This window comes from Blautia sp. BIOML-A1, from assembly GCF_009883055.1.
Taxonomy (GTDB): domain Bacteria; phylum Bacillota; class Clostridia; order Lachnospirales; family Lachnospiraceae; genus Blautia_A.
Genome location: NZ_WWVR01000031.1, coordinates 1 through 40,660, shown reverse-complemented (window position 1 = coordinate 40,660; position 40,660 = coordinate 1). Strand labels below are relative to the sequence as shown.

General features: G+C 45.2%; 33 protein-coding genes, 1 pseudogene and 1 other annotated feature. Of the genes and pseudogenes, 33 read left to right on the top strand and 1 reads right to left on the bottom strand.

What is annotated here, in order from left to right; genetic code table 11:
• Positions 1–295 precede the first annotated feature (295 nt).
• The 10 genes from ftsH to GT674_RS12850 all read left to right on the top strand — a co-directional run bounded on the left by ftsH (position 296) and on the right by GT674_RS12850 (position 11,605).
• Positions 296–2,167, top strand: a complete 1,872-nt coding sequence (gene ftsH / locus GT674_RS12895; protein ID WP_161286080.1) for an ATP-dependent zinc metalloprotease FtsH — start codon at positions 296–298, stop codon at positions 2,165–2,167.
• Positions 2,168–2,313: 146 nt separating this feature from the next.
• Positions 2,314–2,646, top strand: coding sequence for an anti-sigma factor family protein (locus GT674_RS12890; protein WP_161286083.1), 333 nt, complete (start codon positions 2,314–2,316; stop codon positions 2,644–2,646).
• A gap of 28 nt (positions 2,647–2,674) precedes the next feature.
• Positions 2,675–5,314 carry a DNA polymerase I gene (polA, locus tag GT674_RS12885; protein WP_161286079.1) on the top strand — a complete coding sequence of 880 codons (2,640 nt, stop codon included), beginning with the start codon at positions 2,675–2,677 and terminating at the stop codon, positions 5,312–5,314.
• The gene (gene coaE / locus GT674_RS12880; protein ID WP_161286078.1) at positions 5,315–5,905 is read left to right on the top strand and encodes a dephospho-CoA kinase; all 591 of its coding nucleotides are present in this window, start codon (positions 5,315–5,317) and stop codon (positions 5,903–5,905) included.
• Entirely contained in the window at positions 5,902–6,699 is a 798-nt protein-coding gene (locus GT674_RS12875; RefSeq protein ID WP_161286077.1) for an MBL fold metallo-hydrolase, read from the top strand. Before coaE ends, GT674_RS12875 begins: the two co-directional genes overlap by 4 nt.
• Before the next feature lie 17 nt (positions 6,700–6,716).
• Positions 6,717–6,989, top strand: a complete 273-nt coding sequence (locus tag GT674_RS12870; RefSeq protein ID WP_161286076.1) for an ACT domain-containing protein — start codon at positions 6,717–6,719, stop codon at positions 6,987–6,989.
• 72 nt (positions 6,990–7,061) lie between these two features.
• Positions 7,062–8,426, top strand: coding sequence for a PFL family protein (locus GT674_RS12865; protein WP_161286075.1), 1,365 nt, complete (start codon positions 7,062–7,064; stop codon positions 8,424–8,426).
• Positions 8,427–8,490: 64 nt separating this feature from the next.
• Positions 8,491–8,738, top strand: a binding site (T-box leader).
• Between the two features lie 65 nt (positions 8,739–8,803).
• A complete protein-coding gene (locus tag GT674_RS12860) occupies positions 8,804–9,826 on the top strand; it encodes an ABC transporter substrate-binding protein (protein WP_161286074.1) in 1,023 nt (340 codons plus the stop codon).
• A gap of 76 nt (positions 9,827–9,902) precedes the next feature.
• Complete coding sequence (locus GT674_RS12855) at positions 9,903–10,814, top strand: ABC transporter permease subunit (protein ID WP_161286082.1); 912 nt, start codon at positions 9,903–9,905, stop codon at positions 10,812–10,814.
• A 2-nt stretch (positions 10,815–10,816) separates the two neighbouring features.
• Positions 10,817–11,605, top strand: coding sequence for an ABC transporter ATP-binding protein (locus tag GT674_RS12850; protein ID WP_161286073.1), 789 nt, complete (start codon positions 10,817–10,819; stop codon positions 11,603–11,605).
• 82 nt (positions 11,606–11,687) lie between these two features.
• On the opposite strand, the gene GT674_RS12845 is transcribed toward GT674_RS12850, so the two are convergent.
• Positions 11,688–12,995: a tRNA(Met) cytidine acetate ligase gene (locus tag GT674_RS12845; protein WP_161286072.1), complete on the bottom strand. Its 1,308-nt coding sequence runs from the start codon at positions 12,993–12,995 to the stop codon at positions 11,688–11,690.
• Between the two features lie 158 nt (positions 12,996–13,153).
• On the opposite strand from GT674_RS12845, the gene GT674_RS12840 reads away from it, so the two are divergent.
• The 23 genes and pseudogenes from GT674_RS12840 to GT674_RS12735 all read left to right on the top strand — a co-directional run.
• The gene (locus tag GT674_RS12840) at positions 13,154–14,071 is read left to right on the top strand and encodes a hypothetical protein (RefSeq protein WP_161286071.1); all 918 of its coding nucleotides are present in this window, start codon (positions 13,154–13,156) and stop codon (positions 14,069–14,071) included.
• A 177-nt stretch (positions 14,072–14,248) separates the two neighbouring features.
• Positions 14,249–15,256, top strand: coding sequence for a phosphate acetyltransferase (gene pta, locus GT674_RS12835; protein ID WP_161286070.1), 1,008 nt, complete (start codon positions 14,249–14,251; stop codon positions 15,254–15,256).
• Positions 15,257–15,309: 53 nt separating this feature from the next.
• Positions 15,310–16,500 carry an acetate kinase gene (locus GT674_RS12830; protein WP_161286069.1) on the top strand — a complete coding sequence of 397 codons (1,191 nt, stop codon included), beginning with the start codon at positions 15,310–15,312 and terminating at the stop codon, positions 16,498–16,500.
• 228 nt (positions 16,501–16,728) lie between these two features.
• Entirely contained in the window at positions 16,729–17,256 is a 528-nt protein-coding gene (locus GT674_RS12825) for a YceD family protein (RefSeq protein ID WP_161286068.1), read from the top strand.
• A gap of 3 nt (positions 17,257–17,259) precedes the next feature.
• Complete coding sequence (rpmF, locus tag GT674_RS12820) at positions 17,260–17,442, top strand: 50S ribosomal protein L32 (RefSeq protein ID WP_005425421.1); 183 nt, start codon at positions 17,260–17,262, stop codon at positions 17,440–17,442.
• A 77-nt stretch (positions 17,443–17,519) separates the two neighbouring features.
• Positions 17,520–18,941, top strand: coding sequence for a hypothetical protein (locus GT674_RS12815; protein ID WP_161286067.1), 1,422 nt, complete (start codon positions 17,520–17,522; stop codon positions 18,939–18,941).
• 89 nt (positions 18,942–19,030) lie between these two features.
• The gene (locus tag GT674_RS12810) at positions 19,031–19,711 is read left to right on the top strand and encodes a hypothetical protein (protein ID WP_161286066.1); all 681 of its coding nucleotides are present in this window, start codon (positions 19,031–19,033) and stop codon (positions 19,709–19,711) included.
• A 2-nt stretch (positions 19,712–19,713) separates the two neighbouring features.
• Positions 19,714–22,053 (top strand): serine/threonine protein kinase, encoded by a 2,340-nt coding sequence (locus tag GT674_RS12805; RefSeq protein ID WP_161286065.1) that lies wholly within the window; start codon positions 19,714–19,716, stop codon positions 22,051–22,053.
• A gap of 3 nt (positions 22,054–22,056) precedes the next feature.
• Positions 22,057–23,757: a serine/threonine protein kinase gene (locus GT674_RS12800; RefSeq protein WP_161286064.1), complete on the top strand. Its 1,701-nt coding sequence runs from the start codon at positions 22,057–22,059 to the stop codon at positions 23,755–23,757.
• A gap of 19 nt (positions 23,758–23,776) precedes the next feature.
• On the top strand, positions 23,777–25,063 hold the full coding sequence (locus GT674_RS12795) for a serine/threonine protein kinase (protein ID WP_161286063.1): 1,287 nt from the start codon (positions 23,777–23,779) through the stop codon (positions 25,061–25,063).
• Entirely contained in the window at positions 25,041–25,370 is a 330-nt protein-coding gene (locus GT674_RS12790) for a hypothetical protein (RefSeq protein ID WP_161286062.1), read from the top strand. Before GT674_RS12795 ends, GT674_RS12790 begins: the two co-directional genes overlap by 23 nt.
• 40 nt (positions 25,371–25,410) lie before the next feature.
• Entirely contained in the window at positions 25,411–25,884 is a 474-nt protein-coding gene (locus GT674_RS12785; RefSeq protein ID WP_161286061.1) for a VWA domain-containing protein, read from the top strand.
• Positions 25,885–25,899: 15 nt separating this feature from the next.
• The gene (locus tag GT674_RS12780) at positions 25,900–26,784 is read left to right on the top strand and encodes a hypothetical protein (RefSeq protein ID WP_161286060.1); all 885 of its coding nucleotides are present in this window, start codon (positions 25,900–25,902) and stop codon (positions 26,782–26,784) included.
• 102 nt (positions 26,785–26,886) lie between these two features.
• Complete coding sequence (locus GT674_RS12775) at positions 26,887–28,233, top strand: MATE family efflux transporter (protein ID WP_161286059.1); 1,347 nt, start codon at positions 26,887–26,889, stop codon at positions 28,231–28,233.
• Positions 28,234–28,242: 9 nt separating this feature from the next.
• Complete coding sequence (locus GT674_RS12770; protein WP_161286058.1) at positions 28,243–30,078, top strand: ABC-F family ATP-binding cassette domain-containing protein; 1,836 nt, start codon at positions 28,243–28,245, stop codon at positions 30,076–30,078.
• 202 nt (positions 30,079–30,280) lie between these two features.
• A complete protein-coding gene (plsX, locus tag GT674_RS12765) occupies positions 30,281–31,339 on the top strand; it encodes a phosphate acyltransferase PlsX (protein ID WP_161286057.1) in 1,059 nt (352 codons plus the stop codon).
• 2 nt (positions 31,340–31,341) lie between these two features.
• On the top strand, positions 31,342–32,013 hold the full coding sequence (rnc, locus tag GT674_RS12760; protein ID WP_161286081.1) for a ribonuclease III: 672 nt from the start codon (positions 31,342–31,344) through the stop codon (positions 32,011–32,013).
• A 13-nt stretch (positions 32,014–32,026) separates the two neighbouring features.
• Positions 32,027–35,587, top strand: a complete 3,561-nt coding sequence (gene smc, locus GT674_RS12755) for a chromosome segregation protein SMC (protein ID WP_161286056.1) — start codon at positions 32,027–32,029, stop codon at positions 35,585–35,587.
• Positions 35,588–35,602: 15 nt separating this feature from the next.
• Positions 35,603–36,553, top strand: coding sequence for a signal recognition particle-docking protein FtsY (gene ftsY, locus GT674_RS12750; protein ID WP_192926032.1), 951 nt, complete (start codon positions 35,603–35,605; stop codon positions 36,551–36,553).
• A 42-nt stretch (positions 36,554–36,595) separates the two neighbouring features.
• Complete coding sequence (gene ilvA, locus GT674_RS12745; RefSeq protein ID WP_161286054.1) at positions 36,596–37,807, top strand: threonine ammonia-lyase; 1,212 nt, start codon at positions 36,596–36,598, stop codon at positions 37,805–37,807.
• Positions 37,808–37,905: 98 nt separating this feature from the next.
• On the top strand, positions 37,906–39,825 hold the full coding sequence (locus tag GT674_RS12740; protein WP_161286053.1) for a BMP family ABC transporter substrate-binding protein: 1,920 nt from the start codon (positions 37,906–37,908) through the stop codon (positions 39,823–39,825).
• Positions 39,818–39,928, top strand: a pseudogene (locus tag GT674_RS18270) (IS607 family transposase); the annotation flags it as partial. The gene GT674_RS12740 and the pseudogene GT674_RS18270, both read left to right, overlap by 8 nt.
• Positions 39,891–40,660: RNA-guided endonuclease InsQ/TnpB family protein (locus GT674_RS12735; protein ID WP_161286052.1), on the top strand; the 770-nt coding region annotated here is incomplete at its 3' end. The pseudogene GT674_RS18270 and the gene GT674_RS12735, both read left to right, overlap by 38 nt.

Here is a 40,660-nt window from a genome sequence, read left to right as displayed (position 1 = left end):
TTTTAAATAAAAAAGAAACCCCTTATCCCCTCATGAATGAGGGGCAGGGGAGCTGAAGTGTCGAAGACACTTTTTTATGAAAATTCTCGGAGAATCACGGAATGCATGGGAGTAATTGTTTTACTTCCAGGATTTCTGTCGAAAAATGTTTTATGAAAAGTTTATAATTTTTCATACAATGAACATTGAATAACTGTGAAAAAAATGGTATGGTACATAACATAAATGATTTCGAAGGAATACGGGAATACTGAAGATACCGGATGCTTTCGAAGATATGGAGGACAGAAGTTAAATGAAGTTTGGCAGTAAGAAACCAGAAAAGATCCCAATGTATGTCTATTACATTATTGCCGGTATCGTTATCATTCTTCTGAATATGCTTGTAGTTCCGGCAGTGCAGGAAAGAAGTATACAGAAGACAGATTATTCTACATTTATAGAGAATGTGGAGAAGGGTAATGTCACCAAGGCCACTGTGGAAGAGAATTACATTTATTATGAAACAGGGACAGAAGCTTCCGGTGACAGCGTTCTCTGCAAGACTGTTAAGATGGATGATCCTGATCTTGTGAACCGTCTGCTTGACGCAGGGGTAACAATGGATGAGGTCCTTCCGGAAAGCCCGTCAATTTTTATGACGCTTATCCTTAGCTATGTTGTACCAATCGTGATTTTTATCTTTATTGGACGCTGGCTGAGCAAGAAAATGATGTCATCTATGGGTGGTGGTCCCGGAGGAGCAATGTCCTTTGGAAAGAGCAATGCCAAGGTTTATGTCAAATCATCCACAGGGATTAAATTTTCTGATGTGGCAGGGGAAGATGAGGCCAAGGAACTTCTGACAGAAATCGTTGACTATCTCCACAATCCGCAGAAATACACGGAGATCGGAGCATCTATGCCGAAGGGAGCTCTTCTTGTAGGCCCTCCTGGAACAGGTAAAACTCTTCTTGCCAAGGCAGTAGCAGGTGAGGCTGAGGTACCGTTCTTCTCTATTTCAGGATCTGAATTTGTAGAGATGTTTGTTGGTATGGGTGCGGCCAAGGTCCGTGATCTTTTTAAGCAGGCCAATGAGAAGGCGCCGTGTATTGTCTTTATCGATGAGATTGATACGATTGGTAAGAAGCGTGACGGTGCAGGATTTACAGGCGGCAATGATGAGCGTGAACAGACACTGAACCAGCTTCTGACAGAGATGGATGGCTTTGACGGATCCAAGGGTGTCGTGATTCTTGCAGCGACAAACCGTCCGGATTCTCTTGATCCGGCACTTCTCCGTCCGGGTCGTTTTGACAGAAGAATTCCGGTAGAACTTCCTGATCTTCTGGGACGTGAGGAAATTCTCAAGGTTCATGCGAAGAAGATCAAGATTGCAGATACGGTACGATTTGATGAGATTGCCAAGGCTGCTGCCGGAGCTTCTGGTGCAGAGCTTGCCAACATTGTCAATGAGGCGGCACTGAGAGCGGTTCGTGATGGACGTAAATTTGCGACCCAGGCAGATTTTGAAGAGAGCATTGAAGTTGTAATTGCCGGCTATCAGAAAAAGAATCGTGTTCTTTCCAATAAGGAGAAGCTGATCGTTTCCTACCATGAGATCGGACATGCGCTGGTTGCGGCGAAGCAGACAGAATCCGCACCGGTACACAAGATCACGATCATTCCGCGTACTTCAGGAGCACTTGGATATACCATGCAGGTAGATGAGAAGGAACATTTCCTTATGTCCAAGGAAGAACTGGAAAACAAGATCGCTACCTTTACCGGTGGACGTGCGGCAGAGGAACTGATCTTCCATTCTATTACCACAGGTGCATCCAATGATATTGAACAGGCAACCAAAATCGCCAGAGCAATGATCTCACGCTATGGCATGAGTGAGGATTTTGACATGGTTGCGATGGAAAGTGTCAGCAATCAGTATCTGGGAGGAGACAGCAGTCTTGCCTGCTCCTTTGAAACGCAGACACTGCTCGATAAAAAAGTGGTAGAGCTTGTACGTACTCAGCATGAGAAGGCACTTCAGATCCTTAAGGACAACATAGGTAAGCTTCATGAACTGGCAAAATATCTCTATGAACATGAAACCATTACAGGAGAGGAGTTTATGAAGATTCTCGAGACTCCGTCAGAGGCTCAGGAAGTCAGCCTTGCAAAAGAATAAAAACATTTGAGTTCACACCAAAAGACAGTTCCGGTAAATTTCATTGAGAACTGTCTTTTTTTATGCTATACTACAGTGACAGAATAAAATCCGAAACAAAATCAGTGGTACAGAACAGAAACAGGAGGTGGCAGCCAGTGACGGAAATGGATTGCAGGACAGCAGAGAGCATGGTTACACGTTTTATTGACCACAGCCTGTCTATGAATGAACTTGAGGGATTCCTGGATCATATAGAACATTGTCCCTCCTGTTATGACGAACTGGAGACTTATTTTATTGTTCATGAGGCAATGCAGCAGCTGGATGAGGATAAAGATGGAAAGGTTCTCGATTTTAAGAAGCTTCTTGAGCAGGAGATCCGTAGAACCAGGAGGAACATCCATCAGAAGCGGGTTATGTATTTTGTGACAGGGCTTTTATGCGTGTGTGCTGCCATAGCCTTGTGTGTATTTGCGATTTTGGTTATATTCAGTTAACTGGATATATAACAGGAGGACAGGAAACTTGAGTGAAAAAATATTGTTGATAGATGGACACAGCATACTGAACCGTGCTTTTTACGGACTTCCGGATCTGACAAACTCAGAGGGGAAACATACAGGCGCGGTTTATGGATTTTTGAATATTCTTTTTCGTATCCTTGAGGAGGAGAAGCCGGAGTATCTGACCGTTGCATTTGATCTTCATGAGCCGACTTTCCGGCACAAGATGTATGAAGCATATAAGGGAACAAGAAAGCCAATGCCTGTGGAACTTCGGGAGCAGGTACCGTTGATCCGAGAAGTCCTCACCTCTATGGGCGTGAAGACAGTTTCCATGGCAGGTTATGAAGCGGATGACCTTCTTGGTACGCTGGCATTTCGAAGTGAAAAACAGGGCATGGAGGTCACGATCCTCTCAGGAGACAGAGATCTTCTCCAGCTTGCGACAGACAGGATCATGATCCGCCTTCCCAAGACATCCCGCGGCAAAACGACGATTGAGAATTTTCATGCAGAGCAGGTTCTGGAGAAATATCAGGTCACACCGCCTCAGATTATTGAATTGAAAGCTCTGATGGGGGATTCCGCAGATAATATCCCGGGAATTCCGGGGGTAGGAGAGAAGACTGCCACCAAATTGATCGTACAGTATGGTTCTATTGAGAATGCCCATGAACATCTTGAAGAAGTGAAACCAAACAAGGCAAGAGAATCTCTTCGTGAGCATTATGATCTGGCAGTTTTAAGTAAATCTCTGGCAACGATCAATACACAGAGTCCGATCGAGTTCTCCTATGAGGAGGCACGGATCAGAAATCTCTATACCCCGGAAGCTTATGAACTCTGTAAACGTCTGGAATTCAAGAATCTTCTGGGACGTTTTGACGTGACAAGTGTGCCGGAGCAGACCATGGCGGATGATTTTTTTACCTGTGAAGATCTGGCCGGAGCCGAGGCACTTTTTCAGAAAGCAGCATCCAAAGTCTGTGCAGGCATAGAACTGCTCTGTGACAAAGAGAATGTCTATGGAGTTGGAATCGCACTGGAGGAAAATGAGGTCTACCATATCCCGGTGGAGGGACTTGTGACAGGAGAGTATCTTTGCGGTAAGTTAGAGGAACTTTCAGAGACGACGATACTGTGCTGTATGGATGTCAAGAGTGTCCTTAAGCATGTGAAGCTTACAGAAGCCTCGAAGTTATTTGATGTGGGGATTGGAGTGTATCTTCTGAATCCGTTGAAATCCTCCTATACCTTTGATGACGTGGCGAAAGAATACCTGGACGGGAAACTGCTTCCGACCCGAGAAGACCTTTTGGGCAAAGAAACTTTCCGGACAGCCTGGGAGAAATCTTTGGAAGGACTGGGAACCTATGCCTGTTATGTGGCGTACACCGTCCTTGCGTCCAGAGTGCCGATCGAAAAAGCACTTCATGAGACAGAAATGTGGAAGGTTTATACAGAAATGGAACTCCCGCTGGTATTCACCCTGGATTCCATGGAGAAATGGGGAATTTGTGTCAGAGGCGAGGAACTGAAGAATTACGGTGAGAAACTGAGTATCCGTATTCATGAACTGGAAAAGCTGATCTGGGAGCAGGCCGGTGAGGAATTCAATATCAATTCCCCGAAACAGCTGGGTGTGATCCTGTTTGAAAAGATGGAAATCCCGGGCGGCAAGAAGACAAAGACAGGTTACTCTACAGCAGCAGATATTCTGGAGAAGCTTGCGCCGGAGTATGAGATCATCAAGAATATCCTGGAATACCGCCAGCTTGCCAAGCTTAAATCTACCTATGCAGATGGACTGAGTGCTGTGATCGAAGCAGACGGAAGGATTCATTCTACCTTTAATCAGACGATTACGGCAACCGGACGGATCAGCAGTACAGAACCGAATCTTCAGAATATTCCGGTCAGGATGGAACTTGGAAGACTGATCCGTAAGGTTTTTGTGCCGGAAGACGGATTCGTGTTCCTGGATGCGGATTATTCTCAGATCGAGCTGAGAGTCCTTGCACATATGTCCGGAGATGAGAAACTGATCCAGGCATATCGGGAGGCACAGGACATCCATCGACTGACGGCTTCTCAGGTTTTTCATGTGCCGTTTGATGAGGTTACACCGCTCCAGCGAAGAAATGCCAAGGCAGTCAACTTTGGAATTGTATACGGCATCAGTTCTTTTGGCTTAAGCCAGGATTTAAGTATTACCCGCAAAGAGGCAGCAGCCTATATCGAGAAATATTTTGAGACCTATCCCAAGATTAAGGGATTTCTCGATGAACTTGTAAAAACAGCGAAAGAAAAAGGCTATGTATCGACAATGCTCGGACGCCGCCGTCCGGTACCGGAACTTAAATCCAGCAATTTCATGCAGCGTTCCTTCGGAGAGAGGGTGGCGATGAACTCACCGATCCAGGGAAGTGCGGCAGACATTATCAAGATTGCGATGAACCGTGTATACGAAAGAATGAAACAGGAAGGATTAAAGTCAAGGCTTGTCCTTCAGGTACACGATGAGCTCCTGATCGAAACCAAAAAAGAAGAAATTGACATTGTGTCAAAGATTCTGGAAGAAGAAATGAAGGGTGCTGCACATTTGTCCGTGGAGCTTGAGATTGATATGCACCAGGGCGAAAACTGGTATGAGGCAAAATAAATGAAGATTATAGGAATTACAGGAGGGGTCGGTGCCGGTAAGAGCACCGTCCTCGATTATCTGGAGAAAGAATTCAACGCCTGTGTGCTACAGGCAGACAAAATCGGTCATCTGGTCATGGAACCGGACGGTATCTGTTATGATCAGGTTATCGCATTGTTCGGAAAAAAAATCATAAAAAACGATAAAACCATTGACCGGAAGATAGTTTCTGATGTAGTATTTGCCCATGAAGAAATGCGGCAGAAGCTGGATGATATTATTCATCCGGCTGTAAAGAGGTATATTCTGGATGAGATTGAGGTACAGCAAAGAGCAGGCTGCCCGCTCATGGTAGTGGAGGCTGCCCTTCTTCTGGAAGATCATTATGATGCATTCTGTGACAAAGTGTGGTATATTCATACAGACCGGGAAATCCGGATCGAACGTCTGATGAGCAGCCGGGGCTACACAAGAGAAAAGGCCGGAAACATCATTGCACGTCAGGCAACAGAGGAATTTTTCCGGGAACATGCAGATTATATCATACAAAATAACGGAGATCTGAAGGAAACATGGAGTCAGATCGAAGAAGGGATCAGGGCATTATGAGATTTTGCAGTATTGCAAGCGGCAGCAGTGGAAATTGCATTTACATAGGATCCGAGCAGGCGCACATGCTGGTGGATATCGGCATCAGTGGAAAGAAGATGGAGGCAGGACTCAACAGCATCGATCTTACAGGCCGTGATCTGGACGGGATCCTGATCACGCATGAGCACTCAGATCATATCAGGGGACTGGGCGTGATCGCACGCAAATACGGGATTCCGGTTTATGCAACGGAGGGTACGATAGACGCGATGGTCAAGAGTGGATCCCTTGGGAAACTTCCGGAGGGGATTTTCCGTGAGATAAAGGAGGACGAGCCTTTCGCAGTTAAGGATCTGACCATCAATCCTTTTACCATTCCTCATGACGCGGCACAGCCGGTCGGTTATCGCGTGGAATGTGGAGAAAGTTCCGTTGGTATCGCGACGGACCTTGGTAATTATAATGAATATATTGTCGAAAATCTTCAGAATCTGGATGCACTCCTTCTGGAAGCAAACCATGATATCCGGATGCTTCAGGTTGGAAAATATCCCTATTATCTGAAACAGAGGATTCTTGGAGAAAAAGGGCATCTGTCCAATGAAAATGCAGGCAGGCTTCTGTGCCGGCTTCTTCACGATAATATGAAAGCAATTTTTCTTGGACATTTAAGCAGGGAAAACAATTATGAAGAACTTGCTTACGAAACTGTATGTTCAGAGGTAACAATGGGAGACAACCCTTACAAATCAAAAGATTTCAGAATTCAGGTAGCGCACAGGGATTTTGCTTCTGAGGCAGTTACCGTATAAGAGAAAGGGAGACAGTTATGAAAAAAACAATCATTACAGTAGTAGGAAATGATACCGTGGGAATCATTGCAAAGGTATGTACTTATCTTGCAGAGAACAATGTAAATATCCTGGATATTTCTCAGACTATCGTTCAGGGGTATTTCAACATGATGATGATCACAGATACCAGCGCTTCCGAAAAAGACGCTGCAACTATTTCAAAGGATCTTTCTGAAATCGGTGACAAGATCGGTGTAGTGATCCGCTGCCAGCATGAAGATATTTTCAATGTAATGCACAGAATCTAAAATAAAAACTGATAAACCGTAACTGTGAGGGGACTGAACAGTTACGATAAACCTTAATAAAGGAGCACCGACATGTTAAATATATTTGAAGTAAATGAAACAAATAAGATGATCGAACAGGAAAATCTGGATGTGCGTACCATTACTATGGGTATCAGTCTTCTGGACTGCATTGACAGTGACCTGGAGACTATGAACCAGAAAATTTATGACAAGATCACCACAAAGGCAAAAGATCTTGTGGCTACAGGTGACAAGATTGCAACAGAATTCGGGATTCCGGTTGTAAATAAACGAGTTTCCGTAACACCGATCGCACTTGTAGGCGGTGTGGCATGTCATTCAACAGAAGATTTTGTCTCTGTTGCCAAGACGCTTGACAAAGCAGCCAAGACCATTGGCGTTAACTTCATCGGTGGATATTCTGCACTGGTAAGTAAGGGAATGACACCGGCAGAGGAGCTTCTGATCCGTTCCATTCCTCAGGCACTTGCTGTTACGGAACGTGTCTGCAGTTCTGTAAATGTCGGTTCTACCAAAACCGGTATCAATATGGATGCGGTCAAACTGATGGGAGAGATCGTTCTTGAAACAGCAGAGGCCAGCAAGGATCAGGATTCCCTTGGATGTGCGAAGCTGGTTGTATTCTGCAATGCACCGGATGATAACCCGTTTATGGCAGGTGCATTCCACGGTGTGACAGAGGCAGACTGTATCATCAACGTTGGTGTCAGCGGTCCTGGCGTTGTCAAGACAGCACTGGAGGCTGTACGTGGGGCAGATTTCCAGACACTCTGCGAGATGATCAAGAGAACAGCGTTTAAGGTAACACGTGTGGGCCAGCTGGTGGCACAGGAGGCATCCAAACGTCTTGGAGTACCGTTTGGCATCGTTGACCTTTCTTTGGCACCGACACCGGCAATCGGTGACAGTGTTGCTGAAATCCTGGAAGAGATCGGTCTTGAGAGAGTCGGAGCACCGGGAACGACAGCAGCTCTTGCTCTTTTGAACGATCAGGTCAAAAAGGGCGGTGTTATGGCGGCTCAGGCAGTCGGTGGTTTAAGTGGTGCATTTATTCCGGTCAGCGAGGATCAGGGAATGATCGATGCGGTAAATCTTGGTGCACTGACACTTGAGAAGCTGGAAGCAATGACCTGCGTCTGCTCGGTAGGTCTTGATATGATCGCAATTCCGGGAGACACAAAGGCAACTACGATCGCCGGAATCATTGCGGACGAATCTGCGATCGGTATGATCAACCAGAAGACAACCGCAGTCAGAGTGATCCCTGTTATCGGCAAGGGTGTAGGTGAGACTGTAGAATTCGGCGGACTTCTCGGCTATGCACCGATCATGCCGGTCAACCAGTTCTCCTGTGATGCGTTTGTAGAAAGAGGCGGACGTATTCCGGCCCCGATCCACAGCTTTAAGAACTGATCAATTCGCAAAAAAGTCAAAAAGTGATTGACAGATACAGTTTCGTATGGTAAAGTATAAAACAACAAAACCGATGAGGAAGAAGAGTAAATGATCCGGCAACATTCCAGAGAGCAGGTAATGGTGGAAGCCTGTATGAAGCGGATGATTGAATGGCCTTCCGAGGGCAGTCCGAAATTCGTATCTGGAGAGTAGGCACTGACGGGAACCGAACCCGTTACCAATCAGGAGTGTATGTTTGTACATGAGAAAGTGGACGATACGTCAATTTGAGTGGTACCGCGATAATAAGAAATTATTACCGTCTCAAGCATAGCTTGAGGCGGTTCTTTTTTTCTCATGGCACAGAAAATGTAGAAAGAGAGAGGAAAAAGACTATGAAAAAAAGAATGTTAGTAATCGCAGCAGCAGTAGCAACCAGTATGATGATGGCTTCACCGGTAATGGCGGATGATTTCAAGGTGGGTATCTGCAACTATGTGGATGATGCTTCTCTGAATCAGATCGTAGACAATATCCAGAGCCGTCTGGAAGAACTTGGCGAAGAAAAGGGTGTCACTTTTGATGTGTCTTATGATAACTGTAATGCAGATGCCAGTGTCATGGAACAGATTATTTCTGATTTTCAGGCTGACAACGTAGATCTGATGGTTGGTGTGGCTACACCGGTAGCAATGCGTATGCAGTCCGCAACAGAGGGAACTGAGACACCGGTTGTATTTTCAGCAGTATCTGATCCGGTCGGTTCCGGACTTGTAGATTCTCTGGATGCTCCTGGAGCAAACATCACAGGAACCAGCGATTATCTGGATACTTCTTCCATCATGAAACTGATCCAGGCACAGAACCCGGATGTAAAGAAGATTGGACTCCTCTATGACGTAGGACAGGATTCTTCCACAACAGCGATCCAGGAAGCAAAGGATTATCTGGACAAAGAAGGCATCGAATATGTTGAACGTACCGGAACTACAACAGATGAGGTTCAGCTTGCGGCAGAAGCACTGATCGCAGATGGCGTGGATGCAGTGTTCACACCTACAGACAATACGATTATGACAGCAGAGCTTTCTATCTATGAGAAATTCATCGAGGCAGGAATCCCGCACTATACAGGAGCAGACTCCTTCGCACTGAACGGTGCATTTGTAGGCTATGGTGTAGATTATGCAAATCTTGGACAGAAGACGGCGGATATGATCGCAGATATCCTGGTAGATGGAGCAAAACCATCCGAGACAGCTGTTGAAACCTTTGATAACGGAACTGCAACTGTAAACACAGAAACCTGTGAGGGTCTTGGTCTTGACCTTGAGACTGTCAAAAAAGAATTCGAACCTCTCTGCACACAGGTTAATGAGATTACCACTGCAGAAAGCTTTGAAGATATAGAAAAATAAAGTAACTGTGAGGGTACTGAACAGTTACAAAATAGAATCGAACTAACTGGAGGAATTTACCGTGACGATTGCAACCATGCTCTCCCTTGGAGAGACAGCCCTGAAGCTGGGACTGATCTGTTCTCTGACTGTCCTTGCTCTGTTTCTTAGCTACTCTATGCTGAATGTCTGCGATCTTTCCACTGACGGCTGCTTTACTTTTGGAGCAGCCGTAGGTGCTGTCGTGGCAGTCAGCGGCCATCCGTTTCTGTCTGTGATAGCGGCGATGCTCGCCGGTGTACTGTCAGGCTTTGTAACTGCGATCCTGCAGACCAAGCTTGGCGTAGACAGTCTGCTTGCCGGAATTATCGTAAATACAGCCTTGTATTCCGTGAATATTGCAGTGATGGGAGGATCTTCTCTCATCAATATGAATCGGACAGTAACTGTATTTTCCATGATGAAGGAGGCACTCTCCAGCACACCACTGAAGGGAAGAGAGGATATCATTGTTGCACTGATCGCAGTGATCCTTGTCGTTGCATTTCTGGTATTTTTCCTCAAAACAAGGCTTGGCCTTGCAATCCGGGCAACGGGAAATAACTCTGACATGGTAAAATCTTCTTCCATTAACCCGGTGTTTACCACAATCATCGGACTGTGCGTGGCAAATGCATTTACTGCACTTTCCGGATGTCTTCTGTCTCAGTCGCAAAAATCTGTAGATATCAACATCGGACAGGGAATGGTCACGATCGCACTGGCCTCTCTTCTGATCGGTGGTACGCTCCTCGGCCGTGGCGGGATCTTTGTGAGAGCCGTGGGAATGGTTCTTGGTTCCTTTATTTTCCGCCTTGTATACACCATCGCACTTCGATTCAATATGCCGGCATTTATGCTGAAGCTGGTATCCTCTGTCATCGTTGTTCTTGCAATCTCCGGACCATATCTTAAGCAGCAGTGGCCGCAGATCAGACGTCGACTGACACACAGAAAAGGAGGCAGATGAGGATGTTAAAGATCAGTCATATCGCAAAAACATTTAATCCGGGAACGGTAAATGAAAAAAAAGCAATCGAGGATCTTTCTCTGGAACTTAAGAAGGGTGACTTTGCAACGATCATCGGCTCTAACGGTGCCGGAAAATCAACTCTTTTCAATGCAGTCTGTGGTGATTTTATGACGGATGCAGGTGCGATCGAGCTGGATGGCAGGGATATTACTTTCATGCCGCAGCATGTGCGTGCAAAGGAGATCGGGCGCCTTTATCAGGATCCGATGCGCGGAACTGCACCGGGGATGACGATCGAAGAAAATCTTGCCCTTGCAGCAGGAAAGGGCGGCTGGCTTTCTCATACAAGTCGTCAGGAAAAAGAAAGATTCCGTGAAGAATTAAAGAAGCTTGACATTGGGCTGGAAGAGAGGATGAGCCATCCGGTAGGGCTTCTCTCCGGCGGACAGCGTCAGGCACTTACGCTTCTGATGGCGACCATGAATCCACCGAAGCTTCTGCTTCTGGATGAACACACAGCAGCACTTGATCCGGGAACAGCTGAGAAGGTTCTGAACCTGACGAAGCGTATTGTGGAAGAATATCAGCTTACCTGTCTGATGATCACGCATAACATGCAGTCAGCGATCGACCTCGGAAACAGGATCCTGATGATGGACTCCGGAAATATTGTGCTGGATATCGGAGAAGGAGAAAAAAAGAATATGACAGTAGATGCACTTCTTGAGAAATTCAAGACAGGAGCAGGCAAGGCTCTTGATAATGACCGTATTCTTCTGTCAGACTAAAAAATAAAAACCATCACTGATAAAGGAAATCTGTATGCTTGCAGGATTCAAAAGTCAGTGATGGTCTTTTTTATGTCAGTATTTACAGAATGACAAGCTGTTTCTGGTATTCGTGAACGAACTTTCTGCCATTTTTCCGGCAGAGCAGCTTTTCGTAGAGGTTGGATGAGAAGACGGTTTCATATAGAAACGATCTTCCGGATTCATCGAGAAGGCTGTTTGCGTCAGCAAGCTTGGTGATGAGTGGAATCGAGCTGCTGTCCTTGATCTCCTTCAGTAATGTGCTGCTTTCCCGGCGAAAACCAAGTACGCGTGCGTAAGGAACGGTGGCGGGCACTTCCCGGATTCCGAGGATGATATGGAGCAGTGCCCGCTGGATCCTGCTCTGGGTAAGTTCTTTTGTCTTCAGGAAGGAGGCAGCCTGAAGAAAACCATTGAGTTCATTCGAGCGGTTTATGATTCGTTCTGCGAGATCCCTGGAGACATCCAGGTAACTGCAAAAGCTGTCTGCATTTTCTTTTAATATACAATAGGATAGAAGCGGATCCAGGGCATCTTCTGTCAGGAATTCATTCCTTTGCAGAGAAGAGGCAAGGAGTAATGAAATCTCATCCGGAACCTGTGAGGCAATCCGGGAAATTGTTTCTGGTGTGAGTGTGGCTTTCAGTAATTCGCGGATCGCAGAAGCTGAGGCAAAGGTGTTGCCATCCGTACGGGAGAATCTGTCGGAACCGTCAGTCTCTGCAAGTGTTTCATGATAGCCCATTCCCTGACGTTTCAGGGTGACCGGTTTTATATTGCTCTTAAGGCGGAGAAGTGCCTTGCAGTATTCGATACCGAGAATGTTGTTGGGCGAATTCAGGATCTGTACGATCTGATTCAGGAGCGGAGTAAGAACACCATCAAAATCATCTCCTGTAAAATTATGGGGATTTCTGAAATATTCTGTCAGTGCCTGGCATCTAGCAGAAGGAAAAGACAGTCCGTTACTCAGAAATTCCTTCAGTAATTGCCGGTATTCTTCTGGTTCTTCTACGAGAATTTCTGCCAGTTCCATAAGAGCGGAAACTTCTCCGTACTCACTTCCGAAACAGAGGCTGTCCACAATATGTAGTCCGTCCAGCATGGAAACGCCGCCCATGGCAAAGGCTTCCGCACTGGCGGTACTTACAGACACCGGCATCTCAAGTACGAGATCCGCACCACATCGAAGTGCCATCTCAGCCCGTACATGCTTCGGAAGAAGCGCAGGAGTGCCTCTTTGTACATAATCTCCGCTCATGGCGACGATCACATAATCTGAATTCAGTTTTTTTTTGCAGTAATCTATCTGGTATTTATGTCCTTTATGAAACGGATTGTACTCCGCAATGATCCCGGTTACTTTCATAATAAAATCCTCTCTGCCCACGGCAAAAGTTATCTGGTTTTTCCTATTGTAACATACGTAAAAAGACGCGGCAAGCTGATATCATGAAGTGTATTGTAGGCAATGTCACCAAATGATATAATTTGTTTATACAGATAAATCGCAGAAAGGAAACAGACATGAAAAAAAGAACTCTGAAAAAGGCCCGCATACAGTTGCAGATCTGTATTCCTCTTTTATGCATTGGAATTCTCGCAGCAGGTGTGTTGATCGTCAAAAACTTATCCTGGGCAGAAATATCGATGGCCGCCGTTGGTATTTTGATCGGTATATACGGATTGTATGGAATTCTGGATGCCGGAAATTTCTGCATTACGTATGATGATGAAGAAATCATGGTAAGAGATTTTCGGAGAAAAACAAAAAAATTTTATTATCAGGATCTGGAAGGGTTCTGTTTTCAGAACAATTTTGAGGAGGTCATCCTCTACTTTAAAAACGGCAGGATCGTGCTTGATGATGCGACCGAGGGAAAAGAACGTTTCGTCAAGGTTGCAGAGAGAAAATATACAAAATATCATTGTGGACAAAGAATGCCGGAACTTTGGGAAAGATCCAGACATACAGTCATTCTTGTCGTGCTTGCCGTTTGGGGTATGTGCATGGCATGTATGGGGATCGCCAGTATACTTCCGCCGAGAGAAGAAATAGAATTTTATGGACAGATTCATGTGGAGCCACTCGAGCAATACGCTGAAGACATAAATTTTTATATGGATGGAAAAGAAATCTATATAGCTGCTTATGAAGATGTTCTGTTGAACAAAGAATTATTTCAGGAAGAACTTCTGGCAGGCAAAAAGTTCAAACTGGAAACAGAGCTGGCAGAAGAAAAAAAGGAGATGTATTATACGGTGCGATATCTGGAAGATGAAGATGGAAATGTGTTTATTTCTTATTATTCCAGCGGAAAAACAAATCTGTTTTATATCTCAGGGCTGGCGGCAGTGATTCTTGCGATGACAGTCTTTATGTGGAGAATAGATGTAAACAAGAAAAAATATGCGAGGATCTACAGATTTTTCTTTAAGGACTGAAAAAGTTCGTGATTTTTCCCCAAATTGCACTTCAAAAAATACCTCTCCTTGGAAGAATCTCCCTGTCAAGCACTTGAAAAGAGGCAGAACTGGGGGTATAATGAAACTAGCTGTGAGGTCATATTCAGGATTCTCACATGGTCATAAGACCGAAATAACGAAAGGAGCCATTTAATCATGGGATTTGTTGATTTACTCAAAGAAAGAGCCAAAAAAAGCATCAAAACTATCGTACTGCCAGAGACAGAGGACATGAGAACTCTGGAGGCAACTGATAAGATTCTGAAAGAGGGAGTTGCCAAGATCGTTCTCATCGGAAACGAAGAAGAAATCAATAAGAAAGCTGCTGAAGGCGGATTTGATATCTCAGGAGCAACTATCGTTGACCCGGAGACATCTGACAGAACTCAGGCATACATTGACAAATTTGTAGAGCTGAGAGCTAAGAAGGGTATGACACCTGAGAAAGCAAAAGAAATCCTCCATACTCAGTACCCATACTATGGTGTAATGATGGTAAAAATGGGTGATGCAGACGGTATGGTATCCGGTGCATGCCACTCTACAGCAGACACACTTCGTCCATGCTTACAGATCCTGAAGACAAAACCGGGAACAAAGCTTGTATCTGCATTCTTCCTGATTGTAGTTCCGGACTGCGAATACGGTGCAAACGGAGCATTTGTATTTGCTGACTCTGGTCTGAACCAGAACCCGACTCCGGAAGAGCTTTCTGCAATCGCAGCTTCTTCTGCAGAATCCTTCCAGCTTCTTGTTGAAGAAGAGCCGATCGTTGCAATGCTTTCACATTCCACAAAGGGAAGTGCAAAACATCCTGACGTAGACAAGATGGTAGAAGCTACAAGAATCGCAAAAGAAGAGCATCCGGAACTCAAACTGGACGGAGAATTCCAGCTTGACGCTGCAATCGTACCAAGCGTTGGTGCATCCAAAGCTCCGGGAAGCGAAGTTGCAGGTAAGGCAAACGTTCTTGTATTCCCTGACCTTGATGCAGGAAACATCGGATACAAACTTGCTCAGCGTCTTGGTAAAGCAGAAGCATACGGACCTGTTACACAGGGTATCGCAAAACCAGTTAACGATCTGTCCAGAGGATGCTCTGCAGACGATATCGTTGGTGTTGTTGCTATCACAGCTGTACAGTGCCAGGCTGAAGACAAATAATTTTTCCACAACAAATATTACATATTGAAACATATTGAACAGGAGAATTTAAAATGAATGTATTGGTAATTAACTGCGGAAGTTCCTCTCTGAAATATCAGCTCATCAACTCTGATACAGAGGATGTTCTGGCAAAGGGTCTTTGCGAAAGAATCGGAATCGACGGAAGACTGGTTTATCAGAAAGCCGGATCCGACAAAGAAATCACAGAGTGTGCAATGCCTACACACAAAGAAGCAATCCAGTTCGTACTGGATGCTCTCACCAACGACAAAACAGGTGCGATCAAGAGCCTCAAAGAAGTAGAAGCAATCGGACATCGTATCGTACACGGCGGCGAGAAATTTGCTTCCTCAGCAGTGATCACAGACGAGATGATCGCAACAGTAGAAGAGTGCAACGACCTTGCACCACTTCACAACCCGGCAAACCTGATCGGTATCCGTGTCTGCTCTGAACTTATGCCAGGCGTACCGCAGGTTGGCGTATTTGATACAGCTTTCCATCAGACAATGCCTGCAAAAGCATATCTGTACGGACTTCCGATCGAATACTACAAAAACTACAAAGTAAGAAGATATGGTTTCCACGGAACCTCTCACAGCTTTGTATCCAAACGTGCTGTTGAATTCCTTGGCCTTGACAAAGACAACTCCAAAGTGATTGTCTGCCATCTTGGAAACGGATCTTCCATCAGTGCTGTTGAGAACGGCAAATGCGTAGACACTACCATGGGACTTACACCACTTGAAGGGGTTGTTATGGGAACACGTTCCGGTAACATCGACCCGGCAATCGTTGAGTTCATCGCAAAGAAAGAAAACCTTGATCTTGCAGGTGTTATGAATGTGCTGAACAAGAAATCTGGTCTTCAGGGTATGTCCGGAGTCGGCAGTGACATGCGTGACATCAGAGCAGCAATCGAAGCCGGAAACGAAGATGCCAAGAATGCATACGATGTACTCTGCTATGGTATTGCCAAATTTATCGGCGGATATGTAGCAGCTATGAACGGTGTAGATGCAATTGTATTTACAGCTGGTATCGGTGAGAATGTAGGAGCACTTCGTAAAGATGTATGTAACTACCTCGGATACCTCGGAGTTGAGATCGATGACACAGCAAACAATACATTTGGTGAAGAAATCGTTATTTCTACAGCAGACTCCAAGGTTAAGGTTGCAGTTATTCCTACAAATGAAGAACTTGCAATCTGCAGAGATACAGTAGCACTGGTAAAATAATAATACCAGGGTTCAAAGCAGTTTACTGCGGAACAATCCGTATTAAAGAGAGGGAATTTACCGCTGAAGGCAGATTCCTTCTCTTTATCTGTAACTGTGAGGGTGCTGAACAGTTACCTTTATCTTAATAAAGAATATTTTTTTTCGAAAATACAATTTAATGAAAAATCAGATTGACAAACTATAGTCATCTATGTATAATTGATAAGGTGTGAGTAGGAGATAATTATGCAGATTCATTTATCAGATATTATAGAATGTGAAGGAAAGGTCGTTCAGATCACTCCGGAACTTGAACTGGATAAAATTTCATTTCAGCTGGGAGAATATCAGCTTATAGACAAGACTCCGGTAAGCCTTACCATTGCCAATACAGGCAATAAGGTTCTGGAACTTACAGGAAACGGAAGTGTTACCGTGGGTATTCCCTGTGACCGCTGTCTGGAGCAGGTGTTAGTTGAGATTCCATACAGTATTGAGCGTAAGCTGGATATGAAGCAGTCTGATGAAGACAGAGTAGAAGATCTGGATGAGAATGACTATCTCACGGGAACAGACCTGGATGTGGACCGGTTGGTCTATCTTGAGGTACTGATGAACTGGCCTTTGAAGGTTCTCTGCAGAGAGGACTGTAAGGGTATTTGCAGCCAGTGCGGTAAGAATCTGAATGACGGACCCTGCGGATGTGCAGAGGAGCCGAAGGATCCACGTATGGCGGCCATCAGTGATATATTTAGTAAATTTAAGGAGGTGTAACCTATGTCCATATGTCCAAAGAACAAATCATCCAAAGCTAGACGTGATAAAAGACGTGCTAACTGGAAAATGAGTGCTCCGAACCTGGTAAAATGCAGCAAATGCGGCGCCCTGATGATGCCTCACAGAGTTTGCAAAGAGTGCGGAAGCTACAACAAGAAAGAAATCGTGAAAGTAGAAGACTAATCACAACAATAAGAAGCAGGATCCACAGGGGTTCTGCTTTTTTTGTATTGAAAAGCAAGGAGAAATGGAGGGCAGAGATGAAAAAGAGTGACATTTTTGAAAATCTTGTGATGAATTTTTCTATAGATACGGAAGAATTATCGAAGGCAGATGAAAAGAAACGGAAAGCAGTCCCGGCCAGGCTGGAGATTCTGGCAGAGGGTCTTGCTGCAAGATGGAGTCTTGAACAGATCAATCAGAAGCTGGAGGAGAATGAGTGCGAGAAGCTTTATGCAAGAAGCTTTTATGAAGCGTGCCTGATTTATGCGTTTGAGCATCGGATGGACTACGAGGAATGGAAGGAGCTTTTTGCAGAAGGAAGAAAACTGTTCGAGAAATCCAAAGGGGACGAGAAGAGTTTTTTCAGGGGCGGAAAGATCACGTTGAAGGAACTCAAAGAATATATGGAGGCAGAATCTGTCTCCGAGGAACTGGAGACGATGTTTCTGACCAGATCCCTGGAGGAGAAAATTATAAAAAGTGATTCGGAAGAAGAATTCTTGTCTTTTGTGCAGGAAAATATCGAGAAATTTTCTTCTGTCAGAGAGCGTGCGAGATATTACTTCTGCAAATATCTTTACTTTTATATTCAGGATCGCTGTGACCGCTACTATGAAAGCTGCATAAAAGAAGAAAAACTGCGCAATCAGTATGGGAATGTGCGTGACAAAGAAGAGCGGGGAAGGGAAGAGAAATTTGCACTGGAGGAACTTGCCTTTCTGAAGCCTCTGACAAAGTTAAAAAGAGATGCCGACAAACAGAGAAACAATATGTCGCTGGAGGAAAAAAAGGAATATCTAGAGAATACAGCACTGACACCGGGCGGTATCTTTGATGAGTTTAATTATTTTTATTTTGGCTATGTCTCTGTGGACTGGATGGAGATCCTCTTTGAACTGTATGGAAATTTTGACCAGTGGCCGCAGAATATGAAGATCCGTGTGGCACATTCGCTGGGACTGTGCAGTCAGAATCCATCTCCGGAGGAATGGAAAACTGCTGCTGCAAAGCTTTTATTGATGGAAGAAGAGCAGAGAAAAAAAGAGGAGGAAAAGGATACCTGTGGAGGCAGAGAAGAGGGAGACCGCAAAAAAGCCTATCAGAGAGGACGCTCCGGAGAAGATTTTTTCCGTGAATTTATTACAGGAGGCAGGGATATCAACCGGGCGACACTGATAAGCTTTCTTCTGTTTGTCAGGATGAGAGTGTCACTGGATGATGAGAACAAGATCACAATGAACCGTCTGAACCGTATTCTGATGAACTGTGGTTTTGCCGGACTGAAGCCGGATCAGGAATTTGACTGTTTTGTGATTCGATTTCTTCGTTCGACAGAGCCCTTGGATGTTCTGGAGGAAGAGGTGGAGAAGCAGGTGGTCCAGGGAAAGAATTTCTATCTTTACAAAGTATATCGCGATTCCTACTGTCACCAGAAAGAACTCCTGGATTATCTGGTATAAAAAACAAATTTGCCGGATGATCTTATATACTGTAATTAACAAACAAAACCGGTAACTATTCAACAGTATCAGGAGAGGGAGGAAAGACAATGAAAAATTTCAGAAGATTTTTTGTAAGAACAGTCTTAGGAATTATCGCAGGATTACTTTTGAGCACGGGAGGAACAGCCACTTCGGTACAGGCAGCCGGGATCAGCCATCAGAAAGCTGTTAAAATGTACAACAGCAAACTGCGCAGCTGGGGAAAAAGCGGAACCCGTTTCAATATCAACTATGATCTGAGAAGCCGTTCCGGATGGAAATATAATGACTGCGGAAAGAAGGTTTCCATGAGAAATGTCTATTATGATGATAACCTTCGTTATATTTTCAGAGATGTGACAGGTGACAAGATCCCGGAAGCATTTTTTTACAGTGAACGGGCAAATGTCATGGTGGTACTGACTATTTACAAAGGACGGGTACAGCCGGTTGCTGTTATGCGAACCTCTTACTTTGGACCACAGAAGCTTCTCTATAACAAAAAAGAGAAAACCTTTATTGTAAAGACAGTTATTAACGGAAGGAGTGTATCCAGAAATATCTTTAAGATCAGAGGATACAAGCTTTATATCAATCTTACCATGTCTGATTATGTCGGACAACGTCAGTCAAACGGCAAAATTAAGGTAAATTACTGGATTGATGGAAGGTCTGTGTCAAAGAAAAGATATCAGAGCTACTACAAGGCATACTATCGTTATCAGGCAGCATATTCCTGGGGACCGTGAAAATGAAGGAAAAATACAAAGATCAGAAACTAAGACCGTGTCACCTTCTGAAGAATCGTTATCTGACAGGAGACCTTCTTTGTGAAGGTGCGCACAGCAGAATTTACCGGGCTTATGATACGGCACTGGATCAGGAGGTTATACTTAAAGAATTTACAGGGGCAGATTCAGATACCGAATGTGCGGATACAGAGAGATTTATTGAGGAAGCCGGAAATTTTTTTGGAAAATATGAATATCGGGGAACTGCGGAGGTGACAGATGTCTTCTGCGGTGGAGAGCATGCATATATAGCAATGGAACATCTGCCAGGGCAGAATCTCAGACAATATCTGCATTCCCGGAAAAAAGGACAGTTTACCATAGAGGAGGCATGGGAACTGCTTTTCCCTGTTCTGGAGCTTCTCTCCTGGATGCACAGCATTGGGATCGTTCATGGCGGAATTACTATGGAGAGACTGCTTTTTGATGAAAACGGAACTCTTTGTCTGACAGGGATTGGAGACTGTTTCTTAAGAAGCCGGAAACTGGAAGAGGCAGGCCCCTGGAGTGATGTGCACTCGGTGTCAGAAGTTCTCTATGAATGTCTGACAGGGAAATATCCGAGGCGGGCAGAACATTTCCTGAGGAAGGGCAGGGTAAGCTCAATCAGCCGCTGGGCCACGGTCAGCACCCGGGTAGATCATACACTCCGGCATGAAATCGAGGCAGATGCCGGCGAAGGCAGCTTCGGACTTTATGCACTGGCAGAACAGCTTGGTATGGAAAGTGAACCACTGGCCGTCTGCCTCGGAGCAGCACGGTCCGTCTGGGGCGAGAAATGGCTGGATCTGACAGAAAAAAAACAGAGAGAACCGGAAAAAAGAAGAGGAATGAATGCATTTATGACAAGAAAGCAGAGGAAAGTGACAGGAATTTTGTGTGGACTCATGCTTCTTGCCGGAGGCATTGTATTTGGCTATGTTCATACGCATGAACGGCAGATCCTGGAGTACCAGATTGATAGAGATCATATAAAATATCAGAAAGAACCTGTATTTCTTATGGCGGCAGAGACAAAAGAGGCGGAGGAAATCCTGAAGGCAGCTCAAAAAGAAGGAACTCTGGATGAGGGTTCCATTGCATCGGAGATGATCTATCATGTGGATCCCAAATTTCTGGAAGTCCGAAAACTGGCTGGAAATGAGGCACAGGGCTTTTTTATCCAGGATATCCATCTCAAAAAGCTTACAGAAGAAGTTCTGGGAATTTCCCTGAAGGAAAAAAGCAGCAGCAGAGAAAGCAGTGTTACAAGGTATGGAGAGCTGCTGACGTATCTGGAGATCCACAACCAGAAGAACGTGACTTATGCCTGTGCGGAGGAAGAAAAAAGGTTTGAGATTGTAAGCGACGGGCAGAGTGGAAGAGTAAATTCCTGTAAGGCTACACTCTCAGAGGATGAGATGAAAACATTTCTGAAAGAAATTTTACCGCAGATTGTTCCTGAAACGTATTTTACAGAACAGGAAATAGAGACAGTCTTTGCACTGGCAGAAGAGAGTATGTATGATTCAGTCAGATATGGAAGTTTTTATATGAATCTGAAGAAAGATTTAAGCTACATGGAAGAGGAAGCACAAGAGTGCTGGAGTCTGGAACTTTCAAGCTATGCCTCAGAAGCAGAGGATGAAGAGCAGGCGGCAGGAAGTTATGCCAGAACCTCGGCACAATATCAGGATTTTATGGATTTTGTAGAGCAGAATGCGGTGGAAAGTGAGAAGGATGGACTTCAGACGGTCTACTGGCTTGAAGAAGAGGATGTCCGAGAGTGGAATCAGCCGTCAAACATATTGCTTCTGAAAAAAACGAGAAAAGATGTTATGAAGATCCTGGAAAGTCAGGACAGCACTTTTGAACTTACCTCAGAATCAGAGGTGTTTAAGGTGACAGATTCCGGAATGGGTGCCGTGAAAACACAGTTTTTGCGAGAACAGCTCTTTGAGGGTCCGAAAGGCGAAAAAATCAGGATACAGTATGATATTCTTTCAGAACGAATCTATAAGATCATTCTATTTTCGGAAGGAAATAAAAATAACTGGGACTGCAATCTGGCCGCAGAGCTTACGACAGCTTTTTCAGAAGATTGCAATGTGTCGGCACAGATGATTGCAGAAGATATCTCCAAAAAACTGTCAGGTCTTCAGGGCTTATCCATACAGGGGTATAGCTTTACAGATCTTGACGGATTGATCCTGACGGATGAGGACAATGCAGCACAGTTTGTGATTTTAAGAGGCACTTTCTGGGTGAGCAGAAATTATATGTTGTCAGAAACCTGCCGGTCGCAAAATGGAGAAAACTGATATATGGAACAAAAATTAGAAAGTCGTTATCTGATCCGGGAGCAGATCGGGCAGGGAGCTTTTGGAGTGATCTATCATGCACTGGATGAGAAAAATCATCGGGAGATTGCGATAAAAGTCTGGAAGGCCGGAAGTGAGACGGAAATTTTTTCCCACGACAACAGCCCTTTTCTGAGAGAAGAGATGATCCCCGGAGTAGTAAAGATTTATGATTATTTCGAAAAAGCCGGAATGAACTTTCTGGTCATGGAATATCTGCCAGGAGGAACACTGAAGCAGAAGCTGGAAATGCTCCGAAAACAAAGTTCTCAAAGGCAGCTTCTGGAGCTGTTTCGCCCCGTGCTGGAAGGTCTGGCTTTTCTGCACAGCGAAGGTCTGGTTCACTGTGATCTGAGTCCGGATAATCTGATGTTTGACGAAGCAGGAAACCTGAAGCTGATCGATCTGGGTGCCTGTCGGGGCAAAGAGATCATCTGCGATAAGAAATTTATGAAGGAAGCGTACAGTGCCCCGGAACAGTATACGGCCCCGGACAGGATTGGACCGTGGACAGACGTTTATGGAATCTGTGCAGTTCTTTTTGAGACATTGACGGGAGAGAAACCAATATCGTTCGTACGGCGTATTCAAAAAGAGGAATTCAGACCGGTTTCTTTCTATACAAAAACAGACCGGCATATAGATCAGGCAATCTTTCAGGGACTGAATCTGGATATCCAGCAGAGATATTTCAGTATGGAACTTCTGCTTCATGCTCTGGGTTATGATACCGACAGTATAAGAATGCTGTCAGGAAGTACGCGGTATTTCTGGGGACAGAAATGGATCCAGATCAGTGGACTTGGAGTTGGCTATCATGTAGAAGGCCGAAAGCAGAACCGCCGTATCTTAAGACGGATAGGACTGGGAGCTTTGTGTACCGTTCTGGCAGCAGGAGGCTTTTGGGCAGGAGATCAGTGGCTGCAGAAACATTATCCCGTTCAGTATTTCGAGAGAAAAGCCAGGAAAGCAAAAGAGCAGGGGATTGCCAAAAATGATGAGAGGCTGATCTCCAGCCTTGATGAAGACTATGAAACCATCTTAAAAAGACTTGAAAAGTATGATCCAAAGATTGGAGAGGATCTTACAGAGGGAATGATTTCCTGCGAACTTACGGAGGAGGAACTGCTTGAGTGGAACATACCGGGAAACACGAGACGCAAAATGTATCTGGATAAGGCTTCGATTCAGAAAGTGTTGTTTTCCCAGATGGGACTGGACAGGATCAAAAATCAGATAAAAACCGAGAAGAACAGTCATCCGTCGGTTTACCGAAGGGTGGATGATTCCTATGAACTGCTCAGCAACCTGTCTTATTCAGAGGAAGCTTATCAGGTTACGACTCTGTCCGGAGACAGGGAAAATTATGAGATATTCTATGATCCGGTAGACCAGAGAGTGATCTGCCTGAGAGGTAGTACAACAGATCCACAGCGTTTTCGGACCTTTGTGGAAACGCTGCTCCCGGTCTGCTGTCCGGAAGCATATCTGACCGCAGAAGAAATTGCGGATTTACAGAAACAGATGGAAGAATCGAAAGAAGGCAGATATATTCAGGTAAATCTCCACAGCTGGCTCAGCGTTATGGGGTCGGTCAATGAAAGTCAGGAAACCATAGAATACAGTGTGGCGATCGCTGCATCCAATGATGGGATTCTTTACTGACAGGAAGGAATATAAAAAGTTGCAGATAAGAGTGATTGGAAACGGGCGTTATCGTCTGGAAAAACGTCTGGGGCAGGGCGGCTTTGGAACTACCTGGCTGGCGGCTGACCAGGAAAATCAGCAAAAGGTCGTAGTAAAAGAGCTATGTCCTCCACAGGGCGAAAAAAGAGAAAAAGAAATCCGAAACTTCCTGCGGGAGGCAAGAGTGATGGCCTCTCTGCACGCGGTGAAAGAAATTGTAAAGGTTCTGAATTACTTTGAAGAACAGGGGAATGCCTATATTGTCATGGAATACCTGCGGGTAACCAGCCTGAGGCATTATCTGGAATGCCAGGAAGAACCTCTTTCTTTTGAGAAAGCGAGAGATATGCTCCTTCCGGTTATGGAGGGGCTGGAAAAGATGCACGGAAAACACATCCTGCACAGAGATCTGACACCGGACAACCTGATGCTCAGAGAGGATGGGAGTCTCTGCATTATAGATTTCGGTTCCGCACGAGAAATTACAGAGGATGACCACACAAAGACGGTTCTTTTTAAAGAGGGATATGCGCCGCCGGAACAATATGAAAAACATGGCAAGCAGAAGGCATGGACAGATGTCTACAGTCTCTGTGCAGTGTGTTATGAGATGATCACAGGTGCAATTCCGGAAAGCTCTCTGTCAAGAAGAGAGAAGGATACCCTGTATCCACCCTCCATGTATGGTGCGGAGATTACGCTGGAGCAGGAAAAAGTACTGCTTAAAGGAATGGCACTGGATTACCGCGAACGCTATTCATCTGTCAGAGAATTAAGAGAGGCTTTTCTTGGAAAAGATGAACAGGAATCTCCAGAAGCAGAAAAAAAGAAGGGACAGGCCTTCAGAAAATTTGTACCACTGCTGTTGGGCACAGTAATTGTGGGAGTTGTTGGAACGGGAATTCTGTGGGCAGGAAGAACGGAACCAAAAGTGCAGTATGCTGGAAATTTTTACAGAGGATCCAGGGAAGCACAGGAACTTCTTACGCTGGTCAGGACAAATGCAGTCTCTTCTGAAACATCGGAGGATGGAACAGACAGTATTTTTCATCTGTCAGAGGAAACAGCCAGAGCATACGGACTTCCCTGTAACCGCTTTCGGTTTTTCAGAACAGGAGAGGAACTGGATGCTTATCTGACGCAGCAGAAGCTTTCGTATACAAAACAGGAAACGGAAACGGACTGTACGGTAACGGTTGGCGAATATGATCTGATAGAAACGGATTTTCACAAAATACCAGGTGGAAGATACCTGTACCCTTATGGTGGAAGAAGATCTGAATAATGGAGATATCCTGGATTTTTATATGAAATGTCAGAGAAATCAGGGGATTGAGCCAGGAGAGATGGCAGCAGAATTTCTGCTTTTTCTTACAGACGCAGAGGATCCGGAGAAAAAAACAGCCAGAGATCTCACAGCAGACGATAAGGATATCATGCAACAGGGAAAAGACGACGGTATGATCTATATGTATCAGTGGGAAGAGGGGATGCTGATCTTTAAAGAAAGCCAGAAAGACAGCCTGACTGTTCGGATCATTCCACGAAAGCTGCTGGAAATGTCGCAGGAAAAAGCATACTGGCCGGATTAGACAGGGAAGGGATTTTGTATATAACAGAGAGGGAGAGCAGATGGAAAAAGAAGAATATAAAAAGATATCAGAAGTGATCTATATCATTGACCGCAGCAGATCTATGTATGGAAAGGAAGAAGAAATCACAGAAAGCTTTAACAGATGGCTTGCACAGCAGAAACAAATGAAAAAAGAGGCATTGGTGACACTGGCTCTGTGCAATGAAGAATGTGAACTGCTTTATTGCAGGATGCCGCTGAAATATGTGAAGCCACTGGATACCTTTGCTTACTATACAAAAGGCTACAGTGCCTATCTGGACAGTGCAGAAGAAGTTTTGGATCTGCTGTCAAAGCTCATGCCGCAAGAGGAGAAATCCCGGCAGGATGTCAGTCTGTACCTGATCACAGACGGGCTGGATAATGTAAGCTCTGAGGAAGAGAGAGAAAGATTCAAAGAAAAGATACAGAGACTGAAGGAAAGAGGCTGGAAGATAGCTCTTTGGGATCACAGACGACAGAATTACAACTAAAAGGAGATTGGATTTATGCGAAAAATAAGCTTTAAAGCCACAGGTGCAGCGATGATTGCAGCAGTGACACTTACAGGAATGACAGCAGTTCCGTGTTATGCGGGATTTACACTTCCATTTATCGGAGGGAACAGCAGCTCTGCAGTGGAAGATCCGGAACTGGATTCCATGTTTGGAAGAAGTCTGAAAGAAATGACAGAAAAATTTGACGGGATGTCCGAGCCTTACTGGAATATGGGAATGACAAGCTCTTCCAACGGTCAGGTAACCCTGTTCAGTGCGGATTCCAGTGATGCCCAGGATGGTATTACACAGATCCAGCTGACCGGAAGCGGAAACCCGTACTGGCTGATGGGAGTAGATACCGGAATGACATACAGTGAGGCAGGAAATGAACTGGCCGGCAAAGGATTCTATTGTATGCCGTCAAGACCGGTTTATTATGACAGAAATGGAAACTATGTGGCATTAAGCGGAGAAGATAACGATCTGACAGTTACAATGTCCCATATAACACTTGGTTCCCACACGGACAAAACAGAGGTATCTCAGTATATGGGAGAGAATCTGCGCCAGCTCTTCTATGAGGGATTTGACGTGGGAGCGAGAACAGAGGGAGAGGATACGGTTGTGGAGGATGGACAGGTTATGTTCTATGCCAGAGGGCAGGCAGATGATCTTGGAAGTCTGAATGTATCCAAAATCGTAATAAAAGGAACCGGCAACAACTGCTGTCTGTACGGATATCAGCCGGGTGACGGTTGGGATAACATGTATCCGGGTATGCAGGAGGGTGGTTCCGGTGAGTGGATCGACCCGTCCGGAAATGTTCTCTCGATGTATGCTTCTACAGATTCTGCCGATCCGCAGATCGTCCTTTATGATCCTTCTCAGTGGTAGGAAACCCTATAAAAATACGTTGCTTTTCCTATTTCTCTCTGCTATACTGAAACGATAAGGATGAGATTATCTTAAAAGAGGGAGAAACGGGGGAAACAGATAATGGATGAGAGGAATCAGATTACAGAGGGTGTGATCTGGAAACAGCTTCTGATCTTCTTTTTTCCGATCATGATCGGAACATTTTTTCAGCAGATATATAACACGGCCGACAGCATTGTTGTCGGTCGTTTTGTAGGTAAGGAGGCTTTAGCAGCTGTCGGAGGTTCGGTCAATCAGATCGTCAATCTGGTAGTGGAGGTCTTTGTCGGACTGACTTCCGGTGCGTCTGTGATCGCAGCACAGTTTTATGGTGCGAAAGACAGGAAAAATCTTAATAAGACGCTGCATACCTCCTATGCGTTTGGTATTACGATCGGATGCATTGTGGGAGTTCTCGGCTTTTTTCTCACGGATACGGTTCTTACGCTTATGAAGACCCCACAGGAACTGATGGCGGATTCCAGGATATATCTTCATATTTATTTCTGTGGAATGGTCTTTAACATCATTTACAATATGGGAGCATCCATCTTACGTGCAGTGGGCGATTCCAAAAGACCATTGTATGTTCTGATGGTCACCTGTGGGCTGAATATAGTCCTTGATATCATACTTGTAGTTGTCTGCCGCCTGGGAGTTATGGGCGTTGCACTCGCGACTGTGAGTTGTCAGGGAATCAGTTCAGCGCTGGTAACGGTTCTTCTTATGAAAGAAAACCCGCTGTTTCAGCTTAAGCTTCGGGAAATCCGCTTTTATGGAGCTTCGCTTAAATCTGTTCTTCGGATCGGCATTCCGGCGGCACTGGAGGCTACTATGTATACCATTGCAAACCTGATCATCCAGGTATTTGTAAATGAACTGGGAACGGATACGGTTGCGGCATGGGGAACCTTTGCAAAGATTGATGCGGTCTACTGGATGGTCGTGAATGCCTTTGCAATTTCTATAACAACCTTTGTCGGTCAGAACTATGGGGCAGGAAAGGTGAAGAGAATGCGAAAAAGCGTGGGGATCTGTCTTGGAATGGCCTATGCAGGCGCTTTCCTTGTAAGCGGAGTCCTGTATGCACTGGCTGCTCCGCTTTACAGACTGTTTACGACAGATGCAAAGGTCGTGCAGATCGGTGTTGACATGATGCATTTCCTTCTGCCGTCGTACTTTTTGTACGTGGCGATCGGAATTCTTTCCGGTGCACTCAGAGGGGCGGGAAGAGTCCTGGTCCCGATGCTGCTTACCTGCGGCGGAGTTTGCTTTTTCCGTATTGTGTGGATGTTTGGTGTATTTCCGGGATATCCGGGAATCAATACAATTATGCTGAGTTATCCGGTATCATGGGGAATCACAGCAGTATTGTTTATTATTTATTATATCAGAAGATTTCCAAAAGTAAAAAGAATACAGGAGTGATGGACAGGGATGAATGTTTTAAATCTGGAGCATATCAGTAAAGTTTATGGAGATAAGGTGATCTTTGATGATATTTCCTGCGGGATACATCAGGGAGACAAAATAGGAATTATCGGTATCAATGGAACAGGCAAAACAACCTTTCTTAAAATCCTTGCGGGACTGGAGGAAGCGGATGAAGGTCAGGTGATCACACAGAACGGGCTTCGCATTACTTATCTTCCGCAGCATCCGGAATTTCCCAAAGACGCAACGATTCTTTCCTATGTGACACAGGGACAGAAGGATCAGAACTGGAATCCGGAGACAGAGGCGCATATGATCCTCAACAGACTGGGGATCGAGGATCATGAAGAAGAGATTGAACATCTTTCCGGCGGACAGAAAAAACGTGTGGCACTGGCAGCAGTCCTGGCAAACCCGACAGATGTTCTGATTCTGGATGAGCCGACGAACCATCTGGATAATGAGATGGCTGCATGGCTGGAGGATTATCTCAACCGTTTTAAGGGGGTTGTGATCATGGTAACACATGACAGATATTTCCTTGACCGTGTGACAAACAAGATCCTGGAGATCAGCCATGGAAAGCTTTACAGCTATGAGGCAAAATATTCCGACTTTCTGGAAATGAAAGCCCAGAGAGAAGAGATGGAGATGGCTTCTGAACGAAAGAAGCAGAGCATTCTCCGCATGGAGATTGAGTGGGCAAAACGTGGCTGCCGTGCAAGAAGTACGAAACAGAGAGCCCGTCTTGAACGTCTGGAGGAAATGAAAAATTCTACCGCTCCGGTGCGTGACAAGAGTGTGGAGATTGATTCCGTAGAAACACGAATGGGCAAAAAGACGATTGAACTCCATCATATTTCCAAGAGCTTTGGTGACAGAGTCTGCATCCGGGATTTTGACTATATTGTACTGAAAAACCAGCGCCTTGGAATCATCGGGCCAAATGGCTGCGGAAAGTCTACGCTTCTCAAGATCATAGCCGGCGTGATCGAGCCGGACAGCGGAGAAGTGGAAATCGGAGATACCATCAAACTGGGATATTTTTCTCAGGAGATCGAAGATATGAACAGCAGTCAGAGAGTGATCGATTATATCAAGGATGTGGCTGAGTTTATTCCGACCAGGGACGGGCTCATCAGTGCATCCAAGCTTCTGGAGCAGTTCCTTTTTGATCCGGCCATGCAGTATGCACCGATCGAGAAACTCTCCGGTGGAGAGAAGAAGAGACTGTACCTTCTCAAAGTACTGGCAGCAGCGCCGAACGTTCTTCTCCTGGATGAGATCACAAACGACATTGATATTCCGACCCTCACGATCCTGGAAGATTATCTGGCTTCCTTTGCAGGAATCGTGATCGCAGTATCTCATGACCGTTATTTCCTTGATAATCTGGTGGACCGTATCTTTGAATTTGACCGTGAAGGCAATCTTACGCAGTACGAAGGCGGCTACACTGATTACCTTGAGGCAAAGAAACGCAGAGAGGGAATTGAGACAGGTGACGCTGTGTCCTTTAAAGCAGACGGAAAAGATGAGGAAACACCGAAGACAGAAAAGGATTCCGTAAAAACATGGAAGCAGAACCGTCCGACAAAACTCAAATTCAGTTACAAAGAGCAGAGAGAATTTGAGACGATCGACGATGATATTGCGGCACTGGAGGCACGCATCGAGAAGCTGGATGCAGAGATCATGGCGAATGCGACAAATTCCGGCAAGCTGAATGAGCTTACACAGCAAAAAACAGAGGCAGAGGCACAGCTGGAGGAAAAAATGGATCGCTGGATGTATCTGAACGATCTCGCAGAACAGATCGAAGCTCAGAATAATAACTGATACAGGATGTTTCTTTCTATATGCGGTACAGAAAAGAATCCGTGATTTATCCGGTTTTTATTGATTTTAGGTGAATTCTTTAGTAAGATAAAGTGTGATTGTTTTATCATATTCAGAACAGAGAGATGATAGCCGTTTCGCAGACAGAGTTACAGATATAAGGAATGGTTATAATTTGATATAAAAAGCAGGAGGAAAAATAATGGCAGAATTAGTAAAAGTTGTTGTAGATGTCATGGGCGGCGATTATGCACCGGTGGAACCTGTAAAAGCAGCTGTGGAAGCAGTAAAAGAAAGAGATGATATTCAGGTGATCCTGACGGGTATAGAAGATGTGGTCCGCAGGGAGCTTGATAAATATCAGGATTATCCGAAGGACAGGATTCAGGTGGTAAATGCCACAGAGGTGATCGAGACGGCGGAGCCTCCTGTACTTTCCATCCGAAAGAAAAAAGACTCTTCCATAGTAGTAGGTCTTAAGATGGTGAAAGAAAAGAAAGCAGATGCATTTGTTTCCTCAGGAAGTACAGGAGCTGTCCTTGTCGGCGGTCAGGTACTGGTAGGAAGAAGCAAAGGTGTAGAGCGTCCGCCGCTTGCACCGTTGATCCCGACGGCGAAGGGAGTTTCTCTTCTGATTGACTGTGGAGCCAATGTAGATGCGAGACCATCCCATCTGGTACAGTTTGCCAAAATGGGATCCATTTATATGGAAAATGTAGTCGGAGTCAAAAACCCGCGTGTAGCGATTGTAAATAACGGAGCAGAGGAAGAGAAGGGAAATGCCCTGGTCAAAGAGACTTTCCCGCTTCTCAAAGAAGTGGAAGGAATCAATTTTATCGGAAGCATCGAGGCGAGAGACATCCCGGCAGGCTATGCAGACGTCATTGTCTGTGAGGCTTTTGTAGGAAATGTCATCCTCAAGCTCTATGAGGGGGTCAGCTCTGAGCTGATAGGTAAGATCAAGGAAGGCATGATGAGTACCTTAAAGAGCAAGATCGGAGCTCTTCTTGTGAAGCCGGCACTGAAGCAGACACTCAAGAGTTTTGATGCAACAGAGTATGGCGGTGCCCCTCTTCTGGGACTCAAAGGACTTGTTGTCAAGACACACGGAAGTGCGAAGGCTGTTGAGATCCGCAATGCGATCTTCCAGTGTGTACAGTTTAAACAGCAGAAAATAAATGAAAAAATTGCCGAGCGTATTCTTCCGCCTCACTATGAAGCACCAGAAACACCGGCAGTACAAAAAGAAGGACAGAACTAATGATGGAAGAATTAGAACAGATCATAGGATATACTTTTCAGAACAGGAAACTTTTGAAACAGGCACTGACCCACAGTTCCTATGCAAATGAGAAAAAACTTGGAAAGCTGGGCTGCAATGAGCGTCTGGAATTTCTGGGAGATGCGGTACTGGAGCTTGTCAGCAGTGATTTTCTGTATGCACGCTTTCCACAGATACCGGAGGGAGAACTGACCAAAAAGAGAGCCAGTCTTGTCTGCGAACCAAGCCTTGCCTACTGCGCAAGACAGTTCGGACTTCCGAAATTTCTTCTTCTTGGACGCGGAGAGAATATGACAGGAGGAAGAAACAGGGATTCGATCATATCGGATGCGACGGAAGCCCTGCTTGGCGCGATCTATCTGGATGGAGGATTTGAGCCTGCCAGAGCTTTTGTCCTGCATTTTATCCTGAATGATATTGAACGCAAACAGCTCTTTTATGACAGCAAGACCATTTTTCAGGAGATTGTTCAGGAAAAGGGACTTCAGCCCGTTGAATACGTTCTCACAGAGGAGAAGGGTCCGGATCATGACAAACAGTTTACCGTAGAGGTAAGAGTAAATGGAGAAGTGTTTGGATGTGGTACCGGTCATACCAAAAAGGCTGCTGAACAGGCAGCTGCCTATCAGGCGATCCAGGAGAAAAAGATATAATTGCAGGTGAGTTATGTATTTAAAAAATATTGAAGTATATGGCTTCAAATCCTTTGCTCAGAAGATCAATTTTGAATTCCACAACGGAATCACCGGGATTGTAGGACCGAACGGAAGTGGCAAGAGCAACGTCGGTGATGCAGTCCGCTGGGTTCTTGGTGAACAGAGTGCGAAGCAGCTTCGAGGCGGCAACATGCAGGATGTCATTTTTTCCGGCACAGAATCAAGAAAGCCTCTGAGCTTTGCGTCAGTGGCGATCACTCTGGACAACAGTGACCATAAGCTTCCGGTGGATTATAATGAGGTGACGGTTGCAAGGCGTCTGTACCGCTCCGGTGAGAGTGAATATCTGATCAATGGAAGCAGCTGCCGTCTCAAGGATATTCAGGAGATGTTTTATGATACCGGTATCGGCAAGGAAGGATATTCCATCATCGGTCAGGGGCAGATCGACAAGATCTTAAGCGGAAAGCCTGAGGACCGCAGGGAGCTTTTTGACGAGGCAGCAGGAATTGTAAAGTTCAAACGAAGAAAAAATACAACGATCAAAAAGCTGGAGGAAGAACGTCAGAACCTTGTCCGCGTTACGGATATCTTAAGCGAACTGACCAAGCAGTTAGGACCACTGGAGAAGCAGTCCGAGACAGCGAGGATCTACCTTGCCAAAAGAGAAGAACTCAAAACACTGGATGTCAATCTTTTTCTTCTTGAGTATGAACAAAGTGGTCAGAACCTGGAAGAACTGGAGAATAAACTTCAGAATGCCCAGAGAGAACTGGATGAGGCACAAAAGGCCTATGACCGGACGAAGGCTGAGTATGAACGTCTGGAACAGGAGCTGGAGGAGTTAAACAGCCGACTGGATGCACTTAAGGAAGAACAGCAGCAGAATGCACTTAAGAAACAGCAGATGGAAGGCCAGAAGCAGGTCATGGAAGAACAGATCCTGGCGGGGAAACAGAGCAGTGAGCATTTTAAGGCCCGTCTGGCTGTGCTCAGAGAGGATCTTGCACACCGCCGGGAAGAAAAGGAAAAGCTGACTGAGGAGAAGCTGACACTTCAGGAAAAATTAAGAGAAACCCAGAGAAACTTAAGAGAAGAAGAGAAGCAGCTTGAGAATATCGTTTTTAATGTAGAGGAATGTACCGGTGCTGTGGAGGATGGCAAGAACGAGATCATTGAGATCCTTAACAGCCGTGCTACTACCAAGGGTAAAGCACAGCGTTTTGATGCGATGATCGAACAGCTTGATATCCGAAAGGCAGAGATCAGTCAGAGGATTCTCCGTCTCAAGAGCGAGGAGGAGGTTCTCGGAAATGACCGCAGCAGATATCAGAAAGCCTATGATGAGATCACACAGGATATTCAGAAAGCCAACGAAGAATGCAGCCGCCTGAATGAAGAAATGCAGAAGCTTCAGGCGAGGCTGCAGCAGCAGAGCAAAACGATAGAGGAAGGTCAGACTGCCTATCACAGAGAAGCTTCCAGACTGGAATCGCTGCGTAATATCACAGAACGCTATGATGGCTATGGCAACAGTATACGAAGAGTTATGGAGCAGAAAGCAAAAGAACCGGGGATTCGTGGTGTTGTAGCAGATATCATTCATGTGCAGAAGGATTATGAGATTGCAATCGAAACTGCACTGGGCGGAAGCATCCAGAATATTGTCACAGACAATGAGCAGACAGCAAAGCGGATGATCAGTTTTCTTAAGCAGAACCGTTATGGACGTGCAACCTTCCTCCCTCTGTCAAATATCAGCGGAAGAGGCGGCTTTACACAGAGAGAGGCATTGAAGGAACCGGGAGTGATCGGAACCGCGGATACCCTGGTTAAGGCAGATGCCGAGTACAGTGATTTGGTACAATATCTTCTTGGCCGAGTTCTTGTGGTGGACCACATTGATCATGCGATCGCGATCGGAAAGAAATACCGGCACAGTCTCAGGATGGTAACGATCGAGGGTGAATCCTTAAGCCCCGGAGGCTCCATGACCGGTGGTGCCTTCCGTAACAACAGCAATCTTCTCGGCCGCCGTCGTGAGATTGAAGAACTGGAAAAAAATGTCGCACTTCGTAAGCAGGAACTGGAGGCTGCACAGCAGTCCGTTCTTACAGACCGGGAGCAGCGAAATAAATTCCGTGACAGGATAAGTGAGCTTCAGCAGAGATTACGTCAGCAGTATGTGGAACAGAATACTGCAAAGCTGAATCTGGAACAGCTTCAGAAGAAAGAGGAGGAGATCCAGAAAACCTATCATCAGATTGACCGTGATCAGGATGAACTGAGACGGCAGGCACTGGAGATCCGTGAAGATCACCAGAATATTGCAAAAGAACTCGAGGTTTCCCAGAAGGATGAAAAAGAACTGGAAACCTTCATTGAGACGAAGCAGAAAGAGCTGGATGAATGGAAAGAAGAAGAGACAGCCAGACAGAAGAAACTGGAACAGATTCGTCTGGACTGCGCTTCACTGGAGCAGCAGAAACACTTCCTTCAGGAGAACCTGAACCGTCTGGAAACAGAAATCCAGGCCTGTGAAACAGAAAGCGAAGAGCTGCTTACAGATATTTCGCAGAGCGGCGATGAGATCGTCAAGAAAGAAAACGGAATTCAGAACCTTCGAAGAGAGATGGAAGCGTGTGAAAAGAAAGACCAGGAGCTTTATACACTGAGAGAAACATGCGAGGCTGAAAAAGAAGAGCGTACCGGAAGTCATAAGGCGTTTTTTGAAAAGAGAGATCATCTTTCTGAAAAAACGACACTTCTGGACAAGGAATGCTTCCGCCTGCGCAGTCAGGCAGAAAAAGTCGAAGAACAGAGAGAAAGCCGTATTGCCTATATGTGGGAGGAATATGAGATCACTCCGAACAATGCACTTTCTTATAAGAAAGAAGAGTTGGATGACTTTCAGGAGATCAGAAAGGATGTCAGCCGCATCAAAGAAGAAATCCGTAGACTTGGTTCCGTCAATGTCAATGCGATTGAGGATTATAAGGAACTTCTGGAACGTCACACCTTTTTGACAACACAGTATACGGATCTTGTCAAAGCAGAGGAAACGCTGGAAAATATCATCCAGGAACTGGACGAGGGGATGCGCAGACAGTTTACTGAGAAATTCCGTGATATCCAGCATGAATTTGACAAAGCATTCAGAGAACTGTTCGGTGGAGGAAAGGGAACCCTGGAGCTTGCAGAGGGAGAAGATATCCTGGAAGCCGGTATCCGGATCATCTCACAGCCGCCGGGCAAGAAACTTCAGAACATGATGCAGCTTTCCGGTGGAGAGAAGGCTCTGACAGCAATCGCACTTCTGTTTGCGATCCAGAACCTGAAACCGTCACCATTCTGTCTTCTGGACGAGATTGAGGCGGCACTGGATGACTCGAATGTCGGACGGTTCGCATCTTATCTTCAGAAGTTGACGAAGAATACACAATTTATTATAATAACACATAGACGCGGTACCATGAATGCCGCAGACAGGTTATATGGCATCACCATGCAGGAGAAGGGTGTTTCCACCCTGGTTTCTGTTGATCTGGTGGAGAGCCAGTTAACCAAATAACGAGGAGGAATGAGAATGGCAGAAGAAAAAAAGGGATTTTTTAAACGTCTGGTCAGTGGTCTTACCAAAACAAGAGATAATATCGTTGCCGGATTTGATTCCATTTTCAGTGGTTATTCCAGCATCGATGATGATTTCTACGAAGAACTGGAAGAAATCCTCATCATGGGAGATATTGGAATCAATGCGACATCAGCGATCATAGAGAATCTTAAGAAACAGGTTGCAGAAAAGCACATCAAGAACCCGGCTGAGTGCAAACAGCTTCTGATTGAAGAGATCAAGGAGCAGATGCGGGTAGACAGTACAGAGTATGCATTTGAAAATCAGAAATCCGTAATCCTTGTGATCGGTGTCAACGGAGTAGGAAAGACTACTTCCGTCGGTAAGCTTGCCGGTAAACTCAAGGATCAGGGAAAGAAAGTTATCCTTGCAGCAGCGGATACCTTCCGTGCAGCAGCAGGTGAGCAGCTTGCACAGTGGGCAAACCGTGCCGGTGTGGATCTTATCGGAGGACAGGCAGGGGCTGACCCGGCATCCATCGTATATGATGCAGTGGCGGCAGCCAAGGCAAGAAATGCAGATGTCCTGCTCTGTGATACCGCAGGACGACTTCACAATAAGAAGAATCTTATGGAAGAACTTCGTAAGATATATCGGATCCTTGAAAGAGAATATCCAGAGGCATATCTGGAAACACTGGTCGTTCTTGACGGAACAACCGGTCAGAATGCACTGGCACAGGCGAAGCAGTTCGCGGAGGTTGCCAACGTAAACGGAATTATCCTCACCAAACTGGACGGTACTGCAAAGGGTGGTATTGCAGTGGCTATTCAGTCCGAACTTGACATTCCGGTCAAATACATCGGCGTTGGAGAGCAGATCGATGACCTGCAGAAGTTTGATGCAGATGCGTTTGTTAATGCCCTGTTTGATGTAGATGAGAAGGAACTGAAGACGGAATAACCGGACAAAAGACTAAAAGTGATAAAACGAGGAGGAGCAAAGATGCTTACATTAGAGAGCTTTGAAGAGGCAGCAGAGATCGTAAAACAGGTAACACAGGAAACAAAGCTTATTAAGAGTGCATATTTTTCAGAACTGACAGGAAACAAGGTTTTCCTTAAACCAGAGAATATGCAGCGTACCGGCGCGTATAAAGTCCGTGGCGCATACTACAAGATCAGCACCCTTTCTGAAGAAGAAAGAGCTAAAGGTCTGATTGCCGCATCTGCAGGAAACCATGCACAGGGTGTCGCCTATGCAGCACACAAGTTTGGTGCAAAGGCAGTCATTGTTATGCCGACGACCACACCTCTTATTAAGGTAGAGCGCACCAAGAGCTACGGCGCAGAAGTCATCCTCAAGGGAGATGTCTATGATGAGGCCTGTGCTTATGCCCTGGAACTGGCAGAAAAAGAAGGATATACCTTTATCCATCCGTTTGACGATCCGGCTGTTGCGACAGGACAGGGAACCATTGCAATGGAAATCGTACAGGAGCTTCCTCTTGTAGATTATATCCTTGTACCGATCGGAGGAGGCGGACTGGCAACAGGTGTTTCCACACTTGCCAAGCTTCTGAACCCGCATATCAAGGTCATCGGTGTAGAGCCTTCCGGAGCAGCCTGCATGAAGGCCTCCATGGAAAAAGGCGAAGTCGTTACTCTTCCTCATGTAAATACGATTGCAGATGGTACTGCGGTACAGACTCCGGGTGAGCATATCTTCCCGTATATCCAGGAAAATCTGGATGATATCATTACGATCGATGATGATGAGCTGATCGTTGCTTTCCTTGATATGGTAGAAAACCACAAGATGATCGTTGAGAACTCCGGACTTTTGACAGTCGCTGCACTCCGTCATCTGAACTTCACAGGCAAGAAAGTCGTATCCATCTTAAGTGGTGGAAATATGGATGTTATCACAATGTCATCCGTTGTACAGCATGGACTGATCCAGAGGGATCGAATCTTTACCGTTTCCGTCCTGATTCCGGACAAGCCGGGTGAACTGGTACGTGTTGCTTCTATCATTGCCGAAAATCAGGGTAATGTTATTAAGCTGGAACACAATCAGTTTATTAGTACTAACCGTAATGAGGCTGTTGAACTTAAGGTAACCCTGGAAGCGTATGGAACAGAGCACAAGAACAAAATCGTTCAGGCTCTGGAAAAAGCCGGATGCAGACCAAAGGTGATTCGGGCAAGTCTGTAATAAAAATACTGTTAAAATATCAGGGGATTCAGACCGGAACGGGTCCGGATCCCCTGTTTTGCGAAAGAGTTAAGATCCACGGAAAGGAGGTCTTTTTTATGGCATATGTATCAGAAGATTATATCAAGGCATACAAAGCAGGAAAAAGGGATTATCAGGCAAGGATGATGAGGGGAGAGATTCCAACGCTGAAGGTTCTGGATGATGTCCTTCCATCAAGAGGCAGATATTCTGAGGTACCTCTTGGCCTGGTACAGATTCCGATCGAGCAGATCGTGGGAACAAAGACAAGTGGCAGAAGCAGTGCTTTTTCCGGAAACTTCATGCCGATCCTTCGTGAAAATACGGAGTTTGCCTACAAATGGAGTGTGCTGAGCGAGAGTCATCTCAAAGAGGGAATCCGCGATCCGATCAAGGCCTATGAATATATGAACAAATTTTATATAGAAGAAGGAAATAAGCGTGTCAGCGTTCTGAAATATTATGATGCAGTTTCTGTACCGGGATATGTGACAAGAATCCTTCCTGCAAAGACAGATCAGAAAGAAAATAAAATTTATTATGAATTTGTAGATTTCTATGCGCTCTCTCAGATCAATTATGTCTGGTTTTCAAAGCTCGGAAGCTTTGCAAAACTTCAGGAGGCAGTAGGAAAAGGACCGAAAGAACTCTGGTCAGACGATGACAAGCTGAATTTCAGCTCCGTTTATTCCCGCTTTGCAGCTGAATTTGAAGCAGCAGGAGGAAAGAAACTCTCCATCACTACGGGAGATGCGTTCCTGGCTTTTGTGACAGTTTATGGGTACGAGGCACTTTGTGAGAAGACGGTGAGTGAGCTCAAGACACTGGTAGAAAAGAGCTGGGAGGAATTTAAACTGCTCGAACATGACCATGAGATCGATCTGAAAATGAATCCGAACACAGAGAAAAAACCACTTCTGAACCGGCTGCTCCCATTAAGTGCACCGAAACTCAAAATTGCGTTCCTTTATGCCAAGACACCGGGAACATCCGCGTGGACTTATGCACATGAACTGGGAAGACTTCATCTTGAGCAGACCTTCCCGGATGAGGTCACAACAGAGTGTTATGAGAATCTGACGCCGGAGCTCGCAGAAAAAGCAATCTCTGATGCAATCCAGAAGGGTTGCAATCTCATCTTTACAACGACACCGGAGTTTGTCAAAGCCAGCGTACAGGCCGCAATCGCAAATTCTGAGATAAGAATCGTGAACTGTTCGCTGAATACTTCACACCGTTATATCCGTACCTATTATGCACGTATGCATGAGGCAAAATTCCTGATGGGAGCGATCGCCGGAGCAATGGCAGAGAATGGGCAGCTTGCCTATATCGCTGACTATCCGATTTTTGGAACGATCGCAAATATCAATGCGTTTGCTCTGGGTGCCAAGATGGTGAATCCAAGAGCCAAAGTCTATCTGGAATGGTCCACACTTAAGGATGTGGATCTGGGACGTGTCATGGAAAACATCCAGAAAAAGGGTGTGACAGTGGTATCCGGTAAGGACATGGTGATCCCGGAGGAGACTTCCAGATACTTTGGATTGTATCATCTGGAAAACGGGGAACCACATAATATCGCAATGCCTCTGTGGCATTGGGGTAAATTCTACGAACAGCTGATCCGCACGATCATGGATGGAACCTGGAAATATGATGACAATGACGGAACAAAAGCCATCAACTACTGGTGGGGACTCTCGGCAGGAGTTGTAGATGTCATTCACTCCCAGAACCTGCCGATAGGAACAAGAAGGCTGGTACAGCTTCTGAAGGATAATATAACCAGAGGAGAATTTAACCCGTTCTCCGGAATCCTGTATTCACAGGAGGGAATGGTTCAGTCAGATCCAGACAGGACGCTTTCTCCGGAAGAAATCATCAGGATGGATTGGCTGGCAGAGAATGTCATCGGTTCGATCCCGGCGCAGAAAGAATTAACAGAACAGGCAAAACCGGTAACACAGCAGTCCGGCCTTAAGAATCAGTTGTAAATCACAAGGAAAACGAGTGAATAAAGCTAAGAAACTTATCCGGGAACTGATACAGGAGGAAACAGATGGTAAAAGCCATAAAAGTAATGTTGATACCAAATAATGTACAGAAAACTAAGATGTTTCAGTACGCAGGTGCTTCAAGATTTGCTTATAACTGGGCTTTGACCAGGGAAATAGAAAACTATGAAAAAGGTGAAAAATTCATTTCAGATGCAGAACTCAGAAAAGAATTTACAAAGCTTAGACATTCTGATGAATATGCATGGTTATTGAATATTTCAAATAATGTAACAAAACAGGCGATCAAAGATGCCTGTACTGCTTATAAGAACTTTTTCAGGGGTTTGCAGAAATTCCCGAGATTCAAGTCAAAAAAGAGGTCAATGCCGAAGTTCTATCAGGACAACGTTAAGATACGATTCAGTAATACCCACGTTAAATTTGAAGGCTTTTCCTCCAGCAGGAAGGCAAATAAACAAAAAATGAACTGGGTAAGACTTGCAGAATATGGAAGGATTCCGACAGATGCTAAATATATGAATCCGCGAATATCCTTTGACGGATTGAACTGGTGGATCAGTGTATGTGTAGAATTTCCTGACCGCAGGGAAACATTTAATGATGATGGAGTCGGCATAGACTTGGGAATCAAAGATCTGGCGGTCTGTTCTGATGGAGCTAAGTATAAGAACATCAATAAGAGTCAGAAAGTAAAGAAACTAGAAAAACAGAAACGCAGATTACAGCGTAGTATCTCTCGTTCTTACGAGAAAAATAAGAAAGGAGAAAGTTACTGTAAAACAAATAATGTAATCAAAAAGGAAAGACTTTT

Bases quoted from the DNA above. Each gene is read 5' to 3' on its own strand.
- GT674_RS12775 (WP_161286059.1), top strand. From the start codon at position 26,887: ATGGATGAGAGGAATCAGATTACAGAGGGTGTGATCTGGAAACAGCTT.
- pta (WP_161286070.1), top strand. From the start codon at position 14,249: ATGGGATTTGTTGATTTACTCAAAGAAAGAGCCAAAAAAAGCATCAAA.
- GT674_RS12770 (WP_161286058.1), top strand. From the start codon at position 28,243: ATGAATGTTTTAAATCTGGAGCATATCAGTAAAGTTTATGGAGATAAG.
- GT674_RS12790 (WP_161286062.1), top strand. From the start codon at position 25,041: ATGGTGGAAGAAGATCTGAATAATGGAGATATCCTGGATTTTTATATG.
- coaE (WP_161286078.1), top strand. From the start codon at position 5,315: ATGAAGATTATAGGAATTACAGGAGGGGTCGGTGCCGGTAAGAGCACC.
- GT674_RS12780 (WP_161286060.1), top strand. From the start codon at position 25,900: ATGCGAAAAATAAGCTTTAAAGCCACAGGTGCAGCGATGATTGCAGCA.
- GT674_RS12805 (WP_161286065.1), top strand. From the start codon at position 19,714: ATGAAGGAAAAATACAAAGATCAGAAACTAAGACCGTGTCACCTTCTG.
- ilvA (WP_161286054.1), top strand. From the start codon at position 36,596: ATGCTTACATTAGAGAGCTTTGAAGAGGCAGCAGAGATCGTAAAACAG.
- GT674_RS12815 (WP_161286067.1), top strand. From the start codon at position 17,520: ATGAAAAAGAGTGACATTTTTGAAAATCTTGTGATGAATTTTTCTATA.
- GT674_RS12845 (WP_161286072.1), bottom strand. From the start codon at position 12,995: ATGAAAGTAACCGGGATCATTGCGGAGTACAATCCGTTTCATAAAGGA.
- GT674_RS12850 (WP_161286073.1), top strand. From the start codon at position 10,817: ATGTTAAAGATCAGTCATATCGCAAAAACATTTAATCCGGGAACGGTA.
- ftsH (WP_161286080.1), top strand. From the start codon at position 296: ATGAAGTTTGGCAGTAAGAAACCAGAAAAGATCCCAATGTATGTCTAT.
- smc (WP_161286056.1), top strand. From the start codon at position 32,027: ATGTATTTAAAAAATATTGAAGTATATGGCTTCAAATCCTTTGCTCAG.
- GT674_RS12785 (WP_161286061.1), top strand. From the start codon at position 25,411: ATGGAAAAAGAAGAATATAAAAAGATATCAGAAGTGATCTATATCATT.
- GT674_RS12840 (WP_161286071.1), top strand. From the start codon at position 13,154: ATGAAAAAAAGAACTCTGAAAAAGGCCCGCATACAGTTGCAGATCTGT.
- GT674_RS12855 (WP_161286082.1), top strand. From the start codon at position 9,903: ATGCTCTCCCTTGGAGAGACAGCCCTGAAGCTGGGACTGATCTGTTCT.
- GT674_RS12800 (WP_161286064.1), top strand. From the start codon at position 22,057: ATGGAACAAAAATTAGAAAGTCGTTATCTGATCCGGGAGCAGATCGGG.
- GT674_RS12890 (WP_161286083.1), top strand. From the start codon at position 2,314: ATGGATTGCAGGACAGCAGAGAGCATGGTTACACGTTTTATTGACCAC.
- GT674_RS12865 (WP_161286075.1), top strand. From the start codon at position 7,062: ATGTTAAATATATTTGAAGTAAATGAAACAAATAAGATGATCGAACAG.
- GT674_RS12830 (WP_161286069.1), top strand. From the start codon at position 15,310: ATGAATGTATTGGTAATTAACTGCGGAAGTTCCTCTCTGAAATATCAG.
- GT674_RS12825 (WP_161286068.1), top strand. From the start codon at position 16,729: ATGCAGATTCATTTATCAGATATTATAGAATGTGAAGGAAAGGTCGTT.
- ftsY (WP_192926032.1), top strand. From the start codon at position 35,603: ATGGCAGAAGAAAAAAAGGGATTTTTTAAACGTCTGGTCAGTGGTCTT.
- rpmF (WP_005425421.1), top strand. From the start codon at position 17,260: ATGTCCATATGTCCAAAGAACAAATCATCCAAAGCTAGACGTGATAAA.
- GT674_RS12740 (WP_161286053.1), top strand. From the start codon at position 37,906: ATGGCATATGTATCAGAAGATTATATCAAGGCATACAAAGCAGGAAAA.
- GT674_RS12860 (WP_161286074.1), top strand. From the start codon at position 8,804: ATGAAAAAAAGAATGTTAGTAATCGCAGCAGCAGTAGCAACCAGTATG.
- plsX (WP_161286057.1), top strand. From the start codon at position 30,281: ATGGCAGAATTAGTAAAAGTTGTTGTAGATGTCATGGGCGGCGATTAT.
- GT674_RS12875 (WP_161286077.1), top strand. From the start codon at position 5,902: ATGAGATTTTGCAGTATTGCAAGCGGCAGCAGTGGAAATTGCATTTAC.
- rnc (WP_161286081.1), top strand. From the start codon at position 31,342: ATGGAAGAATTAGAACAGATCATAGGATATACTTTTCAGAACAGGAAA.
- GT674_RS12810 (WP_161286066.1), top strand. From the start codon at position 19,031: ATGAAAAATTTCAGAAGATTTTTTGTAAGAACAGTCTTAGGAATTATC.
- GT674_RS12870 (WP_161286076.1), top strand. From the start codon at position 6,717: ATGAAAAAAACAATCATTACAGTAGTAGGAAATGATACCGTGGGAATC.